This is a genomic window from Pseudomonas sp. J452, assembly GCF_024666525.1.
Taxonomy (GTDB): domain Bacteria; phylum Pseudomonadota; class Gammaproteobacteria; order Pseudomonadales; family Pseudomonadaceae; genus Aquipseudomonas.
The window spans coordinates 3,686,625-3,743,001 of the sequence record NZ_CP088294.1; the positions used below are offsets into that span (position 1 = coordinate 3,686,625).

General features: G+C 57.0%; 56 protein-coding genes (1 of these 56 running past the window's edge). 26 read left to right on the plus strand and 30 right to left on the minus strand.

Going from position 1 to position 56,377, the window contains the following annotated elements; translation table 11 throughout:
• The 5 genes from LRS11_RS16625 to LRS11_RS16645 all read right to left on the minus strand — a co-directional run.
• Positions 1–253: the 5' end (the start) of a phage tail protein gene (locus LRS11_RS16625; protein ID WP_260494014.1), read on the minus strand. 272 nt of this gene lie to the left of the window's left edge; 253 of the gene's 525 nt are visible here — the first part of the coding sequence; the start codon lies at positions 251–253; its stop codon lies off the left edge, out of view.
• A gap of 12 nt (positions 254–265) precedes the next feature.
• Positions 266–1,846 (minus strand): phage tail sheath C-terminal domain-containing protein, encoded by a 1,581-nt coding sequence (locus LRS11_RS16630; protein ID WP_260494015.1) that lies wholly within the window; start codon positions 1,844–1,846, stop codon positions 266–268.
• Between the two features lie 566 nt (positions 1,847–2,412).
• Complete coding sequence (locus tag LRS11_RS16635; protein WP_260494016.1) at positions 2,413–3,276, minus strand: hypothetical protein; 864 nt, start codon at positions 3,274–3,276, stop codon at positions 2,413–2,415.
• Between the two features lie 494 nt (positions 3,277–3,770).
• Complete coding sequence (locus LRS11_RS16640) at positions 3,771–4,667, minus strand: sterol desaturase family protein (RefSeq protein ID WP_260494017.1); 897 nt, start codon at positions 4,665–4,667, stop codon at positions 3,771–3,773.
• A 69-nt stretch (positions 4,668–4,736) separates the two neighbouring features.
• Positions 4,737–5,465, minus strand: a complete 729-nt coding sequence (locus LRS11_RS16645; protein WP_260494018.1) for an AraC family transcriptional regulator — start codon at positions 5,463–5,465, stop codon at positions 4,737–4,739.
• Between the two features lie 587 nt (positions 5,466–6,052).
• Between LRS11_RS16645 and LRS11_RS16650 the strand changes: the two genes are divergently transcribed.
• The 3 genes from LRS11_RS16650 to LRS11_RS16660 are packed head-to-tail and all read left to right on the plus strand — an operon-like array spanning position 6,053 to position 11,903.
• The gene (locus LRS11_RS16650; RefSeq protein WP_260494019.1) at positions 6,053–7,315 is read left to right on the plus strand and encodes a TolC family protein; all 1,263 of its coding nucleotides are present in this window, start codon (positions 6,053–6,055) and stop codon (positions 7,313–7,315) included.
• Positions 7,312–8,772: an efflux RND transporter periplasmic adaptor subunit gene (locus LRS11_RS16655; protein ID WP_260494020.1), complete on the plus strand. Its 1,461-nt coding sequence runs from the start codon at positions 7,312–7,314 to the stop codon at positions 8,770–8,772. The genes LRS11_RS16650 and LRS11_RS16655 overlap by 4 nt, the downstream gene beginning before the upstream one ends.
• On the plus strand, positions 8,769–11,903 hold the full coding sequence (locus LRS11_RS16660; protein WP_260494021.1) for an efflux RND transporter permease subunit: 3,135 nt from the start codon (positions 8,769–8,771) through the stop codon (positions 11,901–11,903). The genes LRS11_RS16655 and LRS11_RS16660 overlap by 4 nt, the downstream gene beginning before the upstream one ends.
• A 68-nt stretch (positions 11,904–11,971) precedes the next feature.
• On the opposite strand, the gene LRS11_RS16665 is transcribed toward LRS11_RS16660, so the two are convergent.
• Genes LRS11_RS16665 through LRS11_RS16675 form a run of 3 tightly spaced genes read right to left on the minus strand, consistent with a single transcriptional unit; the run spans position 11,972 to position 13,791 of the window.
• Positions 11,972–12,634, minus strand: coding sequence for a hypothetical protein (locus LRS11_RS16665; RefSeq protein WP_017675694.1), 663 nt, complete (start codon positions 12,632–12,634; stop codon positions 11,972–11,974).
• Positions 12,635–12,646: 12 nt separating this feature from the next.
• Positions 12,647–13,384, minus strand: coding sequence for a HupE/UreJ family protein (locus LRS11_RS16670; RefSeq protein WP_026088460.1), 738 nt, complete (start codon positions 13,382–13,384; stop codon positions 12,647–12,649).
• A gap of 47 nt (positions 13,385–13,431) precedes the next feature.
• Positions 13,432–13,791 (minus strand): hypothetical protein, encoded by a 360-nt coding sequence (locus tag LRS11_RS16675; RefSeq protein WP_017675696.1) that lies wholly within the window; start codon positions 13,789–13,791, stop codon positions 13,432–13,434.
• 118 nt (positions 13,792–13,909) lie between these two features.
• Between LRS11_RS16675 and mreA the strand changes: the two genes are divergently transcribed.
• From mreA to LRS11_RS16705, 6 genes are all read left to right on the plus strand, one after another.
• Entirely contained in the window at positions 13,910–14,197 is a 288-nt protein-coding gene (gene mreA / locus LRS11_RS16680) for a metal-sensing transcriptional repressor MreA (RefSeq protein WP_017675697.1), read from the plus strand.
• A gap of 9 nt (positions 14,198–14,206) precedes the next feature.
• On the plus strand, positions 14,207–15,331 hold the full coding sequence (locus tag LRS11_RS16685; protein WP_017675698.1) for a nickel/cobalt efflux transporter: 1,125 nt from the start codon (positions 14,207–14,209) through the stop codon (positions 15,329–15,331).
• Between the two features lie 3 nt (positions 15,332–15,334).
• Positions 15,335–15,775: a YqaA family protein gene (locus LRS11_RS16690; RefSeq protein WP_017675699.1), complete on the plus strand. Its 441-nt coding sequence runs from the start codon at positions 15,335–15,337 to the stop codon at positions 15,773–15,775.
• Entirely contained in the window at positions 15,763–16,488 is a 726-nt protein-coding gene (locus LRS11_RS16695) for a conjugal transfer protein TraX (RefSeq protein ID WP_260494022.1), read from the plus strand. The genes LRS11_RS16690 and LRS11_RS16695 overlap by 13 nt, the downstream gene beginning before the upstream one ends.
• Positions 16,489–17,341: 853 nt before the next feature.
• Positions 17,342–17,785 carry a disulfide bond formation protein B gene (locus tag LRS11_RS16700; RefSeq protein WP_260494023.1) on the plus strand — a complete coding sequence of 148 codons (444 nt, stop codon included), beginning with the start codon at positions 17,342–17,344 and terminating at the stop codon, positions 17,783–17,785.
• Positions 17,782–18,426, plus strand: a complete 645-nt coding sequence (locus LRS11_RS16705) for a DsbA family protein (RefSeq protein WP_045733417.1) — start codon at positions 17,782–17,784, stop codon at positions 18,424–18,426. The genes LRS11_RS16700 and LRS11_RS16705 overlap by 4 nt, the downstream gene beginning before the upstream one ends.
• A 78-nt stretch (positions 18,427–18,504) precedes the next feature.
• Here LRS11_RS16705 and cadR read toward each other — a convergent pair whose 3' ends face one another.
• Positions 18,505–18,957, minus strand: a complete 453-nt coding sequence (cadR, locus tag LRS11_RS16710; RefSeq protein WP_017675702.1) for a Cd(II)/Pb(II)-responsive transcriptional regulator — start codon at positions 18,955–18,957, stop codon at positions 18,505–18,507.
• 235 nt (positions 18,958–19,192) lie between these two features.
• Here cadR and LRS11_RS16715 point away from each other — a divergent pair, with 235 nt between their 5' ends.
• From LRS11_RS16715 to LRS11_RS16735, 5 genes are all read left to right on the plus strand, one after another.
• Positions 19,193–21,475: a heavy metal translocating P-type ATPase gene (locus LRS11_RS16715; protein WP_260496938.1), complete on the plus strand. Its 2,283-nt coding sequence runs from the start codon at positions 19,193–19,195 to the stop codon at positions 21,473–21,475.
• 16 nt (positions 21,476–21,491) lie between these two features.
• Positions 21,492–21,854 (plus strand): DUF3703 domain-containing protein, encoded by a 363-nt coding sequence (locus LRS11_RS16720; RefSeq protein ID WP_260494024.1) that lies wholly within the window; start codon positions 21,492–21,494, stop codon positions 21,852–21,854.
• A 17-nt stretch (positions 21,855–21,871) separates the two neighbouring features.
• On the plus strand, positions 21,872–22,333 hold the full coding sequence (locus LRS11_RS16725) for an isoprenylcysteine carboxylmethyltransferase family protein (RefSeq protein WP_260496939.1): 462 nt from the start codon (positions 21,872–21,874) through the stop codon (positions 22,331–22,333).
• A gap of 404 nt (positions 22,334–22,737) precedes the next feature.
• On the plus strand, positions 22,738–24,063 hold the full coding sequence (locus LRS11_RS16730) for an OprD family porin (protein WP_260494025.1): 1,326 nt from the start codon (positions 22,738–22,740) through the stop codon (positions 24,061–24,063).
• Between the two features lie 192 nt (positions 24,064–24,255).
• Positions 24,256–24,489: a hypothetical protein gene (locus tag LRS11_RS16735; RefSeq protein ID WP_260494026.1), complete on the plus strand. Its 234-nt coding sequence runs from the start codon at positions 24,256–24,258 to the stop codon at positions 24,487–24,489.
• A 272-nt stretch (positions 24,490–24,761) separates the two neighbouring features.
• Here LRS11_RS16735 and LRS11_RS16740 read toward each other — a convergent pair whose 3' ends face one another.
• Positions 24,762–25,352, minus strand: coding sequence for a DnaB-like helicase N-terminal domain-containing protein (locus LRS11_RS16740; protein ID WP_260494027.1), 591 nt, complete (start codon positions 25,350–25,352; stop codon positions 24,762–24,764).
• 109 nt (positions 25,353–25,461) lie between these two features.
• Here LRS11_RS16740 and LRS11_RS16745 point away from each other — a divergent pair, with 109 nt between their 5' ends.
• Together LRS11_RS16745 and LRS11_RS16750 are read left to right on the plus strand one after the other, a co-directional pair.
• Positions 25,462–25,821: a hypothetical protein gene (locus LRS11_RS16745; protein WP_260494028.1), complete on the plus strand. Its 360-nt coding sequence runs from the start codon at positions 25,462–25,464 to the stop codon at positions 25,819–25,821.
• Positions 25,822–26,133, plus strand: coding sequence for a hypothetical protein (locus tag LRS11_RS16750; protein WP_260494029.1), 312 nt, complete (start codon positions 25,822–25,824; stop codon positions 26,131–26,133).
• Between the two features lie 170 nt (positions 26,134–26,303).
• Here LRS11_RS16750 and LRS11_RS16755 read toward each other — a convergent pair whose 3' ends face one another.
• The 4 genes from LRS11_RS16755 to LRS11_RS16770 all read right to left on the minus strand — a co-directional run bounded on the left by LRS11_RS16755 (position 26,304) and on the right by LRS11_RS16770 (position 32,784).
• Complete coding sequence (locus tag LRS11_RS16755) at positions 26,304–29,426, minus strand: efflux RND transporter permease subunit (protein WP_260494030.1); 3,123 nt, start codon at positions 29,424–29,426, stop codon at positions 26,304–26,306.
• 11 nt (positions 29,427–29,437) lie between these two features.
• The gene (locus LRS11_RS16760) at positions 29,438–29,779 is read right to left on the minus strand and encodes a P-II family nitrogen regulator (RefSeq protein WP_017675710.1); all 342 of its coding nucleotides are present in this window, start codon (positions 29,777–29,779) and stop codon (positions 29,438–29,440) included.
• 14 nt (positions 29,780–29,793) lie between these two features.
• Positions 29,794–31,383: an efflux RND transporter periplasmic adaptor subunit gene (locus LRS11_RS16765; protein WP_260494031.1), complete on the minus strand. Its 1,590-nt coding sequence runs from the start codon at positions 31,381–31,383 to the stop codon at positions 29,794–29,796.
• A gap of 153 nt (positions 31,384–31,536) precedes the next feature.
• The gene (locus LRS11_RS16770; protein ID WP_409519820.1) at positions 31,537–32,784 is read right to left on the minus strand and encodes a TolC family protein; all 1,248 of its coding nucleotides are present in this window, start codon (positions 32,782–32,784) and stop codon (positions 31,537–31,539) included.
• A 592-nt stretch (positions 32,785–33,376) separates the two neighbouring features.
• Between LRS11_RS16770 and LRS11_RS16775 the strand changes: the two genes are divergently transcribed.
• From LRS11_RS16775 to LRS11_RS16785, 3 genes are all read left to right on the plus strand, one after another.
• Positions 33,377–34,051, plus strand: a complete 675-nt coding sequence (locus tag LRS11_RS16775) for a heavy metal response regulator transcription factor (RefSeq protein ID WP_017675714.1) — start codon at positions 33,377–33,379, stop codon at positions 34,049–34,051.
• Positions 34,048–35,451, plus strand: a complete 1,404-nt coding sequence (locus LRS11_RS16780; RefSeq protein ID WP_260494032.1) for a heavy metal sensor histidine kinase — start codon at positions 34,048–34,050, stop codon at positions 35,449–35,451. The genes LRS11_RS16775 and LRS11_RS16780 overlap by 4 nt, the downstream gene beginning before the upstream one ends.
• A gap of 129 nt (positions 35,452–35,580) precedes the next feature.
• Positions 35,581–36,840, plus strand: a complete 1,260-nt coding sequence (locus tag LRS11_RS16785; RefSeq protein WP_260494033.1) for an OprD family porin — start codon at positions 35,581–35,583, stop codon at positions 36,838–36,840.
• 75 nt (positions 36,841–36,915) lie between these two features.
• On the opposite strand, the gene LRS11_RS16790 is transcribed toward LRS11_RS16785, so the two are convergent.
• The 6 genes from LRS11_RS16790 to LRS11_RS16815 form a co-directional block, all read right to left on the minus strand.
• Positions 36,916–37,359 (minus strand): DUF411 domain-containing protein, encoded by a 444-nt coding sequence (locus LRS11_RS16790; RefSeq protein ID WP_260494034.1) that lies wholly within the window; start codon positions 37,357–37,359, stop codon positions 36,916–36,918.
• On the minus strand, positions 37,349–38,179 hold the full coding sequence (locus LRS11_RS16795) for a cytochrome c (RefSeq protein ID WP_260494035.1): 831 nt from the start codon (positions 38,177–38,179) through the stop codon (positions 37,349–37,351). Before LRS11_RS16795 ends, LRS11_RS16790 begins: the two co-directional genes overlap by 11 nt.
• 9 nt (positions 38,180–38,188) lie before the next feature.
• Entirely contained in the window at positions 38,189–39,277 is a 1,089-nt protein-coding gene (locus LRS11_RS16800) for a copper resistance protein B (protein WP_260494036.1), read from the minus strand.
• The gene (locus tag LRS11_RS16805) at positions 39,270–39,554 is read right to left on the minus strand and encodes a hypothetical protein (RefSeq protein ID WP_260494037.1); all 285 of its coding nucleotides are present in this window, start codon (positions 39,552–39,554) and stop codon (positions 39,270–39,272) included. Before LRS11_RS16805 ends, LRS11_RS16800 begins: the two co-directional genes overlap by 8 nt.
• A 12-nt stretch (positions 39,555–39,566) precedes the next feature.
• Positions 39,567–41,366, minus strand: coding sequence for a copper resistance system multicopper oxidase (locus LRS11_RS16810; protein WP_260494038.1), 1,800 nt, complete (start codon positions 41,364–41,366; stop codon positions 39,567–39,569).
• A gap of 194 nt (positions 41,367–41,560) precedes the next feature.
• Entirely contained in the window at positions 41,561–41,767 is a 207-nt protein-coding gene (locus LRS11_RS16815; RefSeq protein WP_260494039.1) for a co-regulatory protein PtrA N-terminal domain-containing protein, read from the minus strand.
• A 295-nt stretch (positions 41,768–42,062) separates the two neighbouring features.
• Between LRS11_RS16815 and LRS11_RS16820 the strand changes: the two genes are divergently transcribed.
• From LRS11_RS16820 to LRS11_RS16835, 4 genes are read left to right on the plus strand one after another with little or no spacing between them, the layout of a single operon-like run.
• Entirely contained in the window at positions 42,063–42,323 is a 261-nt protein-coding gene (locus LRS11_RS16820) for a hypothetical protein (RefSeq protein WP_260494040.1), read from the plus strand.
• A 44-nt stretch (positions 42,324–42,367) separates the two neighbouring features.
• Complete coding sequence (locus tag LRS11_RS16825) at positions 42,368–43,204, plus strand: DUF692 domain-containing protein (RefSeq protein ID WP_260494041.1); 837 nt, start codon at positions 42,368–42,370, stop codon at positions 43,202–43,204.
• Positions 43,201–43,995 carry a DNA-binding domain-containing protein gene (locus LRS11_RS16830; RefSeq protein WP_260494042.1) on the plus strand — a complete coding sequence of 265 codons (795 nt, stop codon included), beginning with the start codon at positions 43,201–43,203 and terminating at the stop codon, positions 43,993–43,995. Before LRS11_RS16825 ends, LRS11_RS16830 begins: the two co-directional genes overlap by 4 nt.
• A gap of 51 nt (positions 43,996–44,046) precedes the next feature.
• Entirely contained in the window at positions 44,047–44,361 is a 315-nt protein-coding gene (locus LRS11_RS16835) for a hypothetical protein (RefSeq protein ID WP_260494043.1), read from the plus strand.
• 19 nt (positions 44,362–44,380) lie between these two features.
• On the opposite strand, the gene LRS11_RS16840 is transcribed toward LRS11_RS16835, so the two are convergent.
• The 8 genes from LRS11_RS16840 to LRS11_RS16875 all read right to left on the minus strand — a co-directional run bounded on the left by LRS11_RS16840 (position 44,381) and on the right by LRS11_RS16875 (position 52,463).
• Entirely contained in the window at positions 44,381–44,581 is a 201-nt protein-coding gene (locus tag LRS11_RS16840; protein ID WP_260494044.1) for a heavy-metal-associated domain-containing protein, read from the minus strand.
• Positions 44,582–44,679: 98 nt separating this feature from the next.
• Positions 44,680–46,107: a UvrD-helicase domain-containing protein gene (locus tag LRS11_RS16845; RefSeq protein WP_260494045.1), complete on the minus strand. Its 1,428-nt coding sequence runs from the start codon at positions 46,105–46,107 to the stop codon at positions 44,680–44,682.
• Positions 46,097–47,824: an ATP-dependent nuclease gene (locus tag LRS11_RS16850; RefSeq protein WP_260494046.1), complete on the minus strand. Its 1,728-nt coding sequence runs from the start codon at positions 47,822–47,824 to the stop codon at positions 46,097–46,099. The genes LRS11_RS16845 and LRS11_RS16850 overlap by 11 nt, the downstream gene beginning before the upstream one ends.
• 170 nt (positions 47,825–47,994) lie before the next feature.
• Complete coding sequence (locus tag LRS11_RS16855) at positions 47,995–50,358, minus strand: heavy metal translocating P-type ATPase (RefSeq protein WP_260494047.1); 2,364 nt, start codon at positions 50,356–50,358, stop codon at positions 47,995–47,997.
• 5 nt (positions 50,359–50,363) lie between these two features.
• Positions 50,364–50,612: a DUF2933 domain-containing protein gene (locus LRS11_RS16860; RefSeq protein ID WP_260494048.1), complete on the minus strand. Its 249-nt coding sequence runs from the start codon at positions 50,610–50,612 to the stop codon at positions 50,364–50,366.
• A 79-nt stretch (positions 50,613–50,691) separates the two neighbouring features.
• Positions 50,692–51,225, minus strand: a complete 534-nt coding sequence (locus tag LRS11_RS16865; RefSeq protein WP_260494049.1) for a plastocyanin/azurin family copper-binding protein — start codon at positions 51,223–51,225, stop codon at positions 50,692–50,694.
• Between the two features lie 153 nt (positions 51,226–51,378).
• Positions 51,379–51,936: a plastocyanin/azurin family copper-binding protein gene (locus LRS11_RS16870; protein ID WP_260494050.1), complete on the minus strand. Its 558-nt coding sequence runs from the start codon at positions 51,934–51,936 to the stop codon at positions 51,379–51,381.
• 167 nt (positions 51,937–52,103) lie between these two features.
• The gene (locus LRS11_RS16875) at positions 52,104–52,463 is read right to left on the minus strand and encodes a co-regulatory protein PtrA N-terminal domain-containing protein (RefSeq protein ID WP_260494051.1); all 360 of its coding nucleotides are present in this window, start codon (positions 52,461–52,463) and stop codon (positions 52,104–52,106) included.
• Between the two features lie 208 nt (positions 52,464–52,671).
• Between LRS11_RS16875 and LRS11_RS16880 the strand changes: the two genes are divergently transcribed.
• Both LRS11_RS16880 and LRS11_RS16885 read left to right on the plus strand, forming a co-directional pair.
• Entirely contained in the window at positions 52,672–53,349 is a 678-nt protein-coding gene (locus LRS11_RS16880) for a heavy metal response regulator transcription factor (RefSeq protein WP_260494052.1), read from the plus strand.
• A 2-nt stretch (positions 53,350–53,351) separates the two neighbouring features.
• Positions 53,352–54,728, plus strand: coding sequence for a heavy metal sensor histidine kinase (locus LRS11_RS16885; protein WP_260494053.1), 1,377 nt, complete (start codon positions 53,352–53,354; stop codon positions 54,726–54,728).
• Positions 54,729–54,764: 36 nt separating this feature from the next.
• Here LRS11_RS16885 and LRS11_RS16890 read toward each other — a convergent pair whose 3' ends face one another.
• Positions 54,765–55,379, minus strand: coding sequence for a DUF6088 family protein (locus LRS11_RS16890; RefSeq protein ID WP_004374692.1), 615 nt, complete (start codon positions 55,377–55,379; stop codon positions 54,765–54,767).
• A 57-nt stretch (positions 55,380–55,436) separates the two neighbouring features.
• Positions 55,437–55,874: a hypothetical protein gene (locus LRS11_RS16895; RefSeq protein ID WP_260494054.1), complete on the minus strand. Its 438-nt coding sequence runs from the start codon at positions 55,872–55,874 to the stop codon at positions 55,437–55,439.
• A gap of 82 nt (positions 55,875–55,956) precedes the next feature.
• Between LRS11_RS16895 and LRS11_RS16900 the strand changes: the two genes are divergently transcribed.
• Positions 55,957–56,247 carry a helix-turn-helix domain-containing protein gene (locus LRS11_RS16900; RefSeq protein ID WP_260494055.1) on the plus strand — a complete coding sequence of 97 codons (291 nt, stop codon included), beginning with the start codon at positions 55,957–55,959 and terminating at the stop codon, positions 56,245–56,247.
• The last annotated feature ends 130 nt before the right edge of the window (positions 56,248–56,377 follow it).

Below are 56,377 nucleotides of genomic sequence, written 5' to 3' on the forward strand. Positions count from 1 at the left end.
TGTTGGCCCACTTTTCGAACTCGGTGTCATGGGTGACACCGCGCTCCAGGGTGATGGCCTCGAACTTGGTGCGCCCGGGCGATTTGCGCGAGGTGGATGGGTCGCCACCTTCGCGGTGCTCGACCAACTCGGTGCTGCGCTTGAGGGCGCCCACCTTGCTGATGCCGGCGACATAGCGGCCATCCCACTTCACCCGGAATTTGAAGTTCTTGTACGGATCGAAACGCTGTGCGTTGACGCTGAACTGAGCCATGGTCTGGTTCTCCTAGACGTCGATCTGGCCGGCCATCTGCTGCAGCTTGATGACCACGAACTCGGCGGGTTTGAGCGGGGCGAAGCCAACGAGAATGTTCACCACACCTCGATTGATATCGCTCTGCGTGGTGGTTTCGCGGTCGCATTTGACGAAGTAGGCGTCGCGCGGACTGGAACCCTGGAATGCGCCCTGGCGGAACAGGTCCTGCATGAAGGCGCCGATGTTCAGGCGAATCTGCGCCCACAGCGGCTCGTCATTGGGCTCGAACACCACCCACTGGGTACCGCGGAACAGACTTTCCTCGAGAAACAACGCCAGGCGGCGGATCGGCACGTACTTCCACTCGGAAGCCAACAGGTCCGCACCCGCCAACGTGCGCGCGCCCCAGACCAGATGACCGGCCACGGGGAAACTGCGCAGGCAGTTGAGGCCCACCGGGTTGAGCACACCGTTCTGCCGGTCGGTCATGGTGTAGCTGAAGCCCTGCACCCCGGAAAACGAGGCCGCCAGGCCGGCTGGGGCTTTCCATACGCCGCGCTGCACATCGGTACGCGCCATGATCCCGGCCACCGCACCGCAGGGAGCGAACTCGGCCAGGCGATTCTCGGACAGCGGATCGGCCATGCGCAGACGCGGGTAGTACACCGCCGCGTTGATCGCATCATCGTTGCCGATCGTGCCGCGCAGCGCGTTCACCCCGTCCTCGGCGTCGCTGATGGCCGTACTCGGGCTTGCGGTCCAGGCCGCAGGGGCGTCGATGATCAGTACCGCGCGGCGCGTTTGGCAGTAGCTCGCCGCCGCCGCCAAAGTGGCAGGATCGAGGTCGGCGTCACGGGTGAGGGGAGGAATGCACAACAGGTTGAACAGGTCGGCCGCATCCAGCGCGAAGATGCCAGTGCGCTGGTCTTCGTCGCCAGTGATTTCGGCGTCTCCGATGGGGTCGCCATCCTCACCGAGGACGCCTGCCGCCGTGGCTGTGCCGTCGTCATTGGCTACGGTCAGCGTGCCGTCGGTGGGGCTTTCGTCAACCGGTGCCGAGGCCTGTACGTTGACCAGTGCGGACTGCTCGTTGAGCACCGTGTCGACAAAGCGCGGGCTGAGCGGATCGACCGAGAGGTTGCGAAACACCTCAGACGCAACAGTCACAGTGCCCCCGGGCCGGTCCAGCTCTTCGATCAGCAGATTGAACAGCAGCGGATCGGCAGGATCGCGCGTCAGGTGATCGACCGTGGCCTGCAGGCGGCTGCCCCAGACGCCGGGACTGGCGGCCTCGAGCAGCAGCGAACCGCCCGCAGTTGGTAGCTCAAGCGTCGCGCTAACAGCCGCGTTGGCTACCCGAACGATCAAGGCGTCGCTGCCGCCATGCTGGAAGAACTGCAGCACCGCATAACTCAGGGTGCTTGGCTGCCAGAGACCGCCAAACAGCCTGGAATACTCGGCGAAACTCTGGACTCGCACAGGGTCATTGACCGGACCGCGTAGCGCGCGACCGATGAACGCCGTGATCGAGGTAGCGACGCCGGTAATACTGCGCACGCCGCTGGGCACTTCTTCGATATAGACGCCTGGATAACTCAGGTTGGAAGGCATGAGCTGAACTCCTCAGAGGTAATCTGATGCCCGGCCTAATGCATAGATGGCGCGCAGACCGGGCATGGAACTACTCGGTGCACAAAATGGGATCGATGCGGACAATGCGATGCGCACAATCAGGAAAGACGAGCGTCCAGGCCCAAATGCGGCGGAGAGGAAAGTTGCTTCCGTCCTTGAAAACTAGGCGTCAAACGCGGACTACAGGAGCCCGATTGGCCATACGGCCGATAAATCTATTAACACCATAGGTCAGCGAAGCCGAGCCGCAATGCTGTCACTTTGCCAGGCTGACGAGAGGTAGCTGTACTGGTCTATATCATGCTTCGCATAATGTATATTATGTTAAATTACATATACGGCGCAGAGATTGTTTAAACCCATGTCCTTGTGATCGAGTGAATTTGAAACAAAAAGCACCTGAACACCTCTATCGTGAGCAGTTTGGAAGCCAAATTTGAAACTCCACCTTCTATGATTCGACAAATTTGAGACTCCAAGGAGACACCCTCACGGCATTATTGCACCTCGCAATCACTCTTCTGACCGAGTTGCAACAGCTACTTTTACTTCGCTTCTGTCGCTGCATTTTGCGCTGCCTCTCTCTCCAGGGCTTTAGAGAGCTCATCGCGCACAGATTTCAAATCCTCATTAAGGGTGATTAGTTGCAGGTCGCGGTCGGCGATCTGCACAGTAGTCGTCTGTGAGAGTAAGTAGCACTCAAGGCTCAGGGCTACTCGATCGATGTCCACTTTAGCTAGCTGCTTCTGTAGGGCTTTGAACTCAGCTTGAGCAGCAGCTAAGACGTTTTCGTGTGCCGCCTGCAGGCTTATCAGCTTGGTCGCAAATCCCGCTGAATCTTTTCGCTGGCGCTCCTCAGACTCCTGAACGTATTCCAGATGCTGCTGAAATCGCAATTCGAGCGTCTGCCTCGTGTCAGCGATTTCGCTATTCAAGAGCATCAGATCGCGTGTTTTCGCATCCAGTCTTACCTCAAGCTTGCGAACCATTTCGGTAGCTGCGGCATGCCTCTCCGACAGTTTGGTCAGGGCACTGACGGCATTCTCATTCTCCTTGAGCACGCGAGTGAGCTCATTCAGCAGTGTTTCACTAGATAACCTATATATATTCAGTTGGGCCTGTAACTCCTCGACTTTGCTCTGTGCCTCGGTTCGAGCAATGGCAACCTCTTCCTGGAACACGTCTAGGAGTTGGCGTTGAGCGTCCTGGAAAATTTTTTGGAGCAGCCCCTGCTCACCGAAAAACTCGCCTTTACTCATCGTGTCCAACTTGAGCAACTGCGTCTGTATGGCAGTATTTGAGCCCCCAGCCTTCGTCTGGATATTGCGGACGCATGGCTTCAAGCCCTGCCTGAGGAGTTCCTCTCGCGCTATTCGCACGTCCATTAGCGATATGCCGTCTTTTGCCATTACTTTCGCCTTTTGCGAATGTTGGACTTAGCTCGCAGGTCTCATACATTGCATTCTAACGGCTCCTGGCGACTAGTCTCCAATTTACGATCTTTTGCAGGCCAGAGTTCTGGCCAGGCTTTCGTGTTAGGCAGGGTGGAACTTCACTTCTTGTTTGGGAGGAAACTTGGGGCGTGGCCCATGCGGCCAACTGATCGACTTTAGCCTTCACCGGGGCGTGAGCTGTCTCCGGTCAAAGGCTAGACTGCAGTCGCTCTAGAATGAGCTTTATAGCGGATTATAGAGCGATTATAGAATCCTCTTTGGCACGTAATTTTGTACGCTTGAAGCCGCTAGAAGTACCAATCTGTAAGAGCCCCACTTTTGCCTTGAACGCCTAATCAACACTATGTTCCTGACACCACAGCGGATGAGTTCGGCCTCGTTATAGCTGAAAGCAGGCTGTTCCGGGACTGGAATTTGCCTTCCACGGATCAGGTTGCCGGGCTCTTGTGCTAGCTCGCCGAGTGGTTTTTGCGAATCCTACGAGCTTGAGAAATCCGCTTAAACGGAGCTACCAGTTGAGCCCGATACCCTGTCGGGTAGTCACGCTCTTGCAGTCCTACCTGTGCATCGCCGAGCTTGTCTGTCCCGCCATAGAATGTTCTGAACAGGTGATCCCACAGAAGCAGGAACTCGCCGAAGTTAACTTGAGCATCTTCGAACTCCCGCTTGTGGTGCCAGCGGTGTGTCTCAGCGACGCCAATCACATTGCGCATCCAGCCTAGCGAGTAGTCCAGGTTGGAGTGCTGAAATGCGAGATGCACTGTCAGGATGCCAAACCAGGTTGCGACGAGTGCTGAAGGCGTTCCCATCGCGAAGAGCACCAAGAGCCCAGGGCCTGCCATAATTGCTGCGTGTAGTGGATGTCGACGCTCGCCATTCATCCAATAGAGACGTTCTGCACTGTGATGGGGCTCGTGTAAGCGCCATAGCCACGGTACCAAATGGCTGAATCGGTGCATGGCATAGAGACTGAGATCCAAAACCATGGCTACGATGAGTAGCTGGCACCACAGCGGCAGATCCGTTGGGAAGGTACGCGCAGCGTCAGGCACCCAATCGCCCAGCCGAGCCAGAACCGCAGCGGTGAACTGGATGACAGATAGATTCACGATCAGGTGAAGCAGATCGGTCAGTGTATCGTGGTGGTCGGCAAGCCAGCTTTTCCGGAATGGCTGCAGACGCTCCAACATGACGACCGGAAGAATACCGACTACGGCTATCAGGGCTGTGCTGGGCCAATATGGCAAGCCCTCGTAAAGCTGCCAAATCATCCAGCCAGCCGTACCTCCAAAGATGACGGGATAGCTGAACCAGCGGATCATGAACCTGAAGTAATTGCTCATCATGCAGCCCTCTTCTTGAAGACCGTACGTTAAGCGGCCCCCATAGTTCTGGCTTGAACAAAAAAGCTGATCTCAGCTGCTGAGACTGACCTGGCTCAGAGCTGAAGAAGGATCGAGGCCAAATAGGCTCCGAAAGGTTCGGGAAAAGTGTGCGGAATCCGAAAATCCCGCTGCATGGGCGGCCCGAGTCAGACTTTGGCCAACCGTAATGAGTTGTAACGCTGCGACCAGGCGAAGCCATTTACGGTAGCTGCGCAATGGCAAGCCGGTCTGTTCAACAAACCAATGAGAAAAGCGAGTCGTTGACAGGTGCATCAGATCGGCCAGTTCTTGTCTGCCATTGGTGGGCTCGTTCAAGGCTTCAAGGACAAGCCGTAGCCGTTGATCGATGATCGGCAGATCGGTGAGATTAAGAAATTGGCGTACCGCTCCCCGCATTTGCTGTGCGGTGATATTGGGAGTTGCCAACAGTCTCTGCAGAGACAAAATTTTTTGCGCATCGATAGGCAAGATGCTCGTAGAGGCATTGAATGCCCGTGCCTCCTCAGAAAGGGCATCAAGGTAAATCGAAATAACTTCAACTGCTTCGATTCGATGAGTTACGCCCGCTTGAATGCAAATAGCTCGGGCCGTGACGTGGCTATCAGGTGTAGTCACCGTCAAGTCGTGGTTAATGCCAATAGTGATCTGGTGAGCCATGTGGCGGTGCCAATCATGATTGCCTGCCTGCCCTAAAAACACTCCAAAGCCTGGAGATATCCAGGCTTTGCCGTGCCAGCTGGCGCTCTGTGATGCAGTCAATTGATAGTCCCTCTGCTTTGCTTCCCGCCCCTACCCTGCATGACACTCTATTTGATCCAAATCAACGAAGTGCTGTTATCGTCAAAAGGAGCGTTCATGCGTTGGGGCAATCTGCTATCGTCGGCCTATTGCCTCGCCTGGTGAATTGCTGTGCGTCGGATTGGATTGATCCTGCTAATGATTGCTAGCCTCGTGCTGCCGACCTTCGGCGGTGTTGCTTTCAGCATGCCGGCACAACCTTGCCCGATGCAGAGCGCCGATAATCAGGACCATGCAACGGCTGATGCTTCGTGCTGTGAGCAGATGGACAAGTCCGATGGGCTGGCCAGTAAGTCCCCCTGCAAATCCGGGCAGGAATGCAAGACTGGAGGACTTATCCAGACCGCCGTGATCAAGAGCATATCCCCCCTCCCCTCACGCCCCGAAATATTGCTGACCCAGTCGGTGATTAAGCGAGAGCCTGCAGGACTCTGGCGCCCTCCTCGTTTCGTCTAATGCAGTGATCATCCCGCGCCTTAAAGTCAGGCGCATTGTCGCGACCACGTTTCGTGGTACTGACCTCGATCAATCGCATTGGAGGCGAAAGCATGTCCGCTTTCCTTTTCACACGCCGTGGCTATCTCGGCGTGTTTGCTGCCGCATTCTCGGTAGTTCCTTGGGTTGCCGCTCAGGCGCAGCCCCTGACCTTCGAAAGAGCGCAGGCACTCGCTGAGCAGAGCGCCCCCGAGAACCTCGCGCGAAAAGCGCAGGTCGTATCGGCACAACAGTCAGTTGAACCTGCTGCTGCCCTACCTGACCCTAAACTGATCCTCGGTGTCGACAACCTGCCCATCGAAGGACCGGACCGTTACACCCTGAATCGGGACTTTATGACCATGCGCCGCATTGGGCTCATGCAGGAAGTCCCCAACAGTGACAAGCGTCAGGCTCGGCGCCAGTTGGCCGAGGCTTCAGTTGTCCGAGCCGAGGCAGAGCAGCGTGCCATGCAGTTGGAGATCAAGCGCCAGACAGCAGTGAGCTGGCTGGACGTGTACTACGCCGAACGCAGTGTTGGCCTCTTCGATCAACTGGACCGTCAGATCGAGATGCTTCGCTCGACCGTGCAATCGCTGATTGCCGGCGATAGTGCTCAGCCTGGCGAGCTGTTGCAGGCCGACCAGGAAGCTCTGGCATTACAGGACCGGCGAGACGAGCTGAATCGCGATGCGGCAGTAGCTCGTGCCAATCTGCGCCGCTGGATAGGCAACGAGGCTGACCAGCCTTTGCAAGGAGGTGTTCCCAATCTAAGCCTGGAGGCACCGCACTTGCAGCAACGCATTGCCTCACACCCTGAGTTGCGCGCTGCCTCCGCCCGAGTCGGCGAGGCTAGCGCCGAGCTGTACGAGGCCATCGCCGAAAAGACTCCCGATTGGGGTGTCGAGTTTGCCTATAACAATCGCGACAACCAGTTCGGCGATATGGTGATGGTGCAATTCACCTTCGACCTGCCGTTGTTCGTAGGCACACGTCAGGGGCCCAAGATCAACGCCAGACAACAAAGCGTGTCGCAGATGGAAGCCGAGCAGGAGGCATTACTGCGCGCCCATCAGGCTGAGCTGGAAGGCGGTATTGCCGAGCTTGAGCAACTGCGCAGGACCTTGTCGCGCACCGAAAAAACCTTGATCCCGCTTGCAAGCAAGCGTGCCGATCTCGAGCTGGCCGCCTACCAAGCCGGTAACAGCCAACTCACTTCCGTTTTTACCGCCCAGCGCGACCTGATTGAGGCGCAGCTGCGGCAGATTGAACAGCAGCGCAAGTTGAGCCAGCTCTCCGCAAGCCTTTACTACGCCTATGTGGAGGGCCTGAAATGAAGATATCGGCATTTGGTTTTGCGGTCGCCTTGCTGGCCGTGGGCATTGGCGCGGCAGGCGGTGGCTACTGGCTGGCTCAGCGGCAGGCCAAACAAGAGATCCTGCCTAGCTCCGCACCGACGGATGAGCGCAAGGTGCTCTATTGGTACGACCCGATGCAGCCTGAGCAGCGGTTCGATAAACCGGGCAAGTCACCTTTCATGGATATGGAGCTTGTCCCTAAATACGCAGGATCCGAGCAGGATCCGTCTGTCCTGAGCGTCCCCGCTCAAGCCGTGCAGAACCTCGGAATGCGAACCTCAAAGGTGGTCCGCGGTGTACTTCCCTCCGGCATCGAGGCTGTCGGTTCTCTGGCCTACAACCAGCGCGAGGTGGCGAACCTTCAGGCCCGCGCTGGCGGATTCGTCGAACGCGTCTACGGACGTGCCCCGGGCGATGTGCTGCCCGCCGGCACGCCTCTCGTCGACCTCCTGATTCCCGAGTGGTCTGCAGCCCAGCTTGAGTTCCTGGCGGTACTGCGCACCGGTGATGCCCGCCTGATCGCTGCAGGCCAGGAACGACTGCGCCTGCTGGGCATGCCGCGCGCACTGATCGAACAAGTTCGACACAGCGGAAAACTGCAGGCGGTGCAAACCCTCACCACACCTATTAGCGGCGAGCTCCAAACCTTGGAGGTACGCGCTGGGATGACCGTCGAAGCCGGGCAGGATCTGGCGCGTATCAACGGGCTGTCCACGGTCTGGCTCGATGCGGCAATACCCGAAGCGATGGCTGGAGCAGTTCAGGTTGGGAGCGACATCCGGGCCACCCTGACAGCCTTCCCCGGGCAACCGCTACAAGGCCGTATCATCGCTTTATTACCGAGTGCCGACCCGCAGACGCGTACGATCACCGTGCGCAGCGAACTGTCCAACACCGCAGGCAAGCTGCGCCCCGGCATGTTCGCGGCCGTGCGCTTGGACAGCGATGTCGAGCCGCCCTTACTTCTGGTGCCGAGTGAGGCGGTGATCCGCACGGGCAAACGTGCGCTGGTCATGCTGACCAACGGTGACGGGCGCTACCGCCCCCAGGAAATCATCCTGGGCCGTGAAGCCGATGGGCGCCTGGAAGTGTTGTCTGGCCTAGAGGAAGGTCAGGCCGTCGTCACCTCTGGCCAGTTCCTCATCGATTCGGAAGCCAGCCTTCAGGGCGTCATGGCCAGCAACGCGGAACAGGACAGCGCGAATGGGCTGCATGAGTCTCATGGTGTGATTCGTGCTCTGGACGCTGAGGAAGTCACCCTGGAGCACGGGCCCTTCGAGAGCCTGAACATGCCCGGTATGACCATGGCATTTCCACTGGCCAGCCCCGAAGTAGCGGCTGGGCTTAAGCCCGGGGATCAAGTGCGTATCGGCGTCCGCCAGACGGACTCTGGCCTGCAGGTCGAGCGGCTGGTCAATCAAGGAGATCAGCCATGATCGCACGTCTGATCCACTGGTCTATCGGCAATCGCTTTCTGGTGCTGCTGGCGACCCTGTTCATCACCGCCCTGGGCATCTGGTCACTGCGCAACACGCCGTTGGATGCACTGCCGGATCTGTCCGACACCCAGGTCATCATCCGCACCAGCTTCCCCGGCCAGGCACCGCAGATTGTCGAGAACCAGGTGACCTACCCGCTGGCCACCACCATGCTCTCGGTGCCGGGGGCGAAGACAGTGCGCGGCTACTCGTTCTTCGGCGACTCCTTCGTTTATGTGCTGTTCGAGGACGATACCGACCTCTACTGGGCGCGCTCGCGGGTGCTGGAGTACCTCAATCAGGCGCAGGAACGCCTGCCCGAGGGTGTTACCACCACCCTTGGGCCGGATGCCACCGGCGTGGGCTGGATCTACCAGTACGCCTTGGTCGACCGCAGCGGCCAGCATGATCTTGCCCAGCTGCGGGCACTGCAGGACTGGTTCCTTAAGTACGAACTCAAGAGCCTGCCCAACGTAGCCGAAGTGGCCACCCTCGGCGGCATGGTCAAGCAATACCAAGTGCTGCTCGATCCGCAGAAGCTAGTGGCTTATGGGGTAACTCAGCAGGAGGTCGAAGCGGCGCTGAAGAGCGCCAATCAGGAAACCGGCGGCGCCATCCTGGAGCTGGCAGAGCGCGAGTACATGGTGCGGGCTTCAGGCTATCTAGAAAGCTTGGAGGATTTCCGCAATGTGCCGCTTCGGGCTTCGGCAGGCGGAATTCCGGTGCTTCTGGGTCAGGTGGCCACCATTCAACTGGGACCAGAGATGCGGCGTGGCATTGCCGAGTTGGATGGTCAGGGTGAAGTGGTAGGCGGCGTAGTCATCCTTCGCTCCGGCAAAAATGCCCGCGATACCATCGCCGCGGTGAAGACCAGGCTGGACAGCCTGAAGGGCAGCCTGCCGGCCGGCGTCGAGGTGGTCACCACCTATGACCGTTCGCAACTGATCGACCGCGCCATCGACAACCTCAGCTATAAGCTGCTGGAAGAGTTCGCGGTGGTTGCCCTGGTTTGCCTGATCTTCCTCTGGCACCTGCGCTCGTCGCTGGTCGCGATCATCACCCTGCCCCTGGGCATCCTGATGGCCTTCATTGTCATGCGCTACCAAGGCGTCAATGCCAACATCATGTCGCTCGGCGGGATCGCCATCGCCATCGGTGCCATGGTCGACGCAGCCGTGGTGATGATCGAGAACGCGCACAAGCACATCGAGGCCTGGAAGGCCCGGAATCCTGATGAGCACCTCCATGGCGAGGCGCACTGGCGAGTGATCGGCGAAGCCGCAGCCGAAGTCGGGCCCGCGCTGTTCTTCAGCCTGCTGATCATCACCCTGTCCTTCCTCCCCGTTTTCACTCTGGAGGCTCAGGAGGGCCGGTTATTTGGCCCACTGGCCTTTACCAAGACCTATGCCATGGCGGCCGCCGCCGGACTGTCGGTCACCCTGGTGCCGGTGCTGATGGGCTACTGGATTCGTGGGCATATCCCCAACGAACAGCAAAACCCGCTAAATCGCTGGCTGATCAATGCCTACCGGCCGGTGTTGGAAGCGGTGCTGGCTTGGCCGAAAACAACGCTGACGCTGGCATTAGTGGTTTTTCTCTCTAGCGTCTGGCCACTTAGCCAGCTAGGCGGTGAGTTCCTGCCACCCATGGATGAGGGCGATCTGCTGTACATGCCATCTGCCCTGCCCGGCCTGCCGGCAAGCAAGGCCAGTCAGTTGCTGCAGCAGACCAACCGGATGATCCTTACCGTGCCGGAAGTGGCGCGGGTGTTCGGCAAAGCCGGTCGAGCAGAAACGGCCACCGACCCAGCGCCGCTGGAGATGTTCGAGACCACGGTACAGTTCAAGCCGCGCGATCAGTGGCGCCCGGGAATGACACCAGAGAAGCTCATCGAGGCATTGGACCAGGCGGTGAAAGTCCCGGGGCTGTCCAACATCTGGGTTCCACCGATCCGTAACCGCATCGATATGCTGGCCACGGGGATCAAGAGTCCCATCGGGGTGAAAGTTTCCGGAACCTCGCTGGCCGAGATTGAGCGCATAACGCGTGACATTGAGGCCGTGGCCAAGGAGGTACCTGGCGTGAGTTCGGCGCTGGCGGAGCGGCTGACCGGCGGTCGCTATGTGGACATCCAGATCGATCGCCTGGCCGCGGCGCGCTATGGCCTGAGCATCGCCGACGTGCAGGCGGTGGTATCGGGCGCTATAGGCGGCAGCAATATCGGTGAAACGGTCGAGGGGCTGGCCCGCTTCCCGATCAGCCTGCGCTATCCCAGGGAGTGGCGTGACAGCCCGGAAGCGTTGCAGCGCATGCCGATTCTCACCGCAGTGGGCCAGCAAATCACCCTAGGAACCGTCGCCCAGATCAGTCTGACAGAAGGGCCGCCGATGTTGCGCAGCGAGAACGGGCGTCTCTCGGGCTGGGTCTATGTCGATGTCCGCGGTCGCGATCTGGCATCGACTGTGCGAGAACTGCAGGAGCGTGTCACGAATGGTGTGCCACTGGTTGCGGGGGTGACAGTCTCCTACTCCGGTCAATTTGAATTCCTAGAGCGCGCCAATGCACGCCTGACTTGGGTCGTGCCGGCGACCTTGCTGATCATCTTCGTGCTGCTCTACCTGACATTCAGCCGTTTCAGCGAGGCCCTGTTGATCATGGCCACACTACCCTTCGCCCTGTCAGGCGGTGTCTGGTTGCTCTACTGGTTCGGCTTCAACCTGTCGGTTGCCACTGGGGTCGGCTTTATCGCCTTGGCGGGAGTCTCGGCGGAATTTGGGGTGATCATGCTGCTGTATCTGAAGAACGCCTGGCATGCGCGCGTGGATGCAGGGCGCAGCGACGATCCGGCCCTGCTGGAGGCAATTCGCGAAGGAGCTGTCCTGCGTGTCAGACCCAAGGTGATGACCGTTGCCGTGATCATCGCTGGCCTGCTGCCCATTCTCTGGGGTGGCGGAGCGGGTTCAGAGGTCATGAAACGCATTGCCGCACCTATGGTTGGCGGCATGATCACAGCCCCGCTGCTGTCCATGCTGGTGTTGCCTGCCGCCTATTGGTTGATGCGTCGACGGGGTAAACGAAAGAGTTACTAACCACAGGAGCTATAGCTCTGAATGTTCAGGTGAGCCCCTCCGCCATATGACGAAGGGGCTTATCTGTCTTAAATCACGCGTTTAACGCTCAGGTAATCGCCCTTGGTCTTCAGCGTGATGGTCACGTCGCGGTTGCTGCGGTTGCGCCAGAACCAGCCGTGTGTACCGTCGAAGATGGCGGTGAATTCACCCTTGTCGCCCTTGATCTGCTTACCCTTGCTATAGCTGTGGTAGTAGCCCTTTGGGCCGTTGTAGGGTTCGCCATGGGTGTCGTGGTTGACCGGAACACCATTGGTCGTCCACTCGTAGCTGACCGTGGCCTTGTCCAGCATCTCCAGTTTGATTTCACTGGCCTCGCCCGGCTTCAGCGTGACGGTCACTTCATCTGACTTCAGGGCTGGCTCAGGCTCAGCTACGGGTTCGGCCACAGGTGCTGCTGCAACAGGCTCTTGCACTACCGGCTGAACAGGCGCGGGAGCTTGAGCGACTGGAGCCGCAGCTGGCTGAACCGCTGCATCCGCTGCCGCTTCTTCGGCCAGGGTTATCTTCATTTCGCCCATCTGGGTCAGGCCGAGTACGCGACCAACGCCCGTTGGGTCGATGGCGTACTCCGAAGGCATCACCACGGTGACCAGTAAGGCTGCGGCAACACCCACGGCGATCACAGTGGAGCGCAGCAGTTGGTGGCTGGTAGGCAATTCGCTTTGGGTCGGAAGCTGGGTATTGAACATGCTGAGAATTCCTTACTGAGAGACGATCAGGCCGGTGAGCTGGTAACCCATCAAGAGGAAACCGGCGCTCATCATGGCGACGTTGGCGGTGTAGGCATGACGCCAGAAGCTGGCGGTGCGCCGCCAGTAGCCCATGACAATCAGGATGGCGCTCAAGGCCAGGAGCTGGCCGATTTCGACGCCGACGTTGAAGGCAATCAGGTTGGCGATCAGGCCATCTGCCGAGATCTCGTATTCCTGAATCTTGGTGGCCAGACCAAAGCCGTGCAGTAAGCCAAAAATCAGCGTAGCTGCCTTGGTATTGGGCTGATAACCGAACCAGCGCTGGAATGCCCCGAGATTATCGAGCGCCTTGTACACCACCGAGAAGCCGATGATGGCGTCGATCACGTAAGAGCTGATGCTGATTTCAGTCAGCACACCCAGCAGCAGGGTGACCGAATGACCCACGGCGAACAGGGTGACGTAGAGCCCCACGTCCTTCAGGCGGTAGAGAAAGAAGATCACCCCGAAGAGGAACAGCAGGTGGTCGTACCCGGTCATCATGTGCTTAGCGCCCATGTAGATGAACGGCAGTAACATCACCCCGGAGCTTTCCTGGATAAAGCCCTTGTCGCCCTCGGCAACAGCGTGGGCCAGTGCGTCAGGCATGCCGAGAAACAGCAATGCCGTGAACAACAGCAACAGTAGTAGCGAACGATTCGGACGCACAGCAGCTGCGTCCATTGCGCCCATAGATAGCGAATGCATAGTTGAGTCCTAAATTGCAGTGGTCTTGGGCCGCACAGCGGCCTGTGTCAGATCACGAATGTGGCGCGCGGCGGCCGCTCGATCAGGAAGATCGGGCTTGGAGGAATGGAGTAATGAGGGGCTGGTATCGGCTGCGCACGTTCTGGCAGCGTGCTGATGCTCAGCCGTGCGGTCAGGTGTGGTGTTTCATGCAGATGGTCGGCGGTCAGCGGCGAGTGGCAGTGATCCCCGTACGCCGCACAGGCCAGCGTCTCGTCACCATGCGCATGCGAATGAGCACCGTCATTGCCACCCAAGGCTGGCTGGCTCGACCCCATAAACAGCGCAGAGGTATGCCCGGCCCAGGCCATCAAGATGGCGAGAGCAAGGGCAAAAATCACCTTGGTGCTGATGGGATTGCTGAGCATGTTGTGGTTCTTTCGATGCCTAAGCGGGTGGCTTTTCTGGAGGGTTGGTCGGTTTGACCATATCCCCCCCTGGGGGATAGCATGCGAGCGTAATTCATCGACGCACGAGACTCAAGGCATGAGCGATCACGAACACGGCCACCAGCACCAAAGTCATGGCGACATCATCAAAAGGTTGAAAAGAGCGGAGGGCCACCTGCGCAGCATCGTCACCATGATCGAAGAAAGCCGGGCCTGCGTCGACATCGCCCAGCAGCTGCATGCCGTGGAAAAAGCCGTCTGCCAGGCCAAGCGTGTGCTTATCCAAGACCATATCGACCACTGCCTGGAACATACGGTCGAAGCACTTGCGATAGGCGAGCGCGCATCACTCGAAGACTTCAAGCAAATCACCAAGTACCTCTAGGCCCCTCCCATGTCGAGTTTCGCCGAACTGCTGCAACAGGGGGCCTCGCAGGCCTGGCTGTACTTCCCTAGTGCCATATTACTGGGTGCCTTGCATGGCCTTGAGCCTGGGCATTCGAAAACCATGATGGCGGCGTTTATCGTGGCCATTCGTGGCACGGTGAAGCAGGCCATTCTGCTAGGCCTTGCCGCAACGCTTTCGCACACCGCTGTAGTCTGGCTGGTGGCCATGGGCGGCATGTACCTAGGGCAGAATTTGGATGCCGAAACTACCGAGCCGTATTTCCAGCTCGCGTCCGCCGCCATCATTATCACTATCGCCCTGTGGATGCTCTGGCGCACCTGGCGTGGCGAGCAGATGTGGCGCTTCGAGGAAGGTGATGAGCATCAACACGAGCACCACCACGATGAAACGCAGCGCATCGACACCGGACATGGGCGTATCGAGCTGTCGATCTTCGAGGAAAGTACTCCACCGCGCTGGCGGCTGAAGACCTTGAGTGGCCATGTCTGGCCGGCTGCCGAAGTGAGCCTGCTGACGACTCGCCCCGATGGACTGGCCCAGCAGTTTTGCTTCGTTGACCGCGGTGATTACCTAGAGTCAGTCGACGTGATTCCCGAGCCCCACGAATTCACCGCGCGCCTGAGTCTGGGCCATGCCGGACATTCCCACGACTATGACCTGGAGTTCCGCGAGCACGACCACGGTCATGAGCACTCCGAGCTGGAAGAGCTGGAGCTGTCGCTGGACGGCTATCAGGATGCCCATGAGCGGGCGCATGCCAACGACATCCGCAAGCGCTTCAGCAACCGCAATGTCACCACCGGCCAGATCGTCCTGTTCGGCCTAACAGGCGGGCTGATTCCCTGCCCGGCCGCGATCACCGTGCTGTTGCTCTGCCTACAAGTGAAAGAAGTCGCCCTGGGTGCCGTCCTGGTGCTGTGTTTCAGCATTGGTCTGGCCATCACCCTGGTCACCGTTGGTGCCGCCGCCGCTATTGGCGCTCGGCAAGCCTCCAATCGCTGGCCCTGGCTCGGTGCTGTCGCGCGTCGCGCCCCTTACCTGTCCAGCCTGCTGATCATTGGGGTGGGGATTTACGTTGGCTTCCACGGCTGGATCGGCCTGAACGCCTAGCCGATGTGGGAGTTATCCGGTTATTTCGGCCTGTTCTTCGCCGCCTTCGGTGCCGCCACGCTGCTGCCCATGCAGTCGGAGGCGGTGCTGGTCGGGTTGCTGCTGACCGACCGCTACGCGGCCTGGGCACTGCTGGCAGTGGCCACCACGGGCAATGTGCTGGGTTCGGCACTGAACTGGCTGCTGGGCCGTTCCATCGAGCATTACCGGCACAAGCGCTGGTTTCCCGTCAGCGAAGGCAAACTGAAAAAGGCCCAGCAGGCTTATCACCGCTTCGGTCGCTGGTCACTGCTGCTTAGCTGGGTGCCGATCATTGGTGATCCGCTTACCGTGGTAGCCGGTGTTATGCGCGAACCATTCTGGAGCTTTCTGTTGATCGTGCTGCTGGCTAAGACCACTCGCTATCTGGCACTAGCTGCCATGACGCTTGGGTGGTTTGGGTGAGCCTGCAGAAGCGCGACACCAACCTAGATCTGATCAAGTGGCTGGCGATGCTGACCATGCTGCTGGATCACCTGCGCTACATCTGGCCTGACAACGGATGGTTGTTCATCGTTGGGCGCTTAGCCTTTCCAATGTTCTGCCTGGGGATCGCCGCCAATGTCGCGCGCTCGCAAACAGGTGAGCTGTATTCCGATAACAACGTTCGCTACATGGGCTGGATGACTGCGTTTGCAGTGATCTCGGAGTTGCCCTATCGCCTGCTTTCTAACGACAGCAGCACGCTCAACGTTATGCCTTCGCTGCTGTTGGGCCTGCTTATCACCTGGGGAGCACATCACCGTGGTCGCGACGGTTTGATCCTGGCTTTGGCCGGCGTGACTGTCGCGGTGTTGATGCAAGAGCGCCTGATGTACGGCGTTTTCGGCGCACTGCTGCCTGCAGCGTTGCTGCTGGCCATTCAGCGCCCTGGGCTTGTGTGGCTATTGCCTGCCTCACTTTGCGTACTGGCCAACAGTCGCAACCGCTGGCTCGCCGAGTGGGAGTTGCAGCCCTATACGTTGCTGATCCTGGCCACAGCGTTCGCTGCGCCCTTAATTGGGCTATGGCTACTGCGCCGAACGCGCCATTTCAGGATCTGGCCGGTCAAGCGCTGGGGCTACTGGTTCTACCCTAGTCATCTAGTAGCACTGCACCTGATCCGCACGCTCAGCTAGTGTGGGTTTTCCTTCTTCAAAGCCTGCTTGCTCACTCCATATAATCAGCAAGGAACCATCGTTTACAGTCGCCGTGCACTGTGTAATTAGCCCTCTGGGCGCGTCACCTTTTAAAAGGTTATGCGATGCCTATGGTGCTTGTGCCGCCCACCTGAGAATGATCTCATGCGGGACAATTCGTACGACGACCGTATTTTCAATGAGGCTAGGCTCAAACCTCCCTCCCCCACTTAATGCCTACCGACATCAACGATGCCCAGCCGTACTATTACAACTCAAGCAGTACTTGCACTGAGCCTGGCATTACTGCTGGTCATGGTCTGGCATACATCTTCCTTGTTGACGGGTACAGAGCCGCAAGCGGGATTCAAAAGCGAATCCACGCACAGTAGTTTGTCCACAGATACAGCCCCCTCTTGCTCATGGTGTGAAGATCATCGGCACTCGCCGGTGACTGCTGACCATGTGCATGAAACCCCTTACCTCGGGCCGTTGCTTACCCTGCCTGCCCAAGCAGAAAACAACGCACTTGCGGCTATTTCGGATCAAGCTACGCCAGTTCGCCCTATCTACCTGATTGAGCGCCCTCCACGATCCAGACGCGTGATCTAGACAAAGCCGCATTGCGGCCAAAGACCACTGCAATCCAGGATCAACTTATGCAATCGCTTTCTCCTCGCTGGTTCGTGGCTCTGTCCGCGCACCTACGCCGCCCGGCGCTCTTATCGCTGTTCGCCATCTCGTTGATGGTTATGGGCATGGCAGATGCACGGGCTCAAGACGTCACCACAAGCGGTATAGCGCCAAAGCTAGTTTCCGCGCCATCCACCTCAGTCGAGGGCAGGTGTCAACCATGAAGGAAGCAGAGACAAACACTCACGCTATCAACCCCTGGGGACTGCTACTTATGGCCTGGGGTATTGCGCTTGTTGCAACTTTAGCCGCGCTGTTCATCGGCGAGGTCATGGGGAAAACACCCTGCGTTCTCTGCTGGTTCCAGCGCGCATTCATGTTCCCACTGGTCGTGATTCTGGCCGTTGGTTGCTACATCTCAGATTTCGGCGTCTGGCGCTATGCGTTGCCAGTTACCGTCGTGGGTTGGCTCATCGCGCTTTACCACAGCCTGCTCTACCTCGGGATCATCCCGGAGAGCATCAAGCCCTGTGGTGCAGGCCCATCATGCTCCAGCGCTGACATGATGATTTTCGGCAGCATACCGCTGCCACTGCTTTCGCTGGGTGCATTCACCCTTATCGCTGTTCTTCTTGTTCTCATCCGCCGGAGGTCTTCCCTATGAGCAGACGTGCAATCGTCCTCGTCATCAGCATTCTTACTGCGCTCGGCTTCGCTGCTGCGGCATTCGTTTATGATCGATATTCGGCAAGCGAAGAAACTCCGCCAGCGGCCCCGGCAACCAGCTCCTTGGTGCGCTTCCATTCGCCAGTTATCGGTGCCGCTACTGCGCCAGTAACCATTGTTGAGTTCTTCGATCCGTCCTGCGAAGCCTGCCGTGCCTTCTTTCCACTGGTTAAGCAGATCCTGGCTGAGAACCCGAAAGATGTGCGCTTGGTGCTGCGTTACGTCCTCTTCCATGAAGGCTCTGAAACAGCGGCAAGAATCCTTGAAACTGCGCGTAAGCAGGGGGTCTATGAGCCGGTTCTGGAGGCAATCATGGCGGCTCAACCGCAATGGCACAGTGACCCTCAGGTGCTCAAAGCCTGGGAGGCTGCTGAAGCTGCAGGCTTAGATGTGGAAAAGGCCCGCGCAGAGATGATGGCTACCGATATCACCGAAACGCTTAAAACAGACGCCCAGGATGCCCAAGCTGCTGCCGTGCGCCAGACGCCCACGTTCTTTGTGAATGGCAAGCCGCTCCTGAGCTTTGGTGCACAGCCACTGATTGATCTGGTTAAAGCTGAAATCGAACAAAGCAAATAAGCGCTTGCAGTCTGTAAACAAACCCGCACCACCGCCTGCAATGTCTCGTGCCGAGTACTGCAGGTGGTGGCGCATTGTTTAGTGGCGATGGCTTTTCCCAACGTGGGTATGGCCATCATCTGGAAGTGCACTGACTCCGCCGGTGGTATTCAGGCGCTGGAGAATTCCACACTCGTCTACACCCCGCTCAGAGGCGCAACGGTGTCGTAACTCAACCAGCTGTTGTTGCAGTGCCAGGAGGCTGGTCACTCGCGCTTGCACATGCTCGATGTGCTCATCCACTAAGCTATTCACACCCTCACAGTTCCCCTCTGGCCGATCCATCAGCGCCAACAAGCTTCTGATCTCGTCCAGGGTCATGTCCAGTGTTCGGCAATTACGAATAAACGTAAGCCTCTCAAGATGCTCACTGCTGTAAAGACGATAATTGCCCTCGCTGCGAGCCGGTGTCGGCAACAGCCCTTCACGCTCGTAATAGCGAACCGTTTCAACCTGGCAATCGGCAAGCTTGGCCAGCTCTCCAATTTTCATGAAATACCCCTTCTACAAACTCTTGACCCTGTAGTGGCTTCAGGGTGTTCACTCTACAGCACTGACCAATAAGGATACCCCCATGGCTGGTTGCTGCAGTGATGAACAAAAACCTGAAGCGGTTTCAAAGGATGTCTGCTGTGACCCCAGCGGCGCGTTTAAGTGCTCGGCCACGGCAACTACAACGGTAAATGCCATGGTTCGCTCCAGGCTCAGCAGTTTCCGTATTGAACAAATGGACTGCCCCACCGAACAGACGCTGATTCAAGACAAACTGAGCAAGCTGGCTGGCATAGACAAGCTCGATTTCAATCTGATCAATCGCGTTCTTGGGGTATGGCACAGCTTGCCGTCGACCGCTCTTATTGAAGCGGCGATCTCATCCCTAGGTATGCAAGCAGAACCGCTCTCTGCTGAGGGGCAAGCCCGCATCACAATCGAACAGATGGACTGCCCAACGGAAGAAAAGCTGATCCGCGACAAGCTCTCCTCCCTGACCGGCATCAGCGCGCTGGAGTTCAACTTGCTTCAGCGCGTATTGACGTTTAGCCACACAGCAGAAGCATTGCCAGCAGCCCTGGCAGCGATTCGCGACCTTGGTTTCACGCCAGTGGTTGAGGGTGCAGCAACAGTAAACGATGAAGCGCAAGCAGCGCCGCGCAAGAAGGCTTGGTGGCCTGTAGCGCTATCCGGTGTGGCTGCCGTATCGGCTGAAGTGCTGCACTTCGCCGAGCTTGCACCTGAGTGGGTTGTGGCCGGTGTGGCGCTGCTCGCCATTCTGCTGTGCGGCCTGACGACCTATAAAAAGGGTTGGATTGCGCTGAAGAACCGCAACCTGAACATCAATGCACTGATGAGTATTGCGGTTACCGGTGCGGTGCTGATTGGGCAATGGCCGGAAGCCGCCATGGTCATGTTCCTCTTTTCTGTGGCCGAGCTGATCGAGGCAAAATCGCTGGATCGGGCTCGTAATGCCATCCGCGGCCTGATGGATCTGACCCCAGAGCGCGCCACGGTGCAGCAAGCAGACGGCTCATGGCTTGAAGTTGAGGTTAAAACCATAGCCTTAGGTGCATTGGTCAGGGTTCGGCCTGGCGAGCGGATCGGCCTCGATGGCGAGGTGACTTCCGGCAACTCCACCATCAACCAAGCGCCGATCACGGGGGAAAGCCTGCCCGTAGAGAAAACCGTCGGAGACCCGGTTTTTGCTGGCACCATCAATCAAGCAGGCTCGCTGGAATACCGCGTCGTGGCAGCCGCTACCAACACCACGCTGGCACGCATCATTCACGCGGTCGAAGAGGCACAGGGTTCACGTGCTCCGACCCAGCGCTTTGTCGACCAATTCGCCAAGGTATACACCCCTGTCGTATTCCTATTCGCCCTGGCTATCGCCATTGTGCCGCCACTCTTCATGGCCGAACCCTGGTACGACTGGATCTATCGTGCCTTGGTACTGCTGGTGGTCGCTTGCCCTTGCGCCTTGGTTATTTCAACGCCCGTCACCATTGTCAGTGGCCTGGCTGCGGCTGCGCGCAAAGGCATTCTGATCAAAGGCGGTGTCTACCTTGAAACCGGCGGCAAGCTTGGCTTCCTGGCACTCGACAAGACCGGCACTATTACTCACGGCAAGCCGGTGCAGACCGATTACATGCCGCTGGTTGATCAGGACTCAGAAGTCTACCGCACACATGCCGCCAGCCTCGCCAGTCGGTCTGACCATCCGGTATCGCAAGCGATAGCCAAGCATGCCAGTAAGAATGGGCTGGCGTTTACCGCCGTTGAAGGATTCGAAGCCCTGCCTGGTCGAGGTGTACGGGGCACCATCGACGGCACAGATCTTCATCTGGGCAACCACCGCCTGGTGGAGGAGCTTGGTCTCTGTTCACCAGAGCTTGAAGCGACACTGGAGCGCCTCGAACGCCAAGGCAAGACGGTGGTGGTGCTGTGCAATCAGCAACGTGCGATTGCCATGTTCGCCGTTGCCGACACAGTCAAAGACTCCAGCCGCATGGCAATTGAGGAGTTACACGCACTCGGGGTGAAAACCACGATGCTGACAGGTGATAACCCGTACACCGCAGAAGCTATCGCAAAGCAGGTCGGTATCGATGAGGCACGCGGCAATCTCCTCCCGGTCGACAAATTGCAAGCCATTGAGGCATTACAAGCCCGCGGCTTTGTTGTCGGGATGGTCGGTGATGGGATCAACGACGCGCCGGCGCTGGCAAAGTCTGAAATCGGTTTTGCCATGGCCGCCGCCGGCACGGACACCGCTATTGAGACCGCAGATGTAGCGTTGATGGATGACGACCTGCGCAAAATTCCGGCTTTCATTCGCCTGTCCCAGCAAACCGCTGCCATCCTCAAGCAGAACATCGTGCTAGCGTTGGGGATCAAGGCCTTGTTTCTCGTCATTACGCTCACGGGGCAAGCCACCATGTGGATGGCCGTCTTTGCAGACATGGGCGTTAGCCTGCTGGTGGTGTTCAACGGCCTGCGCCTGCTTAAAAAGTAGGGCCGGAGGATTGCAGATGAAAGCAGCATTGCAACTCGCAGTTGAACAAGCCTTTCAACAGGCAGAGCACGCCATGCAGGAAAAGCGCAGTACAGAGGCCTTTCAATGGCTGGAACGCACGCACATCCTGACCCAACGCCACCCCTTGCTGCATGCCAGGTCGCACTGGTTGATGCTCATACTCGGATGGCAGACTGGCGACTATCGCGAGGTCGCGGGGCAAATACCCCGCATTTTCGCGGCCCTGCTGTTCTCCAAGATCTGGGTGCCGATTGGTAACACAGGCCGCTCCAGAGTCAGTGCTTTCAGGCCCATGCCGGTTCCTGAAGAACTGCAGGCCCTGCTTGCAAACGAAGATCCGACCCCATCCAATCGGTGATTGCATCCATGCTGTCTATGCGCACGCTTGAGAACAAAATACCCCCACCCATTATTGCCGCCCTGCTTGGAGGGCTAATGTGGGCGGGATCTATCTTTGCTCCAAGTCTCAACACAGCCTTTTCAGCGCGCGTGACGGCCGCTCTGTTGGTGCTCTGCATAGGGGTTTTCTTTAGCCTTGCAGGAGCGCTGTCTTTTCGGAAAGCGAAGACAACCGTCAATCCGTTGAAGCCTGAAACAGCCTCAGCGCTTGTGAGCTCGGGTATCTATCGGTACTCACGCAACCCGATGTATGTCGGCTTTGCGCTGTTTCTCACGGCCTGGGCTTGCTACCTGGCATCACCGCTTTCGTTGCTCGGCGTACTGGGCTTTGTCCTGTATACGAACAAGTTCCAAATCGCCGCCGAGGAGCGAGCGCTGAAGGCTCTATTTAAGGGCGACTTCTTGGCCTACCAGGCGAAAGTGCGCCGCTGGCTATAAGTCATTGCTCATCACAAGAGCAGTAATCTGTTTACTCGCGCGAGTTCAGCCACAACGGCGACCTAGACGATCTTGCGACTGACAGCTGTTCATCTACACAGCGCTACCGTGAGCTGACTGACCTCCTCGTTAACCACACAGTCAATTTAAGACTGAGATTTCTCACGTCCTATGCGTCGTATTTTCGTTGAAAATACGCATGTAAATGTCGCTTTAAGACAACTTTTATTGCCGGCTTATGAAGATTACAGAATTGTAATCTTTCAATCATCTCCAAGTTATCTTCGCCTTGCAAGGATAGGACTCAGCCCCCAAAGGTGCAGAGCGCTTGAGGGTGCGCAACCAATAAGAACGCAATGGCGAAAAAACTAGACCTATAACTGCCAATTATAAAGGAGCAATAAATGCTTAATAAAACCAAGCTATCCCTTGCAGTATTTTCGGCGATTGTCAGCTCAACTCCTCTTATGGCGGCTGCAGAAGAGCAAGCCGAAGGTTTTGTAGAAGGTAGCAGTTTCAATATTCTCAACCGTAACTTCTACATGAACCGTGACTTTCGTAAAGGTCAGTCGAGCAACACTGAAAATGGCTACTCTGAGGCATGGGCCCACGGGATCATTGGAAAGTTTGAATCGGGCTTTACCCAAGGCACTGTAGGCTTTGGTATTGATGCCTTCGCCATGCTCGGCCTTAAGCTGGATACCGGTGATGGTCGTTATGGTCCAGGCGGCAGCATTAACCTGCTCCCTGTAAACAGTGATGGCGAAGCTGAAGACAATTACTCCAAAGTCGGCGGTGCAGTAAAAGCCCGGCTACTCGACACTGTTGTCAAAGTGGGTGATGTATTCCCCATGACGCCAGTGGTTCACTACGGTGACGCCCGCCTGCTGCCGGAAAGCTTTCGCGGCGTTACGGTTGAGAACACCAGCTTTGATGGTTTGACCCTTCAAGGTGGCCGCCTGCATGCCATGAGCCAGCCGCAAGTCAGCACAATGCGCGATGAGTTCGCAACATTCTACGCAGGCTCCGTCGCATCCCCATGGGTTGCCTATTTCGGTGGTGACTACGCGCTGAACGATAACCTGCGCTTCAGCCTCTATAGCAGCCAACTCAAGGATGCGTGGAAGCAACACTATGCCGGTACGTCCTTCACCTACCCGCTGACCGACAGTGTTTCCTTGTTCGGTGGTTTGAACTACTACAAAGCTGTCGATGACGGCCAACAGCTGCTGGGCGAGTTCGACAACGATATCTACAGCGGCAAAGTGGGCGTGCAATTCGGTGCACACAGCGTTGCCCTGTCGCACCAGCGCAACAACGGCGACGATGATTTCGACTACCTGCGCCAGTCTGATTCCATCTTCCTCGACAACTCCATTCAGTACAGCGACTTCAACTCGCCGAAAGAGAAATCCTGGATGCTGCGCTACGACCTGGATATGGCCAGCTATGGCGTTCCTGGACTGACCTTCATGACGCGCTATGCGCTGGGTACAGATGCGGATTACTCCGACGCCAACAATGTGTATATGCGTCGTGATGCCGATGGTAATCCGCTGACCGACCAGAAGCGCTGGGAGCGCAACATCGAAGCCAAGTACGTCGTACAAGCTGGCTCGCTGAAAGATATGTCCTTCCGCGTTCGTCAGATGACTACCCGCGCAACGGATTACGAGTCGGATCTGGACGAGGTTCGTCTGATCGTTGAGTACCCACTGAGCGTGCTCTAAAAATGGATGGGCGGGCGGGCTCTAAAAGCCCTGCCCGCTCATGCATAACAAGATAGACAGTTATTAGATTTCAAGAATGTAATGTTGGGCTCACGCTGCTGTTAGCTTCACCCCCGTAAAATTCATTCGAACTTGCAGAACTTGTCCATAAACCTCGACAAGCGACTAATTGAATTTTACGAGGCCTGCCTTATGAAGATGTTGAAAGCCCTAGTTATTGGATCGGTACTTCTTGTCGGATCCACACAGATTTATGCTGCAGACGGCTCTGGACGCTCAATTAAAATGAATGAAAAGTTCAGAGCAGATCAAAAACGAATTCACGGAACTGAGCGCGCCGCTAAAGCGGCGGACGAGTTAAAAGCTAAGGCCACCAGCCAAGATCGGATCGATACCGATACTAAAAAAGAAACCAAAGCTGACTAGCTGCTCACTTCCGAACGTTGTTCACCTCTAGAAGCTCCCGAGCTCCTTTGGAAAGAGGTGTACCCTAAGCGCCCTTCGGGGCGCTTTTTTTATTTAATCTTTTAATAATAAAAGAGATTTACTGAGAATATAAGCTTCCACGCTAGGCAACTAACCCTACTCTTCCGCAAGTAATTCATATCTGCAAAAAATCATCGCAGTCAGCGTATAGCAAGACAGGAAAATGATACGTACCGAAGGCCTTTACATCCAATCTGCACCGATAGTGCTGGTCACAGAGTCGCGTGCTCTATAACGGATTCATCGTAGACATAGCAGACGCGCTGCCCGAGCCAGGAATGCGGAAACGGTTGCTCCTGCCGAATCGTGTCATCGATGGTGGCAACCCATGACTTGCCGTGCGAGAGCCCGCAGCGCTTGGCCTCTAGCAGGCTGCATAGTCGGCGTTGGCTCTGATAGGCCTCATTGAGGCTGGAGCGCAATACACCAAAACCTCTGAGTAGGCGGGCCAGGCCGCTCACCTGCTCGAAACGAATCGGCGTCTCCGTGGCCAGTTGCCCAAGCAATTGAATCCCACCTGCGGCCTGGTAATGCTCGTCCGACTCAAGCAATTCAGAGAGCGTCAGGATGTCGATGGCTTCGCCGAGACTGGCCAGCGTCTCCATAGCCAGGTAAATCCGGCAATGTGGATATCCCTCGAAATCACCGGGATCGATAATTTCTGCCACCAAGCGTAACGCCTCACCATTGAGCATCAGGTAGCCTAGCAGATGGCGCTCTGCGAGATGGGCTGCCAGGGCATAGGCCGGGTCGAGGCGAATCAAGCTGGGGCTGGTCAGGGCGGAGTCAAGCGCGAGGGACATTTGTACCTTTGTACCTTTTCTGGACAGCTATGAAGCGGGGTTACGACAATAGCGCGCATTGTACGGCCCTCCAAACACGGAGCGGCGCGGCAGGAAAGGAACTCAAGTCATGCTTTACCTTACCGATGTGCAACCTGCCTATTGCCCAAAGTGCGGCAAGCCCATGGAGCCAAGGCTGCATGGTTGGGAAGCACAGGATCGGTTCTACAACGCCAAACAACCATTTATCTGCGATTGTGGCGCGCGTTATCTGCTCAATGAGAATGCCATTGCCAATGCACTCGATCACGCCGAGTCAGTAGGCGGTGATGCCGGCTTCGATCGCGCAGCCAGGATGAACGTGTTGTCCGAGTTGTACGTGATTCTCGGTGCTCTCGACGCCCCTGAGGCGGTACTGGACCAAGTATTAGCCGCAGCCGAAGGTGATGCACTGCCGTACTCCACGCTGCTCCCTTTCGAGAAGAAATAAATGGACAGAATTCATTGGTTTGCCGTTTCAAATTCCGAGCAGAAGCAGTTCCCCGAATGGAGGCGCACTTTCGGTATTAGCGACAACGGCATCGTCTTCGTGCCCGCGGCGATGGCCGGTGATGATTCAGAGTTGAACGTCATGCTCTGCGCGGCTGCCGAAGGCCAAAGCACAATCGTTCACCTCGATCATCACTTCGTGCCCAGCAACTGGCTCAAGCGAGAGTTCCCCAAACATTTCGAGCTAATCGAGATTATCGAGGCACGTGCACAGTTGACGCTGGCGGCAGCCTTTCAGCAGCACGAGGGCTAAGGGCTCCTCTGATCAGGGCTTCTTGGCGATAACTAAGAGCCCGGCCACGATCAATCCCGCTCTGGCCAGCATAGGCACAGTCACCGCCTACATTAAGTGGTATTTCCGGTAAGCAAAAAGCCCCGCTCAAGAGCGGGGCTTTTCAGTTGCACACGAATAGCGCTGTGAACTTAGCGCAGGCGATGGGCCAAGCGGTAGAGCAATGGCAGAACCAGCAGCGTCAGCGCTGTTGAGGACAGAATTCCGCCAATTACCACCGTCGCCAGAGGTCGCTGAACCTCAGCGCCGGTGCCAATGGCAGTGGCCATTGGAATAAAGCCCAGAGACGCCACCAAGGCAGTCATCAGCACCGGCCGTAGACGCGTCAATGCGCCTTCGCGAATGGCCTCGTCCAGCCCCATGCCGTTCTCACGCAAACTGCGAATAAAGGAAATCATCACCAGGCCGTTGAGTACCGCGACACCCGACAACGCAATGAAACCCACCCCAGCAGAGATCGAGAGCGGAATATCACGCAGCCACAAGGCCATGATCCCGCCTGTCAGCGCGAAGGGCACGCCGGTAAATACCAGCAGGCCATCTTTGACATTGCCGAACATCATGAAGAGCAGCGTGAACACCAGCAGCAATGAGACCGGCACGACAATCTGCAGGCGTTTGGCCGCCGACTGGAGCTGCTCGAAGGTGCCGCCCCAAGTCGTCCAGTAACCTGTAGGAACACTCACCGCCTGGGCGATCTTGCTCTCGGCCTCGGCGACAAAAGAGCCGATATCGCGACCGCGAACGTTAGCGGTGACCACCACGCGGCGCTTGCCACTTTCACGGCTGATCTGGTTCGGCCCCGGTGCGGACACCACGCTCGCCACATCAGCCAAGCGCACAAACCCTGGGCCATCCAGCCCATCGCCATTGGCCAGACGAATAGGCAGCTGCTGGATCTTGTCGACATCATTGCGCCACTCGTCCGCCAGGCGAACTTGGATATCGAAACGCCGGTCACCTTCAAACAGCGCACCCGCCTCGCGCCCGCCGATGGCGGTGGAAATGGCGTCCTGAATCTCCGAGACATTCAAACCGAATCGTGCGGCTTTCTCACGGTCGATTTGTACGCTGAGCATCGGCAGACCGGTGGTCTGTTCGACCTTCACATCGGCTGCACCCGGAATACCCTCCAGCACCTCGGCGATTTGCTCGGCGGTCTCGTTCATCACATCCATGTCGTCGCCAAACACTTTCACCGCGACGTCACTGCGTACGCCGGAGATCAGCTCGTTGAAGCGCATCTGAATGGGCTGGGTGAACTCGTAGTTGTTGCCGGAAACCTGTTCAACCGCCTCCTGCATGGCCGCAACCAAATCGGCTTTGCTGCGATCAGGATCGGGCCACTGGTCACGTGGTTTAAGCATGACAAAGTTGTCCGCCACGTTTGGCGGCATCGGATCTGTAGCAATTTCAGCGGTTCCCAGCTTGGCGAACACCGTATCAACCTCAGCAAAGGATTTGATCCGTTGTTCGAGCTGCACTTGCATGTCAATCGCTTGCGAGAGACTGGTGCCTGGAATGCGCAAGGCATGCAAGGCGATATCGCCTTCATCCAAACTCGGCACGAACTCGCTGCCCATGCGCGAAGCAGCCAAACCGGAAAGCACCATGATGACTGCTGCGATAGTCAGGACTAACGGCTTACTGACCATGACCCAATCCAGCAGCGGCGCGTAGCCTTGCTTGACCCAGACCATCAAGCGGTTTTCTTTCTCGCTGACATTGCCATTGAGGAACAGCGCAACAGCCGCCGGGACGAAGGTCACCGAGAGGATCATGGCCCCCAACAGGGCGGTCACCACGGTGAACGCCATCGGGTGGAACATCTTGCCCTCCACACCGGTCAACGCAAAGATCGGCAGGTACACCACCATGATGATCAGTTGACCGAACAGCAGCGGACGACGCGCTTCCTTCGACGCCGCGAACACCTCATGGAAACGCTCGTTACGGGTCAGCGTCCGGCCCGCTGTGGCTTGGGCGTGAGCCAGACGCCGCACACAGTTCTCGACGATCACCACGGCACCATCGATGATGATGCCGAAGTCGAGCGCGCCGAGGCTCATCAGGTTTGCGCTGACTTTGTTGCTGACCATGCCCGTGAAGGTGAACAGCATCGACAGCGGGATCACCATCGCAGTGATGAGCGCTGCACGGATGTTGCCCAGGAACAGGAACAGGATCGCGATAACCAGCAGAGCGCCTTCGACCAGGTTCTTTTTCACCGTGCTGATGGCTTTGTCGACCAATACGGTACGGTCATAAACCGTCTTCGCCATGACCCCTTGCGGCAGGTTGCGGTTGATTTCCTTCAGGCGCTGGTCGACCGCCTGCGATACATAGCGGCTGTTCTCACCAATCAACATGAAGGCGGTGCCGAGCACCACCTCCTGGCCGTTCTCAGTAGCGGCACCGGTGCGCAGCTCCTTACCCAGGCCAACCTCGGCCACATCACCGATGCGCACAGGAACGCCATCGGTGTTCTTGATGATGATATTGGCGATGTCGGCAATACTGCCTACCTGTCCTGGGGCGCGGATAAGATACTGCTCGCCGCTGCGTTCGATGTAGCCCGCACCAACGTTGGCATTATTGCTTTCCAACGCAACCACAATATCCTGCAGGCTGAGGCCATGGGCGACCAAGCGCTCCGGCATGGGTGAGACCTGGAACTCCTTGGCATAGCCGCCAATGGTGTTGATCTCGGTAACACCTTTAACGGTTCGCAGTTGCGGCTTGACGATCCAGTCCTGAATCTCACGCAGATCCATCGGTGTATAGGCGCTGCCATCCGGTTTTTTCGCGCCGTCTTGCGCCTCGATGGTCCACATGTAGATCTCGCCCAGACCAGAAGCGATGGGCCCCATGCTTGGCGAGAGTTCGCCGGGCAGGTTGCCACGGGCTTCCTGTATCCGCTCATTCACCAACTGACGCGCAAAGTAGATGTCCGTACCGTCTTCAAAGATGACCGTGACCTGCGACAACCCATAACGCGAGATGGAGCGCGTTTCCTGCAAGTTGGGCAGCCCCGCCATGACCGTTTCAATCGGGAAGGTCACACGTTGTTCGGTCTCCAGTGGCGAGTAGCCCTTGGCCTCGGTATTGATCTGCACCTGCACGTTGGTGATATCGGGAACCGCATCAATCGGCAGTTTCTGGTAGCTGTAAACACCCAACGCGGCCATGCCGAGCACAGCCAGCAAAACTAGCCAGCGCTGATCGATGGCGAAGCGAATTAATCGTTCGTACATATCAAATTTCCCTAAAGCGCAGCATCACCGCGCTCTCCAGTACGGATGCGCAATACGTCGGTCAACGGGGCTACGGCGACGATTCCATCACCGGGTACACCGGTGTGAGCAGCCTTCTCGATGGCCTGGACGATCTCATCGACAACCTCGTCGGAACAAAATGCCACCAGCACGAGGTGCTGATGGGCGTCGGGGTTCCACTCGTCGGCGATGTAACTGTGATCCTTACCATGGCCACGCGGATGACCATGAGCGGGCAGGATGGTGAATCCCGGCAGGTGTGGCAGCGCGTGTAACGCTTGCTCGACGGCCTCAAGCCGGATCGGGCGAAAAATAGCGGTAACTTGTTTCATGGCTCGACTCCGGATTAGTGGTCATGGCTCGCGCCGGCTTTGCCAAGCTCAGCCTTGATCAGGAAGCTGTTCTTCAGTGCGTAACGATCCCCCGCCTTCAGCCCCGAGATAACCTCGACGAAGCGGCCGTCGGATTTGCCCAACTCAAGCGGCCGAGCTTCCAGCTGGCTATCGAAGCGGCCGAACACCACCTGCCAATCGCGAACGGTCTGGATCGCTTCGACGGCCACTGCAACGGGAACCTCGTTCTCCTCGGCAATCACCTCGACCGTCACCGGCAAACCAGGCCGCCATAGCCGATCTGGGTTGGCGAGCACGATGCGAGCAGTCGCCGAGCGGGTTTGCGCCCCAACCAGAGCGCTGACATACGAAATACTGCCCTCTGCCTTGGCGGCGAATGCGCTGGAACTCACGACAACGTTTTGCCCTTCGGCGATTACGCCCAAGTCTTTCGCCGCCACAGTTGAGTCCACCCATACGGTCGACAAATCCGAGACGGTAAAGACGGCGGAATCCTCTTTGAGCACTTCACCAACAGAGATGCTTTTGCTGGTTATCACGCCATCGATAGGGGCACGAATCTCGAACTCGGTGAGATTCTGGCCTTTGGCTGGGGCACCGCCCAGCGAGGCTATTTGTTGCTGGACGCGCTGCACTGCGATAGCGGCTTCCTGCATGGCAACCTGCGCCTGCAGGAAGTCCTGTTCGGCGGAAATCTTCTCTTCCCACAATTGCTTTTCGCGCGCATAGGTCGTGCGGGCAAACGCCGAACGCTGCTGCGCAGCCAACAGCTCGCCACGCAGCTCGGCAAGTGCCTGGCTGGATATCTTGGCCAGCACCTGACCCTTGCGGACCGTATCGCCAGCGCTCACTGCCACCGAGTCGACCCGACCGGCAAGTTGCGGGGTCACCTGAACGGTGCGGTCACCGTTGTAGCGAACCTCGCCCAGAATTTGCAGCGTGGAAGCGATTTTTGCGGGCCCCGCAGTGGCTAGCGTGACACCACCCTGTTCAAGCTGCGCATCCGTCATGGTCACTCGCGCCTCAACCTGCTCGTAACCGAACGAGTAGCTCTTGCCACTGTGCTTGGCACTGATGGAAACCTGGAATGAATGCGGCTCTACAACCGCGGCATCGCCACGCAGGTAGTCATTCTCTTTGCTGAAATTGATAATTTGTGCAGGTTGACCAAGGCGCGACAAGGTCACTTGCACCTTGCTGTCCGCAGGATTAAGAAGCTTGCCGTCCAGGTAGGTATAGAGCCTGAACTGAGGCTCTACGCCTTCCTCAAAAATCGTCACTTCAAGCGCATAATCACCCTCAGTGAAAAGCTTGCCGCCATGCTCGCCCTTGGTGGGTTCTACGGTTTCATGGTGCTCTTTATCTGCATGCTCGTCGGCCTCTTCATGCGCCTCTGGCGAAGCATCCCCATGGTGTTCGGGATCTGCGTGAGCCGATGCATCCTCATGACTTTCATCATGGCCATGGCCTTCCTCCCCGGACTGACCTGGGCTGCCACTTAAAATCAGACCCGCCACAGCCAAACCGATGGCGACAACGGCCGCAATCATCAGCCACTGTTTTCTGGGAGTTGTTGATGCCATTGGTAACTCCAAATTATCAAAAGTATTGAATTTGACTCATGCCCCGACGGCGACTGAACGGGCTCAATAAGCATGCAACCGCCCGGAACGCAGGTGAGGCTTCATGCCGTATGGCGCGACCGCCTGAGGCGTTATGTAGGTCTGCGGAGATGCTTATTTTTTGAATTCGACGTTGAGTTGGGAACCGTAGATTTTCTCCAAGCTCACCCAGGCCGAAATAGCTTCATCCAGGGTATTCAGGTACTGGGAACGCATGCTCACAAGGGTGCGCTGAGCATCGAGCACATCGATAAAGGCAAACTTACCCATCTCAAACCCCCGCACGGCACCCTCTACCGCTTGCTGCGCCGTCGGCAGCAATGTGCGGCTGATCGAGTCGACTTCACCTCTAGCGTTTTCCCATTGCTCAAACGCCTGCTGAGCCTCCGCGCGCATGCGAAGCTCTGTGGCATTGCGCAAATCCCGCGCCTGGTCAGCCCCTTGAGCAGCGGCCAACACATTGCCCTGGTTGCGGTTGAACAATGGAATAGGCATCGACAAGCCGAGCAAATTGACGCGCTCGCCAAGCCCTTCGTCGTATTGGCTGCCAACGCTGACAGTTAGGTCTGGAATGCGTTGCGACTTTTCGAGTTCCAAGGAAGACTCGGCACGCTGGATTTGCATGCTGGCCAGCCGCAGGTCCGCTGTATCTGTTATGCGTGCAAGCATCTCAGCCTGCGACGGCAGGTACGGCAGGCGCTCAAGATCACCCTCGACATGTTCGAAGTTCGGCGTCTTGGCACCCGTTATGAGCGCCAGTTGCTTGTAGGCATTGCTTCGATTGAGGCGTGCGCGATTCAGCTCCAGTTGAATTTCCGAAAGCTGCACCTGAGCACGCGAAATTTCGATTGGCGAAGCCTTGCCGGCCTTTACGCGCCCTTCGACCACCTGAAGTCCGCGACGGGCAAGGTCTAACGACTGAGTGGAAAGCTGCAGTCCTTCCTGGGCACGCAGTGCCGAGTAAAAGGCCTGGATAACCTCAGCGCGCAAGGTATTTTTCTTACGCTCTAGGTCAATCGCCACAGCGTCCTGATCACGTTCAGAAACATCGATGCGCGCGCCACGCTTGCCGCCCAGCTCAATTGGCTGAGATACCTGAATGCTGGTAACGCGCGACTCACTGCGCGTGTCCTCAACGCTCCAGGACAGCTCAGGATTTGGGATCAGCCCAGCCTGGGTACGAGCGCCTTTGGCAATGCCAGTATTCCATTGTGCTGCAGCGAACTCCTGGTTCTCGGTGAGCGCTTGCGCCAGCGCCTCCTCAATCGTTATTGATTGCCCGACTGATTCAGTAGCAATTGTTGTCACTGGAGCAATCAACAATGCGGCCAGTAGGCCTGAAAATACACAGAGCTTACCTATGCCTACACCATAACCGGCGACTGTTTCTACATACACTTAAAAGCCCTCCGCAGAACTAACTCTGCTGGAATAAATGAAGGCCTTGCTATTTATTTAGCCTGAGAAATCTCGCAGGTTATTACTTAGGAAAATAAGTAGAAAGCCAATTCCCGGCAGAATGTAGTGCTCTATGCCTATCAGCAAGGTGACTGGAAAATTACAAATACGTTATCCAGCACTTTTTCAGGTGGGGCTGTATTAGTATTGGCAGCGCTCAAGAGAGCAGGTGATTTAGTGTCCAGCAACAAATAGAAACAAACGCAGATAAATAAGGATTGCCCCGTTCCTAGCGCCACGGGGCAGCCCTGCCAGTCCAAAGTTGGGTGTTTTGGATGAGTTCGAGACGTGCGACACGTTGTCGCTAACCCCATGGAGCCCAGTCAAAACGCGCATTACGGCTTGACCCTAAAGCCGCTACAGGCTTTAGCCTTGGCGAAACCTGAAACGCCTCAGGTCATGTCAGTGACCACCGATTAAAGAATTAAAACCACTCTGCAGCCACAACAAAAGAAAATCTAAAAAATACTGGCCGCACATTTTAAGGTGAATATTTATGCGAATCCTTATTGTCGAGGACGAGCCCAAGACTGCCGAGTACTTACACCAAGGATTAAGCGAAAGTGGCTATGTAGTTGATAAGGCTGCCACGGGAGTTGACGGCCTCCATCTTGTTAGGCAACACGCTTATGACTTGGTAGTGCTTGATGTAAACCTTCCGGAAATTGATGGCTGGGGTGTGCTTGAGCATATACGCAGCAACAGCAGTACTCGCGTAATAATGCTGACCGCACGCGGCCGCTTAGTGGATAAAATTAAAGGCTTGGATTTGGGCGCGGATGATTATTTAGTCAAACCGTTTGAGTTCCCTGAATTACTTGCGCGAATTCGTACGTTGCTACGGCGAAGCGAACAAATTCCTGTACCGGAAGTGCTGCGGGTAGCCGACCTAGAACTTGATCCGGCTAGGCACCGCGCGTTCCGTGGCGAACAGCGCATCGACCTGACTACCAAAGAGTTTGCGTTGCTGCACCTACTGATGCGCCGCTCTGGGGAAGTGCTATCGCGCACCCAGATCATTTCACTTGTCTGGGATATGAATTTTGACTGCGATACCAACGTCGTCGAAGTCTCCATCCGCAGGCTACGTGCCAAAATTGATGACCCGTTCGATAACAAGCTGATCCACACCCTCAGGGGCGTCGGTTACGTGCTTGAGGAACGAGCATGAAGCCGGCCAGTCTATCCATGCGCCTTGGCCTGTCGGTCAGCCTAATGGGTGCTGCGTTGGTGGTTCTGCTGGCGGCGCTCGCATATTTCGCGCTTACCCATGAGCTGGATTCCCTGGCGAAGAAGAGCCTTGATGGCAAACTAGAGCAGATTCAGCACAATCTCGCCGATGACATGAGCGCTCATGCAATTGCTCAGCAGCCTCATGCACTGTTGGACCTGGTCATGGGGCATGACAACCTGCACTTGACGATTTACGGGAAAAAGTCAGGTACCAAGTTGCTCCTTAACCTTGGTAAAAAATCCTTGGAACCCGTTCTTGCCAACATACCGGCAGGCGATACCCCTAATTACCGGAGCTGGGCCGATGCTGATGGAAACAACTTCCTGACCGCATCCAAAGTGATGCTACTTAACGATGGCGACCACGTCAGAGTCTTGCTCTCAATTGATCGATCTGCCGACGAAGCGCTGCTCAGCGCCTACCTCAAGTCAACACTGATCGCACTCCCTCTTCTGCTCGCGCTGATTGGCATGGGCGCATGGTGGATCGTGCAGCGAGGCCTTTCTCCGCTCCGGCAATTTCGGCAGGTTGCATCGCTGATCTCCACACAGGATCTGACCCACCGAATTTCTGTGGATAAGCTTCCGCAAGAACTCAGCGCGCTGGCCCACGGCATCAACTTCATGCTGCATCGACTTGATGGCGGCGTTCAGCAGCTATCGCAATTCTCTGATGACTTGGCCCATGAGTTGCGTTCGCCCATCACCAACCTGATGGGCAAAGCCCAGGTAACTCTCTCCAGAGAGCGTCCGCCAGAGGAATACAAAGCCGTACTGGAGTGCTGTACAGAAGAGCTTGAGCGCGTCACCCGGATTGTTTCCGACATGCTGTTTCTCGCTCAAGTCAGCCACCCGGCGTCCCTGGTTCCCTTCGAGAAGATTGCCCTAGAAGATGAGGCAAGACGCGTTGTGGATCTGTTCAGCATCTCCGCGGAAGAGAAGCAGATCAGTCTGAGCATTGCCGGAGCAGGCCTAACCTTCGGTGATCGGCTGATGGTGCAGCGCGCGATTTCAAACCTGTTGTCCAATGCGATTCGACATAGCCCCATCGGCGCAAACATTTCGTTGCTGATCGAAAAGCACAGCGAAACCGTATCGTTCTCGGTGGGAAACCCCGGGATTGGCATTCCCGCACAACACATCCCTCATTTGTTCGAACGCTTCTACCGCGTCGATACCAGCCGCTCTCGTGCCGAAGGTGGAACAGGGCTTGGCCTGGCAATTGTTCGCTCGATCATGAGCCTGCATCAGGGCACGGTCGAGGTCAGCAGCCTGCCAGGCAGCTTCACCGTGTTCCGTTTGATCTTCCCCAAAGTCCGCAATGGTTCCTCGACCTAGACCCTGCAGGCGTACAGGCATAACGACCAGCCGAAGATTGGCTGCAGAGGAACCCGCCCCTATTCGGAGAGCACGGCATACAGCGACGGCTCCCCGATATGCCAACCCCCTGAGCATGGAGAAACAACAATGAAGAAGACCCTCTTGGCAGTCGCGGTGAGTACTGGGGTACTCAGTCTTAGCCAGCCAGCCTCCGCTGAATTTTTTGCAGACAGCAAAGCCGGTCTGGAAGCGCGTAACTTCTATTTCAATCGCGACTTCCGCCAAGACTCAGCCAGCCAATCAAAGCAGGAAGAATGGGCCCAGGGCTTCCTGCTGCGCTATGAATCCGGGTTCACCGACGGGACCGTCGGCGTGGGCTTCGACGCCATCGGCATGCTTGGCCTCAAGCTGGACTCCAGCGCCGACCGCTCAGGATCAGGCCTGCTCAAGCGCGATAAAGAAGCGCCTCGTGCCGCGCAGGATGAATATGGCGAGATGGGTTTAACCGCGAAGCTACGTGCTTCGAACAGCGTGCTGAAATTGGGTACGCTGCAACCCAAGCTGCCAACCGTCCAAGCTAATGACTCGCGCCTACAGCCACAGACCTTTCAGGGCGGGCATCTCAACTCGTTGGAGATTGATGGACTGACCTTCGATGCAGGCCAGCTCAAGCAAGTAAGCCAGCGCGACTCATCCGATAGCGAGGACCTCAGCATTACCAGCGGCTCGGCCCGCGCTATCAGTGGCGGTGGAACCCAGACGAGCGATGAGTTCAGCTTTGCCGGGGCGACCTACAAATGGAACAGCAACCTGGCCACCGGCTACAACTACGGTAACTTGGACGAGTTCTACAAGCAGCATATTTTCACTGTCCTGCATACCTTTCCGCTAGGTGACAAACAGTCGCTAAAAACTGATCTTCGCTACGCCCGCTCCACCGACGAAGGCAACAGCAACGTCGACAACAAGGCATTCGGAGCAATGTTTACCTACGCCTTTGGTGGCCACGCCCTCGGTATTGGCTACCAGAGCATGAGCGGAGACACCGGCTACGCCTACATCAACGGCACTGATCCGTTCCTGGTCAATTATGTGCAGATCGGCGACTTTGCCAACAAAGACGAGACCTCATGGCAGGCCCGCTATGACTTCAACTTTGCCAGCGTTGGCATCCCTGGTTTGACGTTCATGACCCGTTATCTGACCGGCGACGATATTGATCTAGGCGCAGGCAACGCCAATGGTAAGGAGTGGGAGCGCAATACTGACATCGCCTATGTCTTCCAGGACGGCGCGCTGAAGAATCTGGGCGTGAAATGGCGCAACGCCACACTGCGCTCTAGCAATTTCGGCAACGACGTTGATGAGAACCGTCTGATCGTCAGCTACACCCTTCCGCTGCTGTAGTCGTCATGGTCCGAGCGCCGCACTGGCTACCCAGTGCGGCGCTCGCAGTTTGTGACAATACGGATGAGTGGCTTACTACTTTGCAGGGTACTCAGCGACAACCTGGTCAGCACCTGCTTGAGTCAGTCCGATGACTTGGTAGGCGTGCTGCACGCCGCCAGTCTCCATTCCCGGAGAGCCAGCCGGCATCCCGGGCACTGCGATTCCGACCAATTCATTGCGCTTGGTGAGCTCGACTACCTGGGCTGCCGGCACGTGGCCTTCGACGAATTTCCCGTCAATCACAGCGGTGTGGCAGGACGCCAACCGCGGCACGACGCCCAGCTTATGCTTCACCGCGGTCATGTTGCTTTCGACATGATCGACGACCTTGAAGCCATTTTCTTCGAGATGTGAGATCCACTTCTTGCAGCACCCACAATTGGCATCACGATGCACATCAATGGTCAGGGCATCCGCTGCTTGAACTGTGGATGCCGCGAAGAGAGCGGCTAACAATGCGAGATTTTTAGCTTTCATGTACGTGCTCTTTGCCATCGGCATGGGTGTGGGTCTTGGGCGCGCCATTCGGGGCTTGTTCGGTGTGATGATTTTCGGCGCTACTGCCGTTGGTGGAAGTCTTATCTCCAGCATGGTGGTCATTGCCACCGGCGTCCGAAGAGTGGTGGCCAGCTTCTGGGGCGGAGCCACCCTCGTCATCCGTAGGTACGGTGTCGTGGTGACCAGGCGCTCCGGCATCACCGGAGCCATGATGGTCTTCGCTACCCTCAGTGTTGCCATGTTGTCCCTCATGGTTATGCATTTGGGTCTCACCACCGCCATGCTGGTGACCGCTACTGGACGCTACGAGCGCTTGGTATTGCGTGGCATCCATCTTCGGCAATTGATTGAGAAAGGCCACCATGCCCCAGATGTATTCGTCCTCCATGCTCTTGCCCCAGGCGGGCATACCTGATGCTTTGATGCCGTGCTTGATCACCCAGAATGCAGCAGAGGGACTGCCATCAATACCGATCTTGGCCAGGTTGGGTGGGGCTGGATAAAGCGATTGGCTCAACTCTGTTTGCGCTACACCCGGTGCCAAATGGCAACCGATACACATGGAGTTGTAGTTGCCTGCCCCGGCACGAATGATGGCCGGATCATCGAGCTTGGGAACCTCGATATCCCGAGAGCGCACCTCGATGGACCGATCACGGGCCATCGTCAGGAAGGCATGAACAGCTGGAAAGTGGGGATCATCTGCCCCCACGTTGACCAGCCCAGAATAGGCTCCGGCCAGGACTGCTGCGCTGCCGACAACACCTGCTGCCACTAAGGTTGTAATTGTTCTTTTCATGTCAGGCTCTCAAAACCACATCCGAATACCGGCGACAAAGCGCGCCTCATCTACATCGCCACCTTCGTCACGCGTCATATCAGCGGTGTTGCCGTAGGAGCGGCTCCACGACACACCGATATAGGGCGCAAACTGGCGAACGATCTCGTAACGCAGGCGCAAGCCGAGCTCGGTATTGGCCAGCCCCGACCCTACGCCACGCTCAGGATCGTTCTTGGCGTAAAAATTCACCTCGGCAGTCGGCTGGAGAATCAGTCGGTTGGTCAGCAGAATGTCGTAGTCGCCCTCAAGACGGGCAGCGGTCTGGCCATTCTCGCCGACAAAGGCCGTGGCCTCGGCCTCAAAGGCATAGAGCGCCATGCCCTGGATACCAAAGGCTGCCCAGGTCTGTGGAGACTCAGGTTTGAAGTCCTGGCGAACACCAGCGACTACGTCCCACCAAGGGCCGATTGAGCGCCCGTACAACAGCTGCAATTCGGCATCCTCGGTAACCCCATTGGTGCGTTCCCCTTCGGAGCGAAACCAGGCCCGGTTGATATCACCACCAACCCAACCTGATGCATCCCAGGCCAGGGTGCTGCCTTCATTTGCGTCCTGATATTCGAGCTGATCGAGCAGGAAAAAGCTGTTGATGGCACTGTCATGCACTTTGTGGCCAGGTAGCGGCGGGAAAGCAGCTTGGCGATCAGCGTCAGTCAGAACAGGTATCGGTGTGCGACTGGTAGTTCTCGGGGCTTCAGCGGAACCATGGTTCATTTTTGAATGATCCATGCCATCCATCTGCCCTTGCATGGCACCGTGACCCATCTTTCTGTGGTCCATAACTGGAGCCCTTTCTTGGCTCTGACTGTGACCCATCTGGCTGTGATCCATGTTGGCCGACTCGCCCTGCACGGCACCATGGCTCATCTTAGTGTGATCCATGCCCTCCATCGGCTCCTTGGCGGAACCGTGGTTCATCTTGCTAGGGGGCATCGGCATGGAACCGTGACCCATTGCCGAATGATCCATTTCTTCCGCAGCGAGGGTGAAACCGCTGCTAAGCGCGCTCAGCGACACTGCCAGCGCTACTAGGGACGGACGTAAAATCCTAGTCATGGTTCGAACCTGCTTCGGCTTCAGCGCCGCCCTGCTTATTCATCATGTTCTCGTGGTCCATGCCGTCATGATTCATGGTCCTGTGATCCATCTGCTGACCGGCAGCAGCTTTTTCCTTCGTTTGCGGGGCCTGTTTGTCGGTTTCAGCGTCAGACGCTGTGGCTTCAGCGGTCTGGAGCGCCTCAACAGCCAACGACACGGGAGCATGCAGGGCAGCCAAAAGGCTCAACATAGCAGCGCTGCCAACCAGGGCATTTCGCTTCATAAAAATGCTCATCGGATATCTCCTTTACTCATCCACACGAACTTCACGGAACATGCCCATTTCCATGTGGAGCAGCAGGTGGCAGTGATAAGCCCAGCGACCCAACGCATCGGCCGTCACGCGATAGCTGCGCTTGGAGCCTGGTGGCATGTCGATGGTGTGCTTGCGCACCAGGAAGTTGCCGTCCGCATCCTCCAGATCACTCCACATGCCATGCAGGTGAATGGGGTGCGTCATCATGGTGTCGTTGATCAGCGTGATGCGGACGCGCTCGCCGTACTTGAGACGCAGAGGCTCGGCATCAGAGAACTTGATGCCGTCGAAGGACCAAGAGAACTTCTCCATATGCCCGGTGAGGTGCAGTTCGATGGTGCGGCTTGGCTCGCGCCCATCAGGATCGGGGAAGACGCTGCGCAAGTCAGAGTAGGTTAGGACGCGACGGCCGTTGTCCCGCAAGCCGATACCTGGATCGTCCAACTTGTGCGTCGGCGTCATCGTCTGCATATCGACCAGCGGGTTGCCGGTCTCGGATGCCGGGTGCGCTTGCATGGCACCTGCCATGTCGGCCATACCTGCCATGCTCGAATGATCCATTCCGGCCATCTGGCTGTGATCCATACCAGACATATCAGCCATGCCACCCGACATGCTGCCTTGACCCATACCGGCCATGTTCCCATGGTCCATACCACCCATGCTGCCGTGATCCATGCCCATATCGCCCATGGCAATCAGCGGGCGCGGGTCCGGAGTCGGCACCGGTGCGCTCAACCCCTCCCGCACAGCAAGGGTGCCGCGCGCATAGCCGGTGCGATCCATGGATTGAGTGAAGATAGTGTAGGCCTGCTCGTTGTCTGGCTCGACTATCACGTCGTAGGTCTCGGCCACAGCGATACGGAACTCATCAACGCTGACCGGTTTAACGTGCTGGCCGTCGGCCGCGACCACCGTCATCTTCAGGCCCGGGATGCGCACATCGAAATACGTCATAGCCGAGGCATTGATAAAGCGCAGACGAATCTTCTCGCCTGGTTTGAAGATGCCGGTCCAATTGCCATCGGGTGCCTGGCCATTCATCAGGTAGGTGTAGGTGTAGCCACTGACGTCGGCGAGGTCGGTCGGGCTCATCTTCATCTCGGCCCACATCTTCCGATCAGCTACGGCGGCGGACCAGCCCATTTCGCCGACATCGTTGATGAAGTCACCAACCGTGCGTTTGTGCTGGTTGTAGTAATCCGACTGCTTCTTCAGCTTGGCCAATACCCGTGTAGGGTTTTCGTCGGTCCAGTCGCTCAGCAGCACGACGTAGTCACGGTCATAGCTGAACGGCTCGGGCTCTTTGGCATCGATGACCAATGCGCCGTATACGCCGACCTGCTCCTGCAGCCCAGAGTGGCTGTGATACCAGTAGGTGCCGTTCTGGTTGACCTTAAACTTGTACTCATACATGCCGTCAGGGGCGATGCCATGGAAGCTCAGGCCCGGAACACCATCCATGTTCGCCGGCAGGATGATGCCGTGCCAATGAATGGAGGTGTCTTCCTGCAGGCGGTTACGCACCCGTAAAGTAACGGTGTCGCCCTCGCGCCAACGCAGAATCGGCCCAGGTAGCAAGCCGTTGATGGTCTTGGCAGTACGCGCTGCACCGGTAATGTTTACTGGGGTCTCGCCGATAAACAGGTCGAAATCGTTACCAGTTAGCACGTTGGGCTGACTAGGGCTGGTCACCGCCCAAACCGGCGTGCGCCACAGGCCAAGGCCACCGAGAATACCGGTGGCGGCCAGGCCTTTGACGAAAGTGCGCCTTGTGGTTTTGCTTTGCATGCCGTTATGTCCAATCAGTCAGATGAGCCGGTGATGTGCATCCGGTCTCGGGTTCATTGGCTGCTTAAATATCGGGGTTAAATCCTCAAGCCTTGCACGCCGACGGAAGTACGCAAGCCGCACCGACAACGAGCAATATGAAACTGCCATATCTCAACCATCCGGGCGATTACATTTCTGTAAGGTAGAGACCCTCAGCAGTTAGCGTGTTCAGCTTGCTTGGCTTGATCGCCGGCAATGGGTGCGTCGACCTTCTGCTGCTTGGCCACCTGGTAAGCTTCCAGTGACGCCTGACGGGCCTGCTCCATACGTGCGAAGGTTCGGTCCGCACCACCTTCGGCCATTGCCAGGCTGGAAACACTCAGTGCAGCAACTACAAACAGGGCTTTGATCGATTTCATTTGGGGAATCCTCGTAAGTTCAATAAGGCCCTTGTAACCACAGGGGCCGAGCTTCAGGCTTGATGTCACGTTAACTACGACGCCCTGTCAGAAACCTGAGCTGAACATTACAGTTCTGTCAGGTTGCTATTTCTTGCTTGTCGCCCCTCCAGAAGGCTCGGTACTGTCTTTCATGCGCCCCCACAGGAGTCTGGCGGATTTCGTGGGAGGGCATGCCCGGCAGCGATGCCTAAACAACTGTTGGTCATTCGCACATGCGGACTCGACCACCACACGATTAAGAGAGATAGCCACTATGTCGACCAAATCAAATGCTGCTACCGGGGCCGCTCTGGCTCTTGTGGCCGCCAGTCTGTTTGCCACCCTGCCGGCACAAGCCGCTCAGGACACAAAAACAGCGGAAGTGAAGTGCTTCGGCGTCAACGGTTGCAAGGGTCAGAATGACTGCATGACCGCCAAAAATGCTTGCAAAGGCCAAGGCGAGTGCAAAGGCCAGGGCTTCCAATTGATGACCCAGGCCAAGTGTGACGAAGCCGGTGGCAAGACCAGCGAATGATGCCGCCCAGGGGAGTGCATGCCACTCCCCTGCTGGAGTCCCGAATGAGCAAGCGCACAACGCTGGGTTTCGGTCTTGGTCTACGCAGCGAGTATTACCAGCAGATTCTGGAACAGCGGCCTGCAGTCGACTGGTTCGAGATCATTTCCGAGAACTACATGGTGGACGGCGGCAAGGCCCTCTACTTTCTCGACGCGATCAACGAACAGTACCCCTTGGTCATGCATGGGGTATCTCTGTCGATTGGCGGCCCTCATGTCATAGACATTGATTATTTACGGCAGCTCAAGAGCCTGGCAGACCGCGTCCAGCCCCACTGGATTTCCGATCATTTGTGCTGGAGCCGCGGCAACGCCCATCAACTGCACGATCTGCTGCCACTGCCATTTACCCAGGAAAGCCTGCTGCATGTCGCGGCGCGGGTCCGTCTGGTGCAGGATATTTTGGAGCGTCCACTGGTATTGGAAAACGTCTCCGCCTACATCCAGTGGGAGACCTCGTGCATGAGTGAATCGCAGTTTCTCGCGGAACTGAGTTACCTGACCGGTTGCGAGTTGCTCCTGGACGTAAACAACGTCTACGTCAGCGCGCGAAACCAGGATTTCGACCCCTGGCAGTTCATCATGGAACTGCCACATGATCGGATTCGCCAAATTCACCTGGCAGGCCACAGCAATTATGGGCATTACCTCATCGACACCCATGATCAGCCCATCGCTGATCCGGTTTGGTCGCTCTACAGCAAAGCGCTGAGCTACCTGGGCCCGACATCGACCTTGATCGAGCGGGACGATCACTTTCCGTCTTTCGAGGAGCTGCTATCCGAGCTGACACATGCGCGTGCTATTGCCCATGGCGTGATATCGGGGGCCACCCCTTGAGCCTGATCACTCAACAGGCTGCATTGGAAGCCTATCTGACGGATGAAGGTGCCCTCCCCTCGGACGCGCTTCTGGGGCAGATCCGAAGCAGCACAGCGCTGAGTGCCCTAGAAGGCCTGAAGATCTACCACAACGCCTACCGTGCTCGACTGCTGACAGTCCTGCGAGAGGACTTCCCGGCTCTACATCAGTGGATGGGCGAAGAATCATTCGAGCAACTCGCAATGGCCTATATCGCAGCCTGGCCTCCACGGCATTTCAGTATTCGCTGGTTGGGCGAGAGGCTGCCCGAGTTTATTGGCTGTTATGTCGCGGAGCCCCAGCTATCGCCGATGCGCGAGCTCGCAGAACTGGAGTGGGCCTTCACCCTGGCATTCGACGCACAGGATGCCGAAGCGCTCTCGTTGGAAACCATGAGTAGTTTCTCGGCTGAAGACTGGATCTCGCTCAGGGTTGCCCTGACTCCATCTGCCAGGTGGCTGCAGTTGCAGTACAACACTCTGGAGTTGTGGAAGGCTGCCAAGTCTGGAGATCTGCCTCCCGCAATCACCCCGCTACCCGCGAATCAAGACTGTCTCGTCTGGCGCTATGACCTCGTATGCCAGTACCGGAGCCTGGAGCCAGAAGAGGCGTCAGCATTGAAATTTTTCGTTGAGCGTGGCTCGTTCGCTGAGCTCTGCGAGTTATTGGGCGCAACACATGGAGAGCAAGCCCCCCTGCAAGCCGCAACTTGGTTGAAATTGTGGGTCGACGAAGGTTTGCTAAAGCGTAAGGCAACTATTCACGAATGACCCGGAACCTTTAGGCTAGCGACTTCTCTTTGGCCACTCCCGAGCGCGTCTATGACACACCGCATCATTCACTTCAAACAGCAAGCCTTGCTGGACCCAGAGACCTACCAGGCGATGCTGGCTGACGGCGTCGGCCATTGGGAGGCACTTGTAGGAAAATCCGTCGGAATAGAAGACGAAAAAGGCCATGAATTCGCCGCATTGAAAAGCTTGTTCAAGCGGAAGCGCTACTCCTATGACGCGCTGGAAATGCGCGAGCCAGGCGATCACTCAAGCTGGCTTCGCGGCCGAGATGGCGAAGAAGGTATTACTAACGAGGTCACCAGTATCCACGGGCTGAAAGAGCTCTCAGAACTGGAGATTTAGTCGGTCGGCAGGCCAGCGCTCAAGCGCTGACCTGGGCCGCATAACCAAGCTCCTGGATCAGCTCGCGGATCAATTCGGCACTTTCTGTGCTCTCTACCGTGACCTTGCCGGCCACCCGATCCACCTCTACGCGTGCGTCCTGATCCAGCGTCTGGATGGCCTTCGTGATTTTGCTGACATAACTGCCACAACCCATCCCCGAAACATTCAGGCTGAACATCTTTCTCACCTCATTTCGTCCGCGGCTCAAGTTACCGCACAGACAGCATCGACCTTGACACGATGGCAAGGTCAAGTGCGCAAACGCAACAATAAGGCTCAGCCGTTGTTCACAGGCATGAGAATGGGGGTCGATGAACACACCACGACGTGTCTTGCGCCCCTTGTCAGGGCGACATACAGATTCTGAGCGGTCATAAGCTCAGGATGCAGAACAACCGAGACATCCGCTTCCAACCCCTTGAGGAGTAATGTGCTGCCTACCGAGCGCCTTCCAATCGGCCTGGCGAGGTGTCGATTGCGCTCACGCGCTTGAATGGCGGCGCTTAGAAAGTCGGCTGTACCTCCCGCCACAGCTTGCATAGCGGACCGGCAGCAGTGCAGAACTTCCGGTCGGTACACACGTGCCCCCGGCTGTTCAGCGAGCGCATTGATCACGCGGAGCGCCCGCTCCGGCGTTGGCGCTGCTACGAATGCAATCGCCTCAGCCTCGGCCTCGGTCGGAGGCGTTCGGGCCCGTCCTGTGCGCAGAGACTCCACACGCGTTCGCAGGTTCGCTGCACCTACCCCTGTCATCACGCTTGAAGCAAACTCAATAAGTTGTGCCAGAGCATTGGCACCCTGCAGGTCAAAGTTTCTGGCGAAGCTCACGAGGTCTCTTAGGTCGACGGCTTCGACGGCCATGGCGCCGGGTGTCTGGCTCGTGAGCTGATGGCGACCTTGCACGTTGATGGAGTCCCCGATGATGAGGACGCCGCCCTGAGCGTTGGGTGCCTCGGTTCTCGCGGCCACTAGCCGCTGCTGGACTTCGGTACCGGCGTTTAGCTGAACCCAGCGCACTTCCGCCGGAGCCGTGCGCAGATCCACCGGCTGGCCAGCTTGAAGTTGTTGCCGTATGGCGAGCAGCCACTGCCCGAGGTTCTCAGCGCCGGCCAGTCGCCAGCGCCACGGAGTCCCCAGTTCTCCCGCTGCCGGGAATTGGGGTAGTACCTCGTTCGTCCAATGCACCAGTCGGTTGCCACGGAAGCCGAAGATGGCTTGCATTGGATCACCGAGCACGCAGGTCGGAAGCACCTGGGCTAAACCTGAAACGATAGCGTGCTGGACCACATTGCAGTCTTGGTACTCGTCGACAAGCAACCGCGCGTAGGTGGCACGGAGAGACTGAGCAAGGTGGCCAGCGTGCAGTAACTGCCTGGCGGCCTCTCGAATTGCAGGGTAGTCAGTGTTGGGCTGGTGGAGCTCCAAGATTTGCGGGTTATGGCCGCTTCGCGCCGGGAACTTGGCGATGAGGCGCATCGAGAATCCGTCGATGGTGGATACTCGATAGGCGGAGCTAGGGACACCGGCGCGTCTCAGGCGTGCCCGTAAGGCCGCAACGCCTGCGTTCGTATGCGTTAGTACGAGGATGGGTTTGCTCTGTCTATGCGCGATGAGCGTCTCGGCAATCAATTGCGTTTTTCCACAACCTGCGGGGGCTGTTATGGAGCCACGCTCGATAGCAAAAAGATCGATCTCAAGGGGCACTTGTAAACGTCCAGAGCTGATTCGTGACTGCCATGAAGCCCGGGTCGGCGTTCTGTAGAGACGGGCCGACGATGTCCCTTGCAACCTCCTGATAGGTTGTCAACGACTTGAACCACCCGCTGTTGCGGATACGAGATGCAGCTCCCAACAGCTCTCGCGTCGCGTGCGAGTAGCCCTGAATAAGTCTTTCAGCTTTGATGTCATGTAGTGTCACACGTCCTTGGGACTTCGACTGGATGTGTGCGTTCATCAGCTCTGCACCCACTATTGCTTCGGCTTTCGCCAGAAGTGCATCGAGTGCTTGGTCACTGAGATGGCGGAAGATCTCGTCCTCCAAAGTTAGGCCTGGTCGCCATGTAAGAATTTGTCCGCCTGCGGCCAAGAATGCTTCAGGGAGCCCCGCGGTCGAAGGCTTGTCGGCGTCTACAAAAACCATCACGCGATAGCCTAGGTTCTGAAGTGCTGTTCCACGGATAAGACTGTTATCGGGACTTCCTCCGCCGGCGTCCACATAAGCGCCGCCATGAGCCAGGAATGAGGTAGCGCCAAGACTGACCCACCATTGATCAAGGCCTCGCGCGAAGCCAACCTCGCTGGCACCCTCGCAAACGATGATGGATTTGGCGAGGAATGCCTCTGGGTCCTTCCGAAGGGTACTTTGTACTTCGTTGGCCTCCCCAGCGGCCATAACGCTGTGGCGTTGATGCCCAGACCGAACAACGAATAACTGGCTGCCGGACAATTCGCGCAGTGCAACCGGTGAGTGCGTCGTCATGAAGACCTGCAGCGGAGCGGCAGCGTCCTTTGCGCCCAGGGAGTCCAGGAATCGCATGAGCCGATGAGGTTCAAGCCCATATTCCACCTCATCGACAAGAGCTATTGGCGCGGCGCTAGCCGCAGCTCTTTGCAACCCTGCCACTAGTAATCGCGACGAGCCCGTGCCAAGGGAGCGAAGGGGAATGCCTGTTTCGCTGTGCAGCGCGATGGCCCCCTCGCCAATCGACACAGAGTGTGCGTCAAGTAGTGCCTGCGGCATCGCCCCGACCGAAACGCCGAGCTGTTGTGCTGTCTGCTGCACGACCTCAAGCGTTTGGGTTAGATGCGTGGCCGCTTGATTTCCAAAGTTCGCTCTTGCCTGCCTGGCTGCGCGCGCGAGTTCGGCACCCAGCTCCGCGCGTTCATCAGTGAGTCGATTGAGCACCGAGCCACGACTCCACGACAGGTTCGAGCTCGCAAAGCTACCGATGCGGGCGGGTGCTAACGCCGCTCGCTCTTTCCAGGGAAGGGTGCGCTCAAGCTGCTGCTGTTCCGAGCGCTCAGAGAAAAGCGTCCAAGAGGGCTCCAAATCAGCACCAACTTGCAGAAGCAGCGTGATGACGGTCTCAAGGCCTGCCCGTGGTTCGTCTTCGATCGCCCCCGTTTCGGGATTGAATCCACGCAAGAACTCGCCGTAGACATCGATGTCCATCAGAGATGCAGGAAGATCGCCCAGTGTCACGCTGATGGTGATGGGCACTTCGACGTTCAGAGCGAAGAAGTCCATGTCGCCGAACGTGATGCTTCGGCGGGCACCGAGGCAGAGGTCAATCGCGTCGAGAATGCTGGATTTTCCACTGTCACCCGGACCAATGAGGCAGTTAATTCCGGGGGGCGGCACCCAGTCGAGCGCCTGGATAGACCGGAAGTTGCTGATTTTCAGTCGGCGAATGCGGGCCACGGAGTGTCCTCATGGGTTAACAACGGTCAGTCTCCTACCCGCAGCGGCAACAGTCCATAGAACCTCAGCGACAGATAGATCAAGTTGGAAACTACCGTACGGCATTTTCCGCTCAGATGCGCTTCGGAATAATCGCCTTGCCGGTGGTATGCACCTCGTCCTGTCGGAGCCTAGCCGATGTCCGTGGTTTTCAACCTCAGAGCATTGAAAACCACTGAAGCCGAACTGACACTCATAGCCAACGCAGCGATCAAGGGCGACAGAAGATGCCCTGTCAGTGGGTACAGCAGCCCAGCAGCTAGCGGGATTCCCATAGCGTTGTAGAGGAACGCAAAAGCAAGGTTCTGCCTCATGTTCTTCACGGTGGCAACTGACAAGGTGCGTGCTCGCAGGATGCCCATCAGGTCTCCCTTAACCAGCGTCACTTGGGCGCTGTTCATCGCCACGTCGGTGCCCGTACCCATGGCGATTCCGACGTCGGCCCTGGCCAGAGCCGGTGCATCGTTGATGCCGTCCCCAGCCATGGCCACTCGGCGACCGTCACCTTGCAGATCAGCAACTAACTTCTCCTTGTCCTGTGGCTTCACCTCACCATGCACTTCCTCGATTCCTAACTCCTTCGCTACGGCTCTTGCTGTGGTCAGGCCATCACCAGTAGCCATGATGACCTTTACGCCCTCGCTTTGAAGTTTAGAGACGGCCTGTAGCGAAGTTGGCTTAATCGGATCGGAAACGGCCAGGAGACCAGCTAGGCGAGCGTCAACTGCCAGATAGATGATGCTAATGCCTTCCAGGCGCAGTTGCTCGGCACGATCACGCAGCGAGGCAATATCGACGCCCGCCTCCTCCATCAGCGCTGTATTACCGAGCTGCAGTTGATGGCCATCGACTTGTCCGCGAACACCGATGCCCGAGCCAGACTCGAAGGTGTCCGGCTTCACCAAGGCAAGACCTTGGCCACGTGCGTGATCGACAATGGCATGAGCCAGTGGGTGCTCGCTGCCCTGGTCGAGGCTAGCAGCCAAGCGCAGTACCTCGATCGAGTCGAACGACCCGACTCCTTCTGCACTATGAAAAACCGGCCGGCCCTCGGTCAGGGTTCCAGTCTTGTCGACGATCAAGGTGTCGATCTTGCACAGGTTTTCGATGGCACTGGCATCACGGAATAACACGCCGCTGCTGGCGGCCTTACCAGTCGCGACCATGACCGACATTGGCGTCGCCAAACCCAAGGCGCAGGGGCAAGCAATGATCAATACGGCCACGGCATTGATCAGGCCGAAAACCCAGCCTGATTCCGGCCCGAATAGCCCCCAGCCGAAGAACGTCAGGATGGCGATCAGGATCACCCCAACGACAAAATATCCCGCCACCGCATCTGCCATGCGCTGCATCGGTGCCTTGGAACGCTGAGCTCTCGCCACCATCTGGACAATCTGCGACAGCATGGTTTCTGCACCGACCTTTTGTGCCTCCATCACCAGGCTCCCATGGGTGTTCATAGTGGCGCCGATAAGGGCATCCCCTGCCCGTTTGGTCACGGGTAGTGGTTCTCCGGTAAGCATCGATTCGTCGACGGCGCTCTCCCCCTCTAGAACCGTACCGTCCACCGGAACTTTCTCTCCCGGCCGGACACGTAGGTGGTCGCCCTGATGGACATGTGTCAGCGGAATATCTTCTTCCTGGCCATCGGGCTTGATGCGCCGCGCAGTCTTGGGTGCCAACCTCAGCAGTGACTTGATGGCTGCCGAAGTCTGCGAGCGGGCCTTGAGTTCCAGCATTTGGCCCAACAGCGTGAGTGAGATGATCACCGCGGCTGCTTCAAAATAGACGCCGATGCGTCCGTCCTGGACAAAGGCCGCCGGAAACCACTGCGGAACCAAGGTAGCGGCCACGCTGTAGAGGTAGGCAGCTGCAGTTCCCAATCCGATGAGCGTCCACATGTTGGGACTGCGGTGCCGGATGGAGTCAATGCCGCGGGTGAAGAATACCCAGCCACCCCAAAGCGTCACTGGCGTCGCCAGAACCAGCTCAACCCAGTTCTGGGTCGTGCCATGAAACAGTTGCAAGGAATGGCCAGCCATCGCCAGTACGGTCACGATGACGGTCAACGGTAAGGTCCACCAGAACCGCCGCGAGAAGTCCTTCAGCTCTGGGTTTTCATCCTCTTCCAGCTCCGGGATGACAGGTTCCAGTGTCATCCCGCAGATCGGGCAGTTTCCGGGAGCCGGTTGACGAATCTCTGGATGCATCGGACAGGTGTATTCAGCACTTACGGGTGTCGATGTGGGTGCTGGAGTCACGTGCTGGTGATGCCCACCATGCGACTGATGGCTCATGTACTGATGAGGATCTGCTTGGAATTTCTCCAGGCACTTCGCACTGCAGAAACGATAGGCCTTCCCTTCAACGCTCTCGTGGTAAGGGCTATCAGGTTTGACCTCCATGCCACACACCGGGTCGCGCTGGCTCTCGGAGTGAGCGAGCGAGTTATGTGCATGATCCTGGTCATGATGGCAGGAGGTCTTATGCATGCGATTTATTTCCTTTCTTCGTCCTTGGAAACAGCGGTGCTGCTGGAGTGGGAATGCCCGCCGTGATTGTGGCCAAACAGATGCATCAGCGGGCACAGCAGCAGGATGAGGTACGGCAGGACCTGCGAAAGATGACCGTAATGCTCACGCGCCACATAGAAGATGCCGATTACGGCCAGCATGATTAGCGAAATACCGATCTTGCTCTTCCAGAAAGGCGGTTCAGTCGTGCTGGAGTGATGAGTGTGGTCCATGACAATAGCCTCAATTCAATGGCTGTTGGATCAGCATAGGCGGCTCAAGTAAAGCGGAGTTGACACGTATCAATAGAGTTCAGCGTACGGTCACCTTACCGACCATTCCCGATTGATAATGTCCAGGAACATTACAGGCGAATTCCAGATCAGTGGTCTCGGAGAAGGTCCAAACCAGCTCTTCGCGTGCGCCAGGTCCTACCAGAACACTGTTGGGATCGTCGTGCTCCATGCCGACCATCTTCATGCCGCCCATGGCATGGTCCATATTGCTCATGACATGCGCTGCAGTCGGGGACAACGTGCCGTTCTGAAACATCGCGGCCATCTCTTTCTGATGCGCGGCATGGGAAGCGGCTTTGCCAAGGTTGAATTCGTGCAGCAGAGCCCCCTCGTTTTGCAGTACGAAGCGAACAGTCTCGCCCGCCTTGATTTCCATTACCTTGGGTTCAAAAAAGATGTCCCCCATCCGTACTTCGATGGTGCGGTCTACTGCCTGGCTGTCTCCCGGTTGCCCGATGCTGTCTTTGTTGTGTCCCGGGCTGGCCAGAGCGTTCGCAGTGCTGACCAGCAAGCCAACGGTGGTGACAATGGATACTGATATGAGCTTCATGGTGAGCACCTGTGGTAATGAGGAAGGAAACGCCCTGATGCTAAACAGGTGAAGCTGCCGGCACGCTGACGCGAAAAATACATCACAGTAAGGTTCGTTAGATTGGTGCTACCCAGAACCGTGGCTAACGGGTAGCACCGCTCCGCCGTCGATCTAACGCAGGGCGAATTCACCCACCATTCCCGCCTGATAATGTCCAGGTAGCGTGCAGGCAAAGCCCAAGCTCCCAGCCTTGGGGAAGGTCCACACGAACTCTTTGGTTGTGCCGGGCTCAACGAGAATCGCGTTCGGATCGTCATGCTTGGCTTTGATGACTTCCGGATACCCAGGCGGGTTGGCATCACCAGTGCCATAACGCTCATGCCAGACAATGCTTTCGGCCATGCCTGTCGGCGTCAACGTGCCGTCCTTGAACAAGACCGCCATCTTGCGCTGGTGTTCCAGTTGGGACGCTGCCTGCCCGATGTTGAACTCGTGCATCAATGCACCTTCGTTCTTCAGAACGAAACGCACGGTTTCACCTGGCTTTACATCGATCGTCTTCTGGCTGTAGTTGATGTCTTCCATCTTCACGAAGACGGTACGAGTCGCCGGCGTCGCCTGGGCCTGCTGCCCAATGCCATTGCTACTGTCGCTGGTCTCGGCAAATGCCGGAAAAGTGGTGCTGATGAACAGTGTGCTGATCAGCAGCTTAAGAGGGATGCGTTTCATGGTGAGACCTCGCTAGGTAGGCTGGAAATCTCATGCTATTCCCCGCTTCCTGCCAGGCCGCTGACCCCAAAACTACAATTGCGTCAGCTTGAAAAAAGCACGGCGCCATTGAGGCGCCGCTAGGCCAAAGGAGCAATCACGGAAGGCCTGGAAGATGGGGGAAGCTCTTACTTATGGCACTCTTTGTCGGCCATCATCAGCTTGTGCTCGCGAATCATTTGACCCAGCACGTCGTCTACTAACTTGTCGTGTTTTTCCATCCAGGCCAAATGATCTTCGGCAGTCATGCCTGGAGCAGGATGTTCATTGTGCAGCTGACTCATGAGGTCTTCGAGCATGTTCATGTGCTCCTTCATATGCACATGCCGCTCGCCGACTGGGGCCTTCTCTGCCTGGATCAGCACGGCTTCCGCTTTGTCGCGCATCTGCTGCATGCGCTCAAAGGTACGATCACTCCCCCCTTCGGCCCAGACCATAGAAGAAAGCAGCAGCGAACCAACCAGAAGTAAAGGTTTCAGCGAATTCATAGGGGCAGTCTCCATCAGGGAAAGCTGTAATCGGCACTCTGCTTTAGGTCTTAACGAGAGCCGTGAGCACAACCCAGTGCTCATGCTTGCACCTTAGACAAAGCCCCCTGTCAGTGACCTGAAGCCAGGATTACATTTTCGTAAGCTTCTGGTTGGTGGTGCCGTTTGCCTGCAAACTCAGGCCACCCGACTTTTGGAATCTGCTCGCATGAAACTACTTGTAGCTGAAGATGAACCCAAAACCGGTGCGTACCTACAGCAAGGTCTTACCGAGGCCGGATTCAATGTCGACCGGGTTATGACAGGTACAGATGCCCTTCAGCACGCTCTGAGCGAGTCCTATGACCTTTTGATCCTGGATGTGATGATGCCTGGATTGGACGGGTGGGAAGTGCTGCGCATGGTGCGAGCGGCAGGAAAAGATGTCCCTGTGCTGTTCTTGACCGCACGCGATGGTGTGGAAGACCGCGTTAAAGGTCTGGAGCTTGGCGCGGACGACTACCTGATCAAGCCATTTGCTTTCTCAGAGCTTTTGGCCAGGGTCAGAACGCTGTTGCGCAGAGGCAATGGCTCTCCTACGCAGACCACTATGAGAATTGCTGATCTGGAAGTCGACCTGATGAAGCGGCGTGCGATCCGTGGCGGGAAAAGAATTGACCTGACGGCCAAGGAGTTTTCCCTCCTGGAATTGTTACTGCGCCGGCGCGGCGAGGTCCTCCCGAAATCCCTGATTGCCTCTCAGGTTTGGGATATGAACTTCGACAGCGACACCAACGTCATCGAGGTTGCTGTACGCCGGCTACGCGCAAAGATCGATGATGATTTCGATCTCAAGCTGATCCATACCGCCCGCGGCATGGGGTACATGATGGATGCGCCGGAGTGAATATGAAGCACCTTTCGCTGACAGCACGCATGAGTCTGATGTTCATGTCTGCGGTAATTGCAGTTCTGACGGTAGCAGGACTGAGTTTCAATATGCTCAGTCAGCACCACTTCAGAATGCTGGATCGGCAGGCCCTGGTTGAGAAGCTCGAATCAGCCAAGCATATCCTCAATAATGCCCGCGGCGGAGCAAGCCTTTCCGAAGAGTTACCGCAATTGCGAGCCTTGCTGGGAGCGCATCAGGACCTGGCGGCAACCATCCTTTCTAGCGACGGCGCGGTTCTCTTTTCCGATCCCAGAGCAGTCGAGATTCCTGAAAGCTTCAGGCGTGCTAACGAGCAGAGCATGTGGGAGTGGCAGAACGGACAGCACATGTACCGCGGTATGACGGCACAAATTTCGGTAGCCGACCAACCTGAACCACTTACAGCCCTGCTGATTCTCGACGTCACCAATCACACACACTTTTTCGACACGCTGCAGCGATGGTTCTGGGTTGGATTGATCATCAGTGCTCTGGTTAGTGCCGCGTTAGGCTGGGTGGTTGCTCGAAGCGGCCTCAAGCCTCTGCGGCAAGTTACGCGTGTGGCCACCGCAATGTCCGCTCGGTCGTTGCAGGAACGAATCCCTCTAGAGCCGGTGCCGCTAGAACTTCAACAACTGGTTGCATCCTTCAACGCGATGTTGGCTCGACTTGAAGAGGCCTTCATTCGCCTATCCAATTTTTCGGCTGACATCGCTCACGAACTACGAACGCCCGTTAGCAACCTCATGACCCATACTGAGGTGATCTTGAGCCATAAGCGCGACATCACCGCTTACGAGGAGAATCTCTACTCCAACTTGGAAGAATTTAAGCGCATGTCACGAATGATTGATGACATGCTGTTCTTGGCCAAGGCTGATAATGGCTTAATCATCCCAGAGCAAGCCAGGATCGAGCTGGCTGACGTAGTCTTCAAACTGTTTGACTACTACCATCTACTGGCCGAAGAGCACGGAATTGGACTATCGCTCATTGGCACAGGCCAAGTACTGGGAGATCGGCTGATGCTTGATCGTGCGCTATCCAACTTGTTGTCCAATGCGCTGCGCTACACGCCGGCGGGAAAGACAATTTCGGTTCTGATCCGCCAGGCAGCGGACTCCACCACCTTCAGTATCGAGAACCCAGGGGACACAATTAGCTCAGAGCATTTAGAGAAGCTCTTCGACCGCTTTTACCGGGTCGACCCCGCTCGGCGGGAGGGAAGCCCGAGCAACGCCGGGCTCGGACTTGCCATCACCCGATCCATCATTGAGGCTCACAAAGGCCGCATCTGGTGCACCTCAGCCGCCGGCCTCACGGGCTTTCACATCGAATTGCCCCATTCCAGATGATGCCGATCTGGCGGTAAGTAGGCTACAGCTAAACCGCTAGCCCAACTTGACAGGGTGGGTGCAACTCGACTGAGCGCAGATTGCATTCGCCATCCAGATAGGTAACGAGCGGTGAGCTGACACCAGATCACCCCATTCGCTCTCGGGTAGTAGTTTATGAAGTTTGAAAACGGCATACCCCACGCTTGCCTCGCCAATCCAATCCAATGCTCGAATGGCTTCCCCCGCTCCAGTAGCGCCTAGAGCCATCAACCATCGAGGCGCATACCGAATCGACACGGTGGTCTTGCCTACCTGAAGCTCCCTAGAGCGTCCGTCGGTTAGAAAGACATAGCGAACTGGAACCTGTGTGCTCAGCCCTAATTTATTCGCGGCACGAGCCCCGTGGTCGACCAGCACTTCACCCAGCGCATTAGCCAGCGAGTGGACAACCTTCTCCGGTGCCGGCGGGCGCACGCCGAACCGAGTTTCGACTGCGGCAACATAAATGCCCCGAGCAACGCGAAACAGCTTTCCACCTTCGACCAGGCGAGAGAGTCCTCGCTGCACAGCATGGCGAGAACCATGATGCAGGAATCTGCTAGGTGTCAGAACCTCACCTTCTGGAAGCTGTTGAATGATGTCCAGGATTTTTTCGGGAAGAGCCTTCATTGTCCTGTCAAACCTCGTGAGTGGCCCTGCCAAGAACCACCAGAGGTGGCGACCATCTCATGCGGGACACATCATCGAACAATAGACCTGGTGCTTGGCTCCGTCCTGTGAGTACAGGCAATCCCTGTGCGAGTAGGTCTGGCCTGATGCCGTTTTGAAGTCGTAGCCCAAGACTCGTTCGTCCCGGTCATAGACCCTTATCAGCTCGGTCAGCTTCTCCATCGTCCAGTCATTGGATCCATTCAGCCTCGCGGGCAGTACAACCTGGACTGCCTCGACCAGCGTTCCCTCAGCGCGTCTTTGTAGCATGTGCTCCAGCTCTTCCTCGGTCGGAATCAGAAGCATCGTCCGCCAGGCGGTGGTCTTCCGGCGGCGATTGATCACCACGTAGAACCAAGGGCGATGTTCCTCGAGCTCGACGAAACGCCACATTTGAAAGTCATCTCCAAACAACGGCGGATACGCAATTTCAGCGCGCTTGTACGTGAGAAACATCAGTACACCCTCTTTTAAGCTATATATAGCATAGCCCCAAGGGCGCTAAAAAGGCTTCATCGTTCCTTTTGCGAGACAGCAAATGGAACTCAATGAAGCGCTTGGTCTGGTGATCAAGAATCTGAGAAATTTGAAGGAGCTGCCCCAGGAAGGGCTCGGGCCTAGCCAGAGTTACATCAGTGCGATCGAGCGCGGAAAATGGAAGCCATCGATTGAAAAAGTTGAGCAAATTGCCGAGGTTGTGGGCATCCATCCTTTGACACTGCTGGTCCTGGCTTACCAAAAGCAGACGCCTGGACTGAAGCCAGATGAGCTTCTGAAAAAGATCCAACGAGAAATCACGAACCTGAAGGACAGCCTTTCACCTGAGTAGGCATGTACAGGTGAGATCGATGCAGGTAACTGCCGTTCATGCAAGTTATTGCGGCATCACCTTGCATCACGACCACTGTTGCGCAACACTGGGCGCATCGGAGTGACTGACCAGATGAGACCGAGCACTC

Bases quoted from the DNA above. Each gene is read 5' to 3' on its own strand.
- LRS11_RS16630 (WP_260494015.1), bottom strand. From the start codon at position 1,846: ATGCCTTCCAACCTGAGTTATCCAGGCGTCTATATCGAAGAAGTGCCC.
- LRS11_RS16635 (WP_260494016.1), bottom strand. From the start codon at position 3,276: ATGGCAAAAGACGGCATATCGCTAATGGACGTGCGAATAGCGCGAGAG.
- LRS11_RS16640 (WP_260494017.1), bottom strand. From the start codon at position 4,667: ATGATGAGCAATTACTTCAGGTTCATGATCCGCTGGTTCAGCTATCCC.
- LRS11_RS16650 (WP_260494019.1), top strand. From the start codon at position 6,053: ATGTCCGCTTTCCTTTTCACACGCCGTGGCTATCTCGGCGTGTTTGCT.
- LRS11_RS16655 (WP_260494020.1), top strand. From the start codon at position 7,312: ATGAAGATATCGGCATTTGGTTTTGCGGTCGCCTTGCTGGCCGTGGGC.
- LRS11_RS16660 (WP_260494021.1), top strand. From the start codon at position 8,769: ATGATCGCACGTCTGATCCACTGGTCTATCGGCAATCGCTTTCTGGTG.
- LRS11_RS16665 (WP_017675694.1), bottom strand. From the start codon at position 12,634: ATGTTCAATACCCAGCTTCCGACCCAAAGCGAATTGCCTACCAGCCAC.
- LRS11_RS16670 (WP_026088460.1), bottom strand. From the start codon at position 13,384: ATGCATTCGCTATCTATGGGCGCAATGGACGCAGCTGCTGTGCGTCCG.
- LRS11_RS16675 (WP_017675696.1), bottom strand. From the start codon at position 13,791: ATGCTCAGCAATCCCATCAGCACCAAGGTGATTTTTGCCCTTGCTCTC.
- mreA (WP_017675697.1), top strand. From the start codon at position 13,910: ATGAGCGATCACGAACACGGCCACCAGCACCAAAGTCATGGCGACATC.
- LRS11_RS16685 (WP_017675698.1), top strand. From the start codon at position 14,207: ATGTCGAGTTTCGCCGAACTGCTGCAACAGGGGGCCTCGCAGGCCTGG.
- LRS11_RS16690 (WP_017675699.1), top strand. From the start codon at position 15,335: ATGTGGGAGTTATCCGGTTATTTCGGCCTGTTCTTCGCCGCCTTCGGT.
- LRS11_RS16700 (WP_260494023.1), top strand. From the start codon at position 17,342: ATGAAGGAAGCAGAGACAAACACTCACGCTATCAACCCCTGGGGACTG.
- LRS11_RS16705 (WP_045733417.1), top strand. From the start codon at position 17,782: ATGAGCAGACGTGCAATCGTCCTCGTCATCAGCATTCTTACTGCGCTC.
- cadR (WP_017675702.1), bottom strand. From the start codon at position 18,957: ATGAAAATTGGAGAGCTGGCCAAGCTTGCCGATTGCCAGGTTGAAACG.
- LRS11_RS16715 (WP_260496938.1), top strand. From the start codon at position 19,193: ATGGACTGCCCCACCGAACAGACGCTGATTCAAGACAAACTGAGCAAG.
- LRS11_RS16720 (WP_260494024.1), top strand. From the start codon at position 21,492: ATGAAAGCAGCATTGCAACTCGCAGTTGAACAAGCCTTTCAACAGGCA.
- LRS11_RS16725 (WP_260496939.1), top strand. From the start codon at position 21,872: ATGCGCACGCTTGAGAACAAAATACCCCCACCCATTATTGCCGCCCTG.
- LRS11_RS16730 (WP_260494025.1), top strand. From the start codon at position 22,738: ATGCTTAATAAAACCAAGCTATCCCTTGCAGTATTTTCGGCGATTGTC.
- LRS11_RS16735 (WP_260494026.1), top strand. From the start codon at position 24,256: ATGAAGATGTTGAAAGCCCTAGTTATTGGATCGGTACTTCTTGTCGGA.
- LRS11_RS16740 (WP_260494027.1), bottom strand. From the start codon at position 25,352: ATGTCCCTCGCGCTTGACTCCGCCCTGACCAGCCCCAGCTTGATTCGC.
- LRS11_RS16745 (WP_260494028.1), top strand. From the start codon at position 25,462: ATGCTTTACCTTACCGATGTGCAACCTGCCTATTGCCCAAAGTGCGGC.
- LRS11_RS16750 (WP_260494029.1), top strand. From the start codon at position 25,822: ATGGACAGAATTCATTGGTTTGCCGTTTCAAATTCCGAGCAGAAGCAG.
- LRS11_RS16755 (WP_260494030.1), bottom strand. From the start codon at position 29,426: ATGTACGAACGATTAATTCGCTTCGCCATCGATCAGCGCTGGCTAGTT.
- LRS11_RS16760 (WP_017675710.1), bottom strand. From the start codon at position 29,779: ATGAAACAAGTTACCGCTATTTTTCGCCCGATCCGGCTTGAGGCCGTC.
- LRS11_RS16765 (WP_260494031.1), bottom strand. From the start codon at position 31,383: ATGGCATCAACAACTCCCAGAAAACAGTGGCTGATGATTGCGGCCGTT.
- LRS11_RS16775 (WP_017675714.1), top strand. From the start codon at position 33,377: ATGCGAATCCTTATTGTCGAGGACGAGCCCAAGACTGCCGAGTACTTA.
- LRS11_RS16780 (WP_260494032.1), top strand. From the start codon at position 34,048: ATGAAGCCGGCCAGTCTATCCATGCGCCTTGGCCTGTCGGTCAGCCTA.
- LRS11_RS16785 (WP_260494033.1), top strand. From the start codon at position 35,581: ATGAAGAAGACCCTCTTGGCAGTCGCGGTGAGTACTGGGGTACTCAGT.
- LRS11_RS16790 (WP_260494034.1), bottom strand. From the start codon at position 37,359: ATGAAAGCTAAAAATCTCGCATTGTTAGCCGCTCTCTTCGCGGCATCC.
- LRS11_RS16795 (WP_260494035.1), bottom strand. From the start codon at position 38,179: ATGAAAAGAACAATTACAACCTTAGTGGCAGCAGGTGTTGTCGGCAGC.
- LRS11_RS16800 (WP_260494036.1), bottom strand. From the start codon at position 39,277: ATGACTAGGATTTTACGTCCGTCCCTAGTAGCGCTGGCAGTGTCGCTG.
- LRS11_RS16805 (WP_260494037.1), bottom strand. From the start codon at position 39,554: ATGAGCATTTTTATGAAGCGAAATGCCCTGGTTGGCAGCGCTGCTATG.
- LRS11_RS16810 (WP_260494038.1), bottom strand. From the start codon at position 41,366: ATGCAAAGCAAAACCACAAGGCGCACTTTCGTCAAAGGCCTGGCCGCC.
- LRS11_RS16815 (WP_260494039.1), bottom strand. From the start codon at position 41,767: ATGAAATCGATCAAAGCCCTGTTTGTAGTTGCTGCACTGAGTGTTTCC.
- LRS11_RS16820 (WP_260494040.1), top strand. From the start codon at position 42,063: ATGTCGACCAAATCAAATGCTGCTACCGGGGCCGCTCTGGCTCTTGTG.
- LRS11_RS16825 (WP_260494041.1), top strand. From the start codon at position 42,368: ATGAGCAAGCGCACAACGCTGGGTTTCGGTCTTGGTCTACGCAGCGAG.
- LRS11_RS16835 (WP_260494043.1), top strand. From the start codon at position 44,047: ATGACACACCGCATCATTCACTTCAAACAGCAAGCCTTGCTGGACCCA.
- LRS11_RS16840 (WP_260494044.1), bottom strand. From the start codon at position 44,581: ATGTTCAGCCTGAATGTTTCGGGGATGGGTTGTGGCAGTTATGTCAGC.
- LRS11_RS16855 (WP_260494047.1), bottom strand. From the start codon at position 50,358: ATGCATAAGACCTCCTGCCATCATGACCAGGATCATGCACATAACTCG.
- LRS11_RS16860 (WP_260494048.1), bottom strand. From the start codon at position 50,612: ATGGACCACACTCATCACTCCAGCACGACTGAACCGCCTTTCTGGAAG.
- LRS11_RS16865 (WP_260494049.1), bottom strand. From the start codon at position 51,225: ATGAAGCTCATATCAGTATCCATTGTCACCACCGTTGGCTTGCTGGTC.
- LRS11_RS16870 (WP_260494050.1), bottom strand. From the start codon at position 51,936: ATGAAACGCATCCCTCTTAAGCTGCTGATCAGCACACTGTTCATCAGC.
- LRS11_RS16875 (WP_260494051.1), bottom strand. From the start codon at position 52,463: ATGAATTCGCTGAAACCTTTACTTCTGGTTGGTTCGCTGCTGCTTTCT.
- LRS11_RS16880 (WP_260494052.1), top strand. From the start codon at position 52,672: ATGAAACTACTTGTAGCTGAAGATGAACCCAAAACCGGTGCGTACCTA.
- LRS11_RS16885 (WP_260494053.1), top strand. From the start codon at position 53,352: ATGAAGCACCTTTCGCTGACAGCACGCATGAGTCTGATGTTCATGTCT.
- LRS11_RS16890 (WP_004374692.1), bottom strand. From the start codon at position 55,379: ATGAAGGCTCTTCCCGAAAAAATCCTGGACATCATTCAACAGCTTCCA.
- LRS11_RS16895 (WP_260494054.1), bottom strand. From the start codon at position 55,874: ATGTTTCTCACGTACAAGCGCGCTGAAATTGCGTATCCGCCGTTGTTT.
- LRS11_RS16900 (WP_260494055.1), top strand. From the start codon at position 55,957: ATGGAACTCAATGAAGCGCTTGGTCTGGTGATCAAGAATCTGAGAAAT.